The 46,738-nt window shown below is 40.5% G+C and carries 40 protein-coding genes; 7 read left to right on the forward strand and 33 right to left on the reverse strand.

Annotated features, from left to right (window positions below):
* Window positions 1-157 precede the first annotated feature (157 nt).
* The 15 genes from V6C17_RS12380 to V6C17_RS12450 all read right to left on the reverse strand — a co-directional run bounded on the left by V6C17_RS12380 (window position 158) and on the right by V6C17_RS12450 (window position 20,088).
* Window positions 158-3,271: an efflux RND transporter permease subunit gene (locus V6C17_RS12380; RefSeq protein WP_333522893.1), complete on the reverse strand. Its 3,114-nt coding sequence runs from the start codon at window positions 3,269-3,271 to the stop codon at window positions 158-160.
* Window positions 3,271-4,551: an efflux RND transporter periplasmic adaptor subunit gene (locus tag V6C17_RS12385; protein WP_333522894.1), complete on the reverse strand. Its 1,281-nt coding sequence runs from the start codon at window positions 4,549-4,551 to the stop codon at window positions 3,271-3,273. The genes V6C17_RS12380 and V6C17_RS12385 overlap by 1 nt, the downstream gene beginning before the upstream one ends.
* A gap of 253 nt (window positions 4,552-4,804) precedes the next feature.
* Window positions 4,805-7,498, reverse strand: a complete 2,694-nt coding sequence (locus tag V6C17_RS12390; RefSeq protein WP_333522895.1) for a phosphoenolpyruvate synthase — start codon at window positions 7,496-7,498, stop codon at window positions 4,805-4,807.
* An 83-nt stretch (window positions 7,499-7,581) separates the two neighbouring features.
* Window positions 7,582-8,886, reverse strand: coding sequence for a TIGR00341 family protein (locus V6C17_RS12395; RefSeq protein WP_333522896.1), 1,305 nt, complete (start codon window positions 8,884-8,886; stop codon window positions 7,582-7,584).
* A gap of 78 nt (window positions 8,887-8,964) precedes the next feature.
* Window positions 8,965-9,426: a GNAT family N-acetyltransferase gene (locus V6C17_RS12400; protein WP_333522897.1), complete on the reverse strand. Its 462-nt coding sequence runs from the start codon at window positions 9,424-9,426 to the stop codon at window positions 8,965-8,967.
* Window positions 9,423-10,505 (reverse strand): alanine/ornithine racemase family PLP-dependent enzyme, encoded by a 1,083-nt coding sequence (locus tag V6C17_RS12405; protein ID WP_333522898.1) that lies wholly within the window; start codon window positions 10,503-10,505, stop codon window positions 9,423-9,425. Before V6C17_RS12405 ends, V6C17_RS12400 begins: the two co-directional genes overlap by 4 nt.
* A 56-nt stretch (window positions 10,506-10,561) precedes the next feature.
* Entirely contained in the window at window positions 10,562-11,602 is a 1,041-nt protein-coding gene (locus V6C17_RS12410) for a mechanosensitive ion channel family protein (protein WP_333522899.1), read from the reverse strand.
* 139 nt (window positions 11,603-11,741) lie between these two features.
* Window positions 11,742-12,635, reverse strand: a complete 894-nt coding sequence (locus V6C17_RS12415; RefSeq protein WP_333522900.1) for a glycine betaine ABC transporter substrate-binding protein — start codon at window positions 12,633-12,635, stop codon at window positions 11,742-11,744.
* Between the two features lie 6 nt (window positions 12,636-12,641).
* The gene (locus V6C17_RS12420; protein ID WP_333522931.1) at window positions 12,642-13,289 is read right to left on the reverse strand and encodes an ABC transporter permease; all 648 of its coding nucleotides are present in this window, start codon (window positions 13,287-13,289) and stop codon (window positions 12,642-12,644) included.
* Window positions 13,289-14,437: an ABC transporter ATP-binding protein gene (locus tag V6C17_RS12425; protein ID WP_333522901.1), complete on the reverse strand. Its 1,149-nt coding sequence runs from the start codon at window positions 14,435-14,437 to the stop codon at window positions 13,289-13,291. The genes V6C17_RS12420 and V6C17_RS12425 overlap by 1 nt, the downstream gene beginning before the upstream one ends.
* 193 nt (window positions 14,438-14,630) lie before the next feature.
* On the reverse strand, window positions 14,631-15,905 hold the full coding sequence (locus tag V6C17_RS12430) for a TolC family protein (protein ID WP_333522902.1): 1,275 nt from the start codon (window positions 15,903-15,905) through the stop codon (window positions 14,631-14,633).
* Window positions 15,906-16,197: 292 nt separating this feature from the next.
* Entirely contained in the window at window positions 16,198-17,412 is a 1,215-nt protein-coding gene (locus V6C17_RS12435; RefSeq protein ID WP_333522903.1) for an ABC transporter permease, read from the reverse strand.
* Window positions 17,413-17,416: 4 nt separating this feature from the next.
* A complete protein-coding gene (locus tag V6C17_RS12440) occupies window positions 17,417-18,100 on the reverse strand; it encodes an ABC transporter ATP-binding protein (protein ID WP_333522904.1) in 684 nt (227 codons plus the stop codon).
* A gap of 15 nt (window positions 18,101-18,115) precedes the next feature.
* Window positions 18,116-19,222, reverse strand: a complete 1,107-nt coding sequence (locus V6C17_RS12445; RefSeq protein ID WP_333522905.1) for an efflux RND transporter periplasmic adaptor subunit — start codon at window positions 19,220-19,222, stop codon at window positions 18,116-18,118.
* A gap of 278 nt (window positions 19,223-19,500) precedes the next feature.
* Entirely contained in the window at window positions 19,501-20,088 is a 588-nt protein-coding gene (locus V6C17_RS12450; RefSeq protein ID WP_333522906.1) for a YueI family protein, read from the reverse strand.
* Window positions 20,089-20,223: 135 nt separating this feature from the next.
* Between V6C17_RS12450 and V6C17_RS12455 the strand changes: the two genes are divergently transcribed.
* Entirely contained in the window at window positions 20,224-20,925 is a 702-nt protein-coding gene (locus tag V6C17_RS12455; protein WP_333522907.1) for a DUF4328 domain-containing protein, read from the forward strand.
* Between the two features lie 81 nt (window positions 20,926-21,006).
* On the opposite strand, the gene V6C17_RS12460 is transcribed toward V6C17_RS12455, so the two are convergent.
* The 16 genes from V6C17_RS12460 to V6C17_RS12535 form a co-directional block, all read right to left on the reverse strand.
* Window positions 21,007-21,156 (reverse strand): hypothetical protein, encoded by a 150-nt coding sequence (locus V6C17_RS12460; protein ID WP_333522908.1) that lies wholly within the window; start codon window positions 21,154-21,156, stop codon window positions 21,007-21,009.
* 91 nt (window positions 21,157-21,247) lie between these two features.
* Entirely contained in the window at window positions 21,248-22,183 is a 936-nt protein-coding gene (locus tag V6C17_RS12465; RefSeq protein WP_333522909.1) for a molybdenum cofactor synthesis domain-containing protein, read from the reverse strand.
* Window positions 22,168-22,659 carry a cyclic pyranopterin monophosphate synthase MoaC gene (gene moaC / locus V6C17_RS12470; RefSeq protein ID WP_333522910.1) on the reverse strand — a complete coding sequence of 164 codons (492 nt, stop codon included), beginning with the start codon at window positions 22,657-22,659 and terminating at the stop codon, window positions 22,168-22,170. The genes V6C17_RS12465 and moaC overlap by 16 nt, the downstream gene beginning before the upstream one ends.
* A 64-nt stretch (window positions 22,660-22,723) precedes the next feature.
* Complete coding sequence (locus V6C17_RS12475) at window positions 22,724-24,739, reverse strand: molybdopterin-dependent oxidoreductase (RefSeq protein ID WP_333522932.1); 2,016 nt, start codon at window positions 24,737-24,739, stop codon at window positions 22,724-22,726.
* Between the two features lie 204 nt (window positions 24,740-24,943).
* Window positions 24,944-25,513 (reverse strand): ECF transporter S component, encoded by a 570-nt coding sequence (locus tag V6C17_RS12480; protein ID WP_333522911.1) that lies wholly within the window; start codon window positions 25,511-25,513, stop codon window positions 24,944-24,946.
* Between the two features lie 203 nt (window positions 25,514-25,716).
* Entirely contained in the window at window positions 25,717-26,328 is a 612-nt protein-coding gene (locus V6C17_RS12485; RefSeq protein ID WP_333522912.1) for a nucleotidyltransferase family protein, read from the reverse strand.
* Entirely contained in the window at window positions 26,325-27,077 is a 753-nt protein-coding gene (gene yqeC, locus V6C17_RS12490; RefSeq protein WP_333522913.1) for a selenium cofactor biosynthesis protein YqeC, read from the reverse strand. Before yqeC ends, V6C17_RS12485 begins: the two co-directional genes overlap by 4 nt.
* A 32-nt stretch (window positions 27,078-27,109) precedes the next feature.
* Window positions 27,110-27,421: an XdhC family protein gene (locus tag V6C17_RS12495; protein WP_333522914.1), complete on the reverse strand. Its 312-nt coding sequence runs from the start codon at window positions 27,419-27,421 to the stop codon at window positions 27,110-27,112.
* 4 nt (window positions 27,422-27,425) lie between these two features.
* Window positions 27,426-28,184, reverse strand: a complete 759-nt coding sequence (locus V6C17_RS12500; RefSeq protein ID WP_333522915.1) for an XdhC family protein — start codon at window positions 28,182-28,184, stop codon at window positions 27,426-27,428.
* 12 nt (window positions 28,185-28,196) lie between these two features.
* The gene (gene yqeB / locus V6C17_RS12505; protein ID WP_333522916.1) at window positions 28,197-28,979 is read right to left on the reverse strand and encodes a selenium-dependent molybdenum cofactor biosynthesis protein YqeB; all 783 of its coding nucleotides are present in this window, start codon (window positions 28,977-28,979) and stop codon (window positions 28,197-28,199) included.
* A 209-nt stretch (window positions 28,980-29,188) separates the two neighbouring features.
* Complete coding sequence (locus V6C17_RS12510) at window positions 29,189-30,520, reverse strand: nucleobase:cation symporter-2 family protein (RefSeq protein WP_333522917.1); 1,332 nt, start codon at window positions 30,518-30,520, stop codon at window positions 29,189-29,191.
* A gap of 22 nt (window positions 30,521-30,542) precedes the next feature.
* Window positions 30,543-32,822: a xanthine dehydrogenase family protein molybdopterin-binding subunit gene (locus tag V6C17_RS12515; protein WP_333522918.1), complete on the reverse strand. Its 2,280-nt coding sequence runs from the start codon at window positions 32,820-32,822 to the stop codon at window positions 30,543-30,545.
* On the reverse strand, window positions 32,822-33,274 hold the full coding sequence (locus V6C17_RS12520) for a (2Fe-2S)-binding protein (RefSeq protein ID WP_333522919.1): 453 nt from the start codon (window positions 33,272-33,274) through the stop codon (window positions 32,822-32,824). The genes V6C17_RS12515 and V6C17_RS12520 overlap by 1 nt, the downstream gene beginning before the upstream one ends.
* A complete protein-coding gene (locus V6C17_RS12525; RefSeq protein WP_333522920.1) occupies window positions 33,265-34,062 on the reverse strand; it encodes an FAD binding domain-containing protein in 798 nt (265 codons plus the stop codon). The genes V6C17_RS12520 and V6C17_RS12525 overlap by 10 nt, the downstream gene beginning before the upstream one ends.
* Before the next feature lie 394 nt (window positions 34,063-34,456).
* Window positions 34,457-35,107 carry an HAD family hydrolase gene (locus V6C17_RS12530; protein WP_333522921.1) on the reverse strand — a complete coding sequence of 217 codons (651 nt, stop codon included), beginning with the start codon at window positions 35,105-35,107 and terminating at the stop codon, window positions 34,457-34,459.
* A 350-nt stretch (window positions 35,108-35,457) separates the two neighbouring features.
* On the reverse strand, window positions 35,458-36,039 hold the full coding sequence (locus V6C17_RS12535; protein WP_333522922.1) for a hypothetical protein: 582 nt from the start codon (window positions 36,037-36,039) through the stop codon (window positions 35,458-35,460).
* Window positions 36,040-36,238: 199 nt separating this feature from the next.
* Here V6C17_RS12535 and V6C17_RS12540 point away from each other — a divergent pair, with 199 nt between their 5' ends.
* Window positions 36,239-36,784, forward strand: a complete 546-nt coding sequence (locus tag V6C17_RS12540; protein ID WP_333522923.1) for a hypothetical protein — start codon at window positions 36,239-36,241, stop codon at window positions 36,782-36,784.
* Window positions 36,785-36,981: 197 nt separating this feature from the next.
* Here the strand turns inward: V6C17_RS12540 and V6C17_RS12545 are convergent, their stop codons facing one another.
* Window positions 36,982-37,566, reverse strand: coding sequence for a class I SAM-dependent methyltransferase (locus V6C17_RS12545; protein ID WP_333522924.1), 585 nt, complete (start codon window positions 37,564-37,566; stop codon window positions 36,982-36,984).
* Between the two features lie 219 nt (window positions 37,567-37,785).
* On the opposite strand from V6C17_RS12545, the gene V6C17_RS12550 reads away from it, so the two are divergent.
* The 3 genes from V6C17_RS12550 to V6C17_RS12560 all read left to right on the forward strand — a co-directional run bounded on the left by V6C17_RS12550 (window position 37,786) and on the right by V6C17_RS12560 (window position 43,037).
* Window positions 37,786-39,651 (forward strand): exosporium glycoprotein BclB-related protein, encoded by a 1,866-nt coding sequence (locus V6C17_RS12550; RefSeq protein ID WP_333522925.1) that lies wholly within the window; start codon window positions 37,786-37,788, stop codon window positions 39,649-39,651.
* Window positions 39,652-40,111: 460 nt separating this feature from the next.
* A complete protein-coding gene (locus tag V6C17_RS12555; RefSeq protein WP_333522926.1) occupies window positions 40,112-41,830 on the forward strand; it encodes a BclA C-terminal domain-containing protein in 1,719 nt (572 codons plus the stop codon).
* A 115-nt stretch (window positions 41,831-41,945) separates the two neighbouring features.
* Window positions 41,946-43,037, forward strand: a complete 1,092-nt coding sequence (locus V6C17_RS12560) for a glycosyltransferase (protein ID WP_333522927.1) — start codon at window positions 41,946-41,948, stop codon at window positions 43,035-43,037.
* Between the two features lie 47 nt (window positions 43,038-43,084).
* Here the strand turns inward: V6C17_RS12560 and V6C17_RS12565 are convergent, their stop codons facing one another.
* On the reverse strand, window positions 43,085-44,701 hold the full coding sequence (locus V6C17_RS12565; protein ID WP_333522928.1) for an ABC-F family ATP-binding cassette domain-containing protein: 1,617 nt from the start codon (window positions 44,699-44,701) through the stop codon (window positions 43,085-43,087).
* A 173-nt stretch (window positions 44,702-44,874) separates the two neighbouring features.
* Here V6C17_RS12565 and V6C17_RS12570 point away from each other — a divergent pair, with 173 nt between their 5' ends.
* Together V6C17_RS12570 and V6C17_RS12575 are read left to right on the forward strand one after the other, a co-directional pair.
* On the forward strand, window positions 44,875-46,059 hold the full coding sequence (locus V6C17_RS12570) for an MFS transporter (protein WP_333522929.1): 1,185 nt from the start codon (window positions 44,875-44,877) through the stop codon (window positions 46,057-46,059).
* Window positions 46,060-46,097: 38 nt separating this feature from the next.
* Complete coding sequence (locus V6C17_RS12575; RefSeq protein WP_333522930.1) at window positions 46,098-46,613, forward strand: hypothetical protein; 516 nt, start codon at window positions 46,098-46,100, stop codon at window positions 46,611-46,613.
* Window positions 46,614-46,738 lie beyond the last annotated feature (125 nt).

A 46,738-nucleotide genomic window follows, 5' to 3' on the forward strand; every position in this document is an offset into this window, starting at 1 on the left:
TTGTTCAGATTATGCGGTCGGCAAACCTGCATTTATTCTAACAAAGGAGGCTGTTTTTTTCGACGCATAGCTATAAGCTTTTTGGAACCACATGCATAGCATGTGGTATTCGCTTACGCAAAAAAGTGGTGGCAAATTTAAATTTGCCACCACTTTTTTATTTGCTAAGTAATTTCTTTAAATTTATATGCTTATGCCATTGGTCAATCGGATAGTGAGTAAAGAACAAAAATATTATAGGTATAACAATTAATGTAAAAAAGGTTGATGACAATAGGCCTCCGATTATTACCCACGCCATACTGACTCTTGTTTCAGAGCCTTCCGTTAAGGATAAAGCAGTCGGCAGCATCCCTACTACCATTGTTAGTGTCGTCATGAAAATCGGCTTTAGCCTAGTTTTGCCAGCCTCAATTACTGCTTCATAGGCACTCATCCCTCTATCCATAAGCGTAAGAGTATAATCGAGTAACAGTGTTCCATTTTTGGCGACTAAACCGTCCATAACCAATATCCCAATAAGTGAATATAAGTTGATGGTATTGTTTGTGATGAGTAAGAATATCAGTGAACCAATTAACCCTAGCGGCAGTGAGAACATTCGTATAAATGGAGTGAGCAGTGACTCATAAAGTACTGCTAACAGCATATATACCAGAACTAATGATAATGCTAATGCCTGGATCATTTCTCGGAAGGTATCATCCATGCTGTTCGCCTGTCCAGTAAAACGATAAGTAACGCCGCTGCCTACGTTCTCCTGATCCAACTTAATCTTAATCTGCTGCAATACTTCTTTTAACGGCCTGTCTGTAAGATTGGCTTGCACATTAATCGCCCGCTGCTTATCAACTCTGCGGATCATAACAGGCCCAGTTCCTTCTTCAATTTTAGCGACATCACTAAGAAAAACTCTGCGATTTCCTGCCCCTACCGTGATTGACTGAATATCAGCTGCCTTAAAGCCGTCACTGCCTTGAAGACGAACAATTATATCTGTATCTTGTCCATCGTTTTTAGGGTCATTGGCAAGAACCCCTGCCTTTTGCCCTGCAATAGCTGCAGAAAAAACACTGGTGATCTCAGTTACTGAGGTGTTATAAAATTTCAGACGTTCTCTATCGACTGTTAATTGTAATTCTGGCATTCCTTCTGAATATGAACTTCTAATATCCTTAACCCCATCTATCTCACCAAGAAGTTTTTGTACTTTATACGAAGCACTCACCAAATTTTCCAGGTTGTTGCCAAGCAGTTCTATTTGTACGGGGGATCCAGAAGATCCGCCGCTTCCGGCCCCGCCGGAAACTCCAGCAACAGAAGATTGCGTTTCATTAACTCTGACAACAGCATTATTCACACTGCTTCTGGCAAATTTACGGACATCATCAGTAATTTGCCATACACTTCGACTGCGCTCTTTACGATCTATTAATTGTACTGAAATTGATCCATTATTGCTTGTCGGGGTGCCAACACTTGATAAACAGTTTGTGACCTCAGGAATAGTTCTTACGTATTGCTCCAGCAAGTTTATCACAGCATCAGTCTGCTCAATATTTTGGCCCACAGGCAGCTCGACTGACACTCGAAAACTGCTTTCATCTGTCCGCGGCATATACTCGGCTCCGATAATACCACTCGGAATTAAAGCAACCGACAATATAAAAATTAATAAAACTGATGCAATAATTTTCCTGCTGTTGTCTAAGCTCCAGACTAACCATCTCTCATAGCTGGCGATTGCCTGGTTTTCGATTTTGTCCATAATTACCCATATTTTCCCTTGCGGTTCTCTTAACCCGTTCCGAAAAAATTTAGAGGCCAACATTGGCGTTAACGTAAAAGAAACAAATAGGGAAAATAAAGTGGCCAAAACTATAGTTAAAGCAAACTGTTGAAAAAATTGCCCAGTCATACCGCTCATAAATGCAATCGGCATAAAAACAACTACATCGCATAATGTAATCGCAATCGCCGCCATGCCAATTTCCATTCGTCCTTCTACAGCAGCTGTTTTAGCATCTTTACCCATATGAAGATGTCGATGAATATTTTCTAATACTACAATTGAATCATCGACCAATATACCAACACATAAAGCCATCCCCATTAAGGACATCATGTTAAAACTGAAGCCGACCGCATACATAGCTAAGAAAGTTGAAATAAGTGAAGTTGGTATAGCTATCATAACAGCAGCTGTTGAACGCCAGCCGCGGAGAAATAAATATAGTACTATACCAGTAGTCAGCAACCCTTCAAATAATGTAGCTAGAGTATTATTCAGCGATTTGCTAACGAAATTAGCTGAATTTGTAACCACTGTAAACTCATAATCAGGGTAAGCTTCTCTTAATGTTTCTAACTGCTTAAGCGCCCCTTCAACAGTAGTAACAATATTAGCATCACTATTTTTATATACTGTTAAAGAAATGGCGTCTTGTCCGTTTACACGCCCAAACCTTGTTACCTTGCTGTCCTTTTCCTTTATTATTGCAATCTCTGTTATCGGAACACTAATCCCGTCAGAGTTAGTTATGTTCAAGTTATTTATATCTGCCGAATCTTGATATTGAGCCAAAAGCCGAACATCTGTCTGCAGTTTATCAGTGTATACAGACCCTGAAGGTAATAGTGCGTTTTCTCCCTTGACTTTATTCACAATTTGACTCAAAGATAGGTTATAAAAAGCCAGCTTTTCTTTATCAACTTCGACGGCTATTTCCTTATCCCGTCCACCATAAAGCGATACTTCAGAAACACCCGGCGACTGTTCTAGACGCTCTTTGAATGTGCTATTAGCTTTTGCGTATATATCTGAAAGAGGATATTTCGATGTAACAGCGATTTCTAAGACCGGAGCCGCATTAATATCACGCTTAACTACTACCGGCTCATCGATACCGTCTGGAAGTCTTCTACGTACTGAATTTACCTTTTTAGTTGCTTCGATAGAGGCAAAGTCAGAATTTGTTGAAAGCTCAAACTCTAATATAATTATCGCCCGCTCAGGCCTGGCAATGGCGGTCATATGTTTTAAGTTAGATAAAGATGCTAGAGAATCTTCCAGCGGCTTAATTACTTGCTGTTCAACCTCTTCAGTTCCTGCACCGGAATAATTAACTGAAACCGTTACGTAGGGAGTGTTTAAAGCAGGCAATAACTCAACGCCAATTCGATGAAAACTATATAAGCCAAGCACAACAAACAGCATAACAATCATACATATGCCTACTGGTCGCTCTATTGAAAAACGAGTTATGTTCATTACCTACCTCCCTGATTATCCGAATTAACTCGTATATCCTCGGCAGGAATAATATCAACACTCATTCCATTTCTTAATCTAGCTAAATTACTTATAGCTACTCGTTCCCCTTCGCTAACGCCGCTAAGTATTTCTACTACTTTGTCATTACTCAAACCGAGCGTAACCGAACGCTCTTCAGCCTTATTATCAACATTAATTATGAAAACATATCTCTTGCCATTTTTCTCTATAATAGCCTCTTTGCTTACGAATAGCGTTTGAGGGCGTTGTAACACTTCGAGTTGAGTTCGGGCAAACATTCCGCTTCTCAAAAGAGAATCAGGTTTATCAAGTGAAATTCTTACGATATAATTTTGACTTTTAGCATCACTTGCTGGACTTACGTAAATTATTTTCCCTATATAGTTGTTACCAAGTGATTCTACTTGAACATCAGCTGTCATTCCCAGACTAATATGAGCAATATCCTTCTCAGACATCTGACAGTCGATATATATGCCACTGTTATCTACTATCGACAATAACTTTTGACCTGACTGAACTAAAGCACCTATTTCAGCCTGACGATAGCCGATTACGCCTGAACGCGGGGCCCGTAAAATTAAGTCTTCACGCTGTTTCTCTAGCGCATCAACATTTCTCTCAACTTTTTCTAAAGCTGCCCGCTTGGATTCCAGCAAGGCAGGTCCAACACCATACAGGTATTGATTATCCAGTGTTTCGAGCTCAGATTTAGCATTAATCATTTGCTGCTCTATTGTATCTAACGATTCCCGCGAAACCGCCCCCGTACTATATAAGGCTTTATATCGTTCATAATTTTTCAAACTACGTTGGTATTCTGACTTAACTTTTTGATATTTAGCAAAATAGGCAGCTTGAGTTTCGGCAGCTTCTGCTTCGGCCTGACGGCGCGAGGCATCAGTCTGAGAAATAGATAAGTCGATATCACCAGTATCCTGGATAATTAGTATATCTCCGGCTTTAACAGCCTGACCTAGGCTCACATTTACCAGAGTTATACGCCCAGAGTACTTTGCCGCTATATCAACCTGAGCCTCTGGTACAGTCTGCCCGGCTAATGTTATTCTTCTTGTCATATCCTTACGCTGGACAGTTTGAATATCTACCGAAGGCTTGAGATTAGCTCCATTAGATTTTAATATAGTTGTTTGGCTTCTCATATTCGGCAAAATGAATACCAGAGTTAAGATAACAACAAACATTACGCCAAAAAAGATCCACCATTTTTTCTTTGCAGAAAACTGTCTTTGCAAAACCCATTCACCTCATACTTATCCTGAACTTCGATTTAGATAAAACCTACTTATTTATAAATCACTTAATAAAATTCAATACGAGAATATTTCGTCAAGAGACGACACTATCCTCTAAATTTACATAAGAAAAAATCCATACCGAAACCTCCTAAGAAAACAGTTATACTTTGCTATAAACCTATGCGAAAATGTTGCCGTAAATAAAAAAGCTCACCATCAAATGGCAAGCTTTCAAAAAATTGTTTATCAGCTACTCAGATAATATTTTTACATATCCCTTACGTCCGTCTATTCTAATCATTTCTCCATCTTTAATTTTCACGGTTGCACCATCAACACCAACCACTGCTGGAATGCCATACTCTCTGGCGACTACTGCGCCATGAGTCATCAGTCCGCCAGCTTCTGTTACCAAACCGCCAGCAAGGGGAAATAATGGTGTCCATCCGGGATCGGTAAAGGGTGCTACCAAAATCTCACCTTTGTTAAGGCGAGCGTTAGCTAAATTCGTTATTACCCTGGCTCGACCTTCAACCAAGCCAACAGAAACAGGGCTCCCAACTAAAGCTCCTTCAGGAATATCTTGCTGCTGTTGCAAACCAGTTATGATTTCTCCTTCACTTGTCATTGCTCTAGGAGGGGAGAGTTTTATATATTGCTTAAACTCTTCCTGTCGCTTCTTTATTATTGATAGATCCGCTTTCTTTGAGTTTATAACCTCAATTAATTCATCTAGCGAAAGCCAAAATACGTCGTCTGCTTTTTCTAGAATCTTTGCAGCAACAAGATATTCAGCTTCTTCCAGTATAGCTTTTTTGATAATATCAAAGTTTTGCACTATAAAGAACTTAGGGTGCTCCCTTACACCAATAACCTGACGATATGCGACTAATAGGTGCTTCATTATTTTAGCCTTAATAAACCCAAAGCGAGTATACTGCAGCCGCCTAATTAAGCTCTCAACTGCCTTCTTAGCTTCCACTTCGCCTTGTAAAAACTGAGTTCGATGCATCCCTGCACTGTTGCTTTCAACATTACTGAGGATTGATCCAATCAGTTGAGTCGGATCTTCTCGCCAACGCGGCACGGTAATATCAATTTCGCCAGTAGCACGCATACCATATTGAGCTAAAAAGCTATTCAAAGAAGTTTTTACCTTATTGCCGCCTTCTACTCCGTCCAACCCTGTCATAAACTCAGCATCTGCTGCCGTTTTTAAATACTCGATTACAGAAGGATATCCACGTATAATATCAGCGACATCACCAAGAGCTAGTCCCATCTCACTGGTAACATTCCCCACAGGTGCTTTACTAATGCCGCGCAATTCTTGTTCTGTATCATTAAGCCATAAGCCAGCTAATTTATTTATCAACCGGTAAGTTAATAAACCCGTCCCTATATACGGACCAACATTTTTCAATACAAACGGAAGCATAGTGGGCAAAAGCTGTTGGATTTGCTGAACCCTGTCTATACCAACTTTTTGGTAAATAATATCTCGATTTACTCTAATCTGTTTATCGATTAAATCATCTACACGCTCTGTAATGCCTTTGCTTTCTTTAAAAACTATATTTTTAAAAACTTTCATTATGAATGGAGCTATTTTAGCTATTAAGGGCAGCTCGATCTTTTTCCCAGGACCAGACTGGATTTTGAAGGTTTTCCACGACGAAAACTCTCTAAGAGCGTTACCAATAAATTCGTCAGCATTACTAATTAATCCAGGAAACAATTTACGCCCCAACTTATAATCAAGCACTTTAGTTATATCAATGTAGAGCCTACCGCCTGCCTCAGCCATCAAGTTACTTTCGGTTCGCTGATTGCCATTCTTACCAAGAGGCATAAATGTTTTTAATATTGAAATACCCAATGGTTTTATAGGATTAGTCATCATTTGCGCATGCCCTAAGGATATCAATAAATGAAGTCTTTCATCAAAAAACCTCGGTACAGGATATAATGTTGTGATAGGTCGGCTCTGAAGTATAAATACCGTGTCATCAGCTATACACCATTCAATATCCTGGGGGCAGCCGAAATGCTGCTCAATTTTTTGCCCCAGCTCGGCCAATACAACAGCTACTTGGTCTTCTATCGACTGCCGGTTAACCTTTTCTTTAGCAACCGCTCTTTTAATAGTACCGCCATCTTCTAAGCCATAAATAGCTATTTTTTTCTCGGCTATCTTCTTATTAATTACAGTTCCATCCCTAACTCGATATAGATCAGCTGATACTATGCCGGATACTAAAGCCTCCCCTAAACCGTAACTTGCATCAATTGAAACTACTTTTCTATTGCCGCTTACAGGGTCAGCGGTAAACATTATACCAGCCACTTCAGGAAAAATCATTCGCTGTACAACTACTGCTAAATAAACGTCACGGTGATTAAAGCCATTTTGAATTCTATAGATAATTGCACGATCAGTAAAAAGTGATGCCCAACATTTACGAATATGAATTAGAATTTCATCTAGGCCGGAAATATTAAGGTAAGTATCCTGCTGTCCGGCAAATGAAGCCCCAGGTAAATCTTCCGCTGTAGCACTGGACCTAATTGCATAGAAGAAATGTTTGCCAGTATGCTCCCAAATCTCAGATACTTCAGCTTTTATTTCCTGGGGAATAGCTAATTTTTCTAAATGACTCCTGATTTTTGAACCGATAGTTTCAATTGCGTCGATGTTATCAATAGTCATCCTTTCTAAGGAATTTAACATTTCGTTAAACGCCTCATTCGAAGCAATAAATCTTTTATATGCCTCTGTAGTAATACAAAATCCCTCTGGCACAAAAATACCAGGGACATTAAAAAGTTCACCTAAGTTGGCTCCTTTTCCGCCAACTACTGCTATTTTAGATCTATCTATAGCCGTAAACGGAAGAACATACTGCTGCATTATTACACGTCCTCTGCTGTTAAAATGCATCATCTTTTCTTCTATTAGTATACCCCGCATTGAACAAAGGTACGCTACAAAGCAGTAGCGTACCTTTACGACTTAGAAATGTATTATTACTTTTTATCATTATTAACATCAACCTTAACTTCAACGCGGCGCTTTAACCGTTCTTCTAATATCTTTTGAATTGTCAAAGGTAATTTAGTATCTATAGGATTAGAGCTGGAAATTCTGGCAGTAACCACATAAGTACCCGAGCTTTTTCGGTATTCTAAAAGATAATCCTCTAATTTACTCCCAGGTAGTAATAGCAATTTTTCACGAATAGTACTTTCGATTACTTCTTCAGGAGTAGTACTTCTGACTACTTCTACAACTTCTTTTTCCTTTACTTTTGGAAGCAATTCTCGGAAGTTATCTATGTTAGTTTTATCATTAACCTTTTGTACTAGAAAAACATCCGCACTTACCACGACCGTTTTTCCCAACCGCAATTCCAATAAGTTTTCCATCTGCCGAATGTTTTCCGGAACAATAGTTTTGGTGGTTCGAATTGCCGCATCAATATTAAAGTTGTTATCCTGTTCAGTATAATTCAAAGATATAAGACTAGACTGCGGTGCAATCATGTCGAGAGATTCCACTAGCGAGCTTCTTATTGTTTTTTCTATATTAGCTTGATTATATGTTTTATACATGATATATGCTAATGGCAGCGAGATAATAATTAGCAAAGCAATAGGATATGTCATGCGGTACTTGGCAAAATTGTTAGAGATATTGTTATCACATTCATTTTCACAAAGATCGCTCGAAAACCCAGCAAACTCAAACATCGCAATAGCTGCTACATTAATCGCAATCATATTGGCTAGAAACAGCAAAAATGCACCGCCCATAACCGCGAAATCTTGCTTTGCCAAGCCAATGCCAACAACGCATAACGGAGGCATAAGAGCAGTAGCTATAGCTACGCCTGGCAGAGTTGCCCCTTGAGGCCTAACACACATAGCGAATGTACCTGCCGCCCCTGATGCCAACGCTACTACTAGATCTAAGATAGTTGGTGTAGTTCTAGCCAACACTTCCGAGGTCAATTCCGCCCGTGGTAAAACAAGAGTCAGCAGCGCTGCTAATACTACGGCTGTGACTGCTCCCAAGGCCTCAGCTTTAGCTGAAACTTTAATTAGGTCGTTACTGTTTGTTGCTACAGCTAGAGCACCACCTAGTATGGGTCCCATTAGCGGAGCAATTAGCATAGCTCCTATTACAACTGCCGTGCTATTTGAAAGCAGACCGTAAGTTGCCACAGTACAAGATAGTATTACCATGCCAAAAAAATAACGATCTGGTCTTGCGTCATTCATTACATTATTATAAATATTCTTTTGGGTCTCTTTGTCAGGCCACTGTATCATGCACTGTATTCTCCTTTTTGTATTATGCTAATGATAAAACAATGACCAGAATAACTTGACACAGTTCCCTCATTGAGACTATGAATTACTCAAAGACAGCAACATCACCAAACGGTTTTCCCCTGCTCCATACTCATCGACCCTCATACCAGCCTTTATAAACCCTAACTTACCCTCATAAACTCTTATAGCCGCGATATTTTGAGGATCAACTGTCAATTCGACCTCAGTAATCCCTTCATTCTGTAACAGTCGTAAACTCTCCCGAAGCAGTATGGTGCCAAATCCTTTTCCTCGTTCCTCTGTATCTATAGATACTCCCATAAGGTATGCTTTATTAGGTTTATCCCAGTCTCTCATATACTGCGCCATTCCAACAACATTCTGACCTTCTCTGGCAAGATATACCCGCCCATGTCGAATAAATGGCACGAGGTGCCATTGGTTTAAACCACCATCGCCAAATGCGTCCTCTTCCATTTGGATCAATAGTTGTATTAATTCTTGATCAAAGTTTTTTACTACTTCAACGTTCATCATTTATTACCTCCTTTGAACAGTTTTTTTACATAACGGGAGTCACTTGCTGATAATAGACCTGGATAAGTTAGACCGAATATTACCTCGTCACCAACCCTAATCTTATCTCCAGAATCAGTAACATCCAGAATAATATGATCACTGCTCGCGCCTAGAATGGTTATGTTTTTATCTAATGTAAAAAGACCCTCTATATAGACATCCTGCTTACCTAGAGCTAGAATTGCTCGTTTTCTAATACCAACATCAACAAACCGAGGAACATTCCCAAAAGCATCCTGCCCAATCTCACCGATCGGAACCGAGGGCTTATCTTTAACCTCAATGACCTCTGCCTTCAGGCAGAAGGCATCGTGATGCAGCCATGGAATATTTCGATTGTTTGTGGTATCAGTACCAAGAAGTATTCCTTCACCTACCCTTAGCTGATTAATTCCTGCAGGGACGGTGTTATTTTCTACTAAAAAGAGTGTTGAAGTTCCACCACCTGAAATAATTTCTAGTTGATAGTCCAAGTGGCTCTCTACTTCATAGGCTACATCAACTAAAAGATTTAGGTTTTCGATGCTGGGCAGTACTCCGCCAAAACACCCCATGTTGGTACCAATGCCAATTAACCTGATTCCTTCTAAACAGCTTATCTTTTCCACCATATGCATGACATCTTCACGCATAACACCCTCACGGAGGTCACCTACATCCAGCATTAGAATGATTTTATGAATTTTTCCGATCTGCTGGGCTTCAGCCGATAAAGCTCTTATAACTGATATCTCTGAATTAATACTAACATCAGCATACTTTACAACATTTGCAACGTTACTTATTCGGGGAATTCGCAGCAAAGTAAATGGGCTGTGAAAATTTCTTTTCCGCAGTTCCATGATGTTTTCCATCCTGGCATCCGCAAAGCCTTCTATCCCGCCAGCAAGCATAGCACTAACAATTTGGTGTATTGCACTAAAACCTTTAGTGACACCTATTACATGTATGCCTTTAGCAAGGCATTTTTCAACTACCCGAGATGAATTATCCGCGAGCTTTTCTAGATCGATCTCTAAAGTCGGTGCGCCCTGCATATGTCCCCCCCCTTACTATGTTCGTTAAAATTAGGTTTTTAGACCCCCATAATAGTTTACTGGTCTATTGATTTACTATAAATAGTGCGAATCGGGAAAGGTATTTCAATACCTTCGATTTTGTATCTTTTGTGCAATCGTTTAATAAAATCGTGCTTAAGCTTATATTGATCTGCAAATACTTGTACACGCATTATTACATTAAAAAGTATGCTAGAGTCTCCAAAGGTGTGAAAGCGTACAACGGGCTCATAGTTTTCAACTCCAGCAGCAAATTCACTCATTACCTCCTTTGCCACCGCAATTGTCACCTTTTCTACGTATTCTAAGTCACTATCATAACTTACGCTAGCTCCTATGCTAACAGATAGCTCACTGCTAGGCTTATCAAAATTAATAATAACTGCAGAGGCTATCTTCTGATTAGGCACAATGATCAAACTGTTTCCTAACGTCTGAATAGTAGTATTCCGCCAAGAAATATCCACAACATGTCCTTCCTGACCAGCTTCTAGTTTTATATAATCACCTGTTTGTATAGGTTTAGCTAAAAGAATGTGCAGTCCGGAAAAAACATTACTCAAAGTATCTTGCAACGCTAAAGCTACGGCCAGACCTCCGACGCCTAAAGCAGTAAGAATCGGCGTAACGGATATTCCTAAAGTTTGCAATATAATTAGAATTCCAGTTATATAAGTAGCTGCTTCTATGATATTAGCTAAGATTGATGCCGAGGGAAAAGCCTTTTCGTCCTTTTGCGCATAAAAAGCGGCCATCGTAGATAAAAAACGAGCAGTAACCACCGTTAATGAGAATATGCCAACAACAATGAATACTCCATCTAAAAAACGGAGGTTAGCATTTTTTAGATCGACAAACTGTATAGAAACGTAACAACCTATTAATGCTCCCCATAATGCTGGCATGCCTCTAACCGACTTGTCTATCACTTCATAGTATTCTCCCGAAATATGAAAAGAAATTCTGCGAAACTGCTTCCATAAGCCTTGGACTATGATACTACCGAGAGCAGTACACAGAAGCAAGATGGACAATGGGAAAATGATGAGATTAAAATCTGATAATATACTAGCCATTTTGACCTCCTTTTATTTTAATACAATGAAATATAGTTAGTAAGAAATTCAAATTTAGATGATACCAAAACGGGAGGAGCCATTTTCCGGACTCCTCCCGTTTTGAATATTATAGTAATTGTGCTTCAGATTTTCTCTATTAAATTAATCCCTTAGACTTAAGCCATTCACGAGCAACTATTTTCGCATCCTTTTTTTCTAAATCAACTTTAGCATTAAGGCTTGACATTTCTTTCTCGTCAAGTTTTCCAGCTAGTAAATTTAGGGCATCCGCAATTTCGGGGTGTTTATTTAAGGTATCTTCACGTATTACAGGAGCGGCATAATAAGGTGGAAAGAAGCGTTTATCATCCTTTAGTACCTTCAAATTAAACGCCGGTATACGCCCATCAGTGGAAAATGCGTCAATTACATCTACTTTATAGTCGCGGCAAGCACCATATGTTAGGCCTGGATCCATTCCACTTGTACTGCCAAATTTAATACCATAGGCCTCCTGGAGACCCTTGTATCCATCTTGTCTTTCAAGAAATTCATGAGTTGCACCAAGTATTAACTTGGGGGCTTTCCCCACTAAATCACTGAAAGTTTCTATTCCTAATTTTTCAGCTTGATCGGCGCGCATTGATAAAGTATACGTATTATTGAAACCGAATGGCTTAAGCCAAACAAGTTTTTTCTTTTCACGATAGATCTGACTTACTTTAGCGTAAGCTGCGTCAGGATCTGTAATCAATTTCTCCCCAAGAATATTGATCAGTCCAGTTCCAGTATATTCCGCATAGATATCCAAGTCACCGCGTTCTAACGCTTGAGAAACGACATTCGTACCGCCAAGGTATGGTTTTACTTCAACCTTTAGATTTGTTTTAGCCTCAATTATATCCTTCATAATATATACTAGAATATCTTGCTCAGTAAAATTCTTACCACCTATAACTATCTTATCTGATTTTCCTCCTGTCAAAGCGGAACATCCAACTAGAGATAGACTTAACAATACTATCATAAGTAACAAAGTAAGTTTTTTCACTAAACATCATCCTTTCGCCATTGTTTTTATTCCTTTAGGCTGTGATTGGTTTTCGACCCCCTTCAAAATAAAGTCAAATATCACTGCCAATAATGCAGCAGGCAAGGCTCCAGCTAAAATTAAATCTTGGTTAGCCATAGCTATACCGCGGAAGATTAAATCACCAAGACCACCAGCTCCAATTAAAGCTGCTAACGTGGCTATACCAATTAGTAGTACTGTCGCAGTACGTATACCTGCCATTATTACTGGGCGAGCCAAGGGTATCTCTATAAGGAACAGAATTTGTTTGGAGGTCATGCCCATTCCAACACCAGCCTCGATTGCGGCTTGATTAACGCCTAGCACTCCGGTATAGGTATTCCTGAGTATTGGCAGTAAGCCATAAATTGTCAGTGCGACAATTGCGGGAATAAAGCCAATTCCGAAGAGAGGAATCATTAATCCTAAGAGTGCTAAACTTGGTATAGTTTGGAAAACTGCTGTGATACCAATAATTGGTTCAGCTAGTTTCTTATATCTAGTCAAAAGTATACCTAGCGGTATAGCTATAAGGTTTGCCAGAAATAGCGCTACGAGTGTAAGCGTAATATGATCCATTGTCGCCAACATTATATCCTCTGAGCGAGTTCGCCAAATTTCTAATAACGTCATTAGCACGCCTGAACACCTCCTACTCTCTGTGGTTGTGTCGCGCCTAGCTGTTTTGCCATTACGTCGACTAATCCGGCACGTGTGATTACACCCAATAGGCGGCGATTATCATCGATAACAGGCAAATAAGCAACTTGATGTCTGCTTATAATATTCACTGCTTCGCTTAGCGGTTGGTTATACAAAACAACTGGTAAATTTGGATTCATTACATCACCTACCGTAAGCGCTTCATTTTGAAATTTATTTTGAATTTCCCAAACACCTACAATGCCTAAAAGTCTTTCGTTCTGATCGACAATCAGCAGTGAGTCGACCCTTTGCTTTCTCATATTATTTAAAGCTTCAGTTAATCCGCGGTTTGGTTTTGAAGTTACCGGCCTGATCATAATTTCAGTAATTTCAGGCATAATTCCAGTTTGGCTAAGACGGTGCAAGCCAATAAAATTCTTAACAAAATCATTTGCTGGATGCCTTAAGATTTGCTCGGGAGTACCTGTTTGTATAACCTCCCCGCAATTCAAGATGCAAATTCTGTCAGCTATTTTTATGGCTTCATCAATATCATGTGTCACAAAAACTATTGTTTTGCGAAGTTTCTGCTGAAGGTAAACAATTTCATCTTGAAGCTGTTCCCTACTAATAGGGTCAAGCGCACTGAATGGTTCATCCATTAGGACAATCTCTGGATCAGCAGCAAGCGCTCTAATGACCCCAATCCGCTGCTGTTGCCCTCCGCTAAGTTCGGAAGGATAGCGATTGCGGTAAGTTTCAGGATCAAGCCCGACCATATCCATCAACTCATCCGCCCGCTTTCGATATACATTTTCATCCCATTGCTTCAAACGAGGTACCAAAGCAACATTGTCTGCAATAGTCATATGCGGTAGTAATCCAATATTTTGAATAACATATCCAATATTCCGTCGCAATTCTACAACGTTAAGTTTAAGAATATCCGTGCCACCTATAAAAATTCTACCTTCAGTCGGATCAATTAAACGATTAATCATTTTCATAGTAGTCGTTTTACCTGATCCGCTTGGTCCGATAAGAGCAACTATTTCACCTTGATTAATATGAAGGTTGGAATTATTCACAACACAACTGTCACCGTACATCTTAGAGACTCCTTCAAATCTAATCATCAAACCCCTCCCTCTACGTTTTCCATGCTATGCATAAACTTTATCTGACGGACACGCCAACAAACAACCTTGGTTTAATTATAAGGTTGTTTGTTTAAATTTGTAAATACTTTTTTTCTGGAAATTTATTGTACGCTGTTTTAGAAAAAGGAAAAGAACCTGTACCGGTACATCCGGACAGGTTCTTTTCCCTTTAAATTTGACCAATAGCTTTTAGTAATTTAGCTTTATTTACGTTATAGTCATACAGTGCCTGTGTATAGTTAGTTTTGGCCTGCGTAAGCGCTAATTGAGCATCGATTACGTCCAAGTTAGTTCCAACACCAGCGTAATACTTAGTTTGAGCAATCTTTAGGTCTTCAACCGCTTTATCAACAGTTATATGTGTTGTTTCTATTCTTTTTTCTGCTTCTTTCATGCTTAAATATGATTGGCGAACTTCAAGTTCTACGCTATTTTTAGTCTGAACTGCCTGTTCTTCAGCTTTTTCTAAAGAAGCCTTTGCTTGCTTAACTTTAGCATTGGTTTGACCTGAGTCAAATAAGTTCCAATTAGCCATAACATTCATTGACCAATTATTGTTATCACCCGGGAAATCATTGCCACTCCAGCTTTCGGTTGCTCCGAATGAAACATTAGGCTTACGACCACTATCTGCGACTTTAATACCTTGATTTGCCGAATCTATGCTAATTTTGGATTGCTGTAATTCTGGACGATTTGCAAACGCATGGTTTACTGCATCCTCAATAGTTAAATTATTTTTTGCGTAAACTAATTCATCTTTAAGAATATTCTCAGTGTCAAGAGGCGCACCAATAATGTTATTTAAAGTCGACATCGCTATATCATAACTATTTTGAGCTTTGATAAGGTTCTGCTGTGCATTAGCAAGCTCAACTTCTGATCTTAATACATCAGATTTAGCTATAACGCCTACGTCAAATTGAGCTTGTACTTTCTTTAAATGTTCGGTCAGATTGTTTACCGTATCCTGATTTACTGATACCATATTACGAGCCTGCAAAACACTGTAATAGCCTGTAGTCGTATCTAGTTTTATCTGCTGTTTTGTCTTAGCAACATTAAGCTCTGAACTATCGGCGTTTAGCTTGGCTTGGTTAATAAGCCCTTCAGTTCGTCCGCCAGAATATAATGTCCAGTTTAATTTAAGTGAACTATTATAATTAGTACCATCAGATGAACCTGCACCGCTTGATCCTCGTGAGCCGCCAGCATTTGCCGATATGGACGGAAGCGTTCCGGCTTTTGCTTCACTTATCCCCCACTCTGCTCTTTCTTGATCAGTTAAAGCCATCTTTATAGCCGAATTATTTTTGAGAGCTGCTGCAATGCTGTCGTCTAAGGAAAGCTCCTGCGGCGCTGCCATAACGCTAGTACTCTGCAGCAAAAGAATTCCGCTGCTAAGCATTATTGTAAGCTGTTTTTTCCATGCAGATTTCTTCATGTTATCAACCTTTCATTTGACCAGCTGGTCAACGTTATTCAAATAAAAAGGGCTACGTACCCAAACGCTTATCCCTGTGTTAAGTTAATATATTATGTTTTAATATTATTAATTTTAATAACATTTGACTGATTAGTCAATCATTCTATTTTGTTAAATATGGTATAATTTAGTGATTGATACCTTAAATCGCCATAAGCACGTATTGAAGTCACGTTACACGATTAAGCTTACTAGAAAACGAGAGCCTCCCTAATTGGAGGCTCTTATTTATTTTCTTAGCAGGCGTTGATTATTCATATCTTAAGGCATCTATAGGATCAAGCAAAGCAGCCTTGCGGGCCGGGTATATTCCAAAAAATAGCCCAACCCCTACCGAGAAGGCAAAGGCTGCAATTATTGAAACAGGAGAAATAACTGTATTCCAACCGGCGAATATTGAAACAACATAAGATGTTCCTACGCCAAAAAGAATGCCAATAGTACCGCCGACCACACCTATAACAACAGCTTCAATCAGAAATTGCATCAAAATATCCTTATATTTAGCGCCTAAAGCTTTACGAATGCCAATTTCTCTAGTTCGCTCGGTAACAGACACTAGCATTATATTCATAATGCCAATCCCGCCGACTAGCAGCGATATGGCAGCAATATTACCAAGTAATAAGGTAATTGTCTGCGTTGTCTCAGCAGCGGTATTCATTACACTTACCATGTTGCGAACTGAAAAATCATCAGTCTTATCACCTGTTATTTTATGACGCGCCCTTAAAAGTGTTGTGAGATCGTCTTGAACTTGATTAACACTATCAGTGTTCTCAACTTGCACACTTATCATTTGAACGTATGTTATGCCCATAAGCCGTTCTTGGGCCGTTGTTATTGGAACAATAACTGTGTCATCCTGGTCCATTCCACCTGCCGATTGTCCCTTGCTCTCTAATACTCCGATTACTTTAAAAGGTGACTTGTTAATTCGAATAGTTTGACCTACTGCATTTACATCACCAAATAAGTTGGTTGCAACTGTAGGCCCTATTACAGCAACTCTATTTCTTGTCTCAACATCCTGATTAGTTATAAAACTGCCGCTTTGGACAGTGGTATTTCTAACCTCTTGATATTCAGGTGTCGTTCCTTGTACAGATGTAGTCCAGTTTTGGTTTCCTGCGATGAGCTGAAACTGGCGGCTAACACTTGGCGCTACTTGTGTTATTCCCGGAACTTCACGTGCGATAGCTTGTGAGTCTTTCATTGTCAAAGTAGTATTAGAACCGGCTGCTTGCCTGGCCCCAGAGGACGAAGCTGCCCCTGGCGTAATCATAATAAGATTACTGCCAAGACTGGCAATTGAAGTTTCTACTTTATTTTGCACACCCATCCCTATTGAAATCATAGCAATAACCGCACCAACACCTATAATGATACCTAACATTGTGAGAATTGAGCGCAGCTTGTTGGCAACTAGCGCATTTAAGGCAATTGCAACGCTTTCACCAAACATATAGTCACCCCTTTCTCCACTCGTCACGCACAATCAAGCCATCACGTACATGAATAATCCGCCGTGCATTTTCTGCTATATCAGGCTCATGTGTAACTAAAATAATGGTTCTTCCCTGGGCATTAAGATTATTAAATATCTCCATAACCTCGATACCGGATTTAGTATCTAGATTTCCTGTCGGTTCATCAGCCATTATAATTGTCGGATTGTTTACGAGCGCTCTAGCAATTGCAACACGCTGCCGCTGACCGCCTGACATTTCATTCGGCAAATGATGAAGTCGCTGTTCAAGCCCCACCATCGCCAAGGCTTGTGCCGCCCGTTCATTACGTTCATGCTTATCTACCCCAGCATAAACTAGCGGAAGAGCTACATTCTGATGAGCCGTAATCCGCGGCAGCAAATTAAAATTTTGAAATACAAAGCCTATTCTCTTATTGCGAGTAGCAGCAAGTTCATCGTCATTTAAAGTAGCCACTTCCTGATTATCCAATATATATGAACCGCTTGTTGGACGGTCCAAACAGCCTAAAATATTCATCAAAGTTGATTTACCCGATCCCGAAGGACCCATTATTGCAGTAAATTCCCCTTCGCCAATACTCAGAGTTACACCAGCCAACGCGTGGACAGTAGTATCACCCATCTGATAACTCTTTGTAACTTTAGATAACTCGATAGTCACTGTTGTTCCCTCCTATCAGCGTCCTCCCATACCTCTGCCCATTATACTAGGACTGCTGCCTTTCTGACCTGTTGGGTTCTGAGTTTGCGGCTTTGCTAAAGTTATAACTACTTGATCACCATCATTCAAACCGCTTGTAATCTCAATGCGATCGTCGCCGACAAGACCTGTTGTAATATTGATATTTTCAGTCTTGCCGCCCTCTCTTAATACAACAACATACTGTTGATTTTTATTGGTTTTAATAGCCGCCAAAGGCAGGGTCATTGTATTTTTACTTTCTCCGCTCTGAATTGACACTCGCGCTGTCATAGTCGGTTTTAAGAGACTATCTGTTGAATCAATATCAATTATTACAGAATAATAAACAACATTCTGCTGTACATTTGCTTTTTGCGAGATATTTGAAACTTTACCTTTAAAAACTTTCCCTGGATAAGCATCAACCGTAAAAGTAGCTGTTTGGCCTAGCGCTACTTTGCCTATATCGGATTCATCCACTTGGGTTTCGATTTGCATTTTTGACATGTCGGCAACAGTCAAAATAACCATTGGATTTGAAATACCTTGAGCAACAGTTTGCCCCGCAGGAATTGGTTTGCCGATAACTACACCATCAATCGGTGACTTAATAACTGTTTCATTGAGCTGCGATACAGCATCATCATAACTAGCTTGCGCTACCTTGTATTCCATTCTTGAGGTATCTATCTGCTGATTTGACACCGCTCCGATTTTATTTAAAGTTAGATTGCGTTCATAGTTTGCAGCGGCATTATTAAGTCTTTCCTGCACTTGAGTCAGTTGTGCCTGTAAACGCTTATCGTCAAGTATTACTAATACTTGACCTGCTTTAACATAATCGTTCTCCTTAACTTTTACCTCCTGCAAAAGTCCGGTTATCTTCGAACTGATATCAACCATATTTACTGGTTTTATGGTACCTGTAGCCGAAACCGTCGAAACAACGTCACCTCGTTCAACTTTTACCGTTTGAACCGTAGACTGCCCTTGTGTTTGGCTTGACTGATAATACAGACCGCCTTTAATGGCTAAACCAACAACCAACAGAAGTAACAGCCACTTTTTATTTTGTTTAATTTTCGTCCATATTGACCCCATGCGGCACCCCCACTTTATTTTTTTGCAAACTAATCCAATAGCGGTTAAACCGCCTTAGCGCAAAACAAGAACTATCATAATTACCTATTTGAATTATACTATATATTTTTTTGTTTTTTTTTAGAGAAATCAAAAGTATTTTTATCCAAGGTAACTTAAGCAGGCATGGACCAACAATATTCTATATTAAATAAAAAACATCTACCCTAAGTAGATGTTCCTGGCCGTTGAAAACCTATTGTCTGAACTGCCCTAGAAGATTCATAAACGTTAATAAATTAATCAGAATGAGCCGGACATTTTTCGCCGGTAATTCGATCAAGGAAATTTAAACGATCATAATTCACTGTTTCCTCTGGAGCTATACTGACTAAAAGATCATAGCACTCTGAGCATATCTTATAACCAGCTGATTTAATTAATTGATCTGACAAGCCTAATCTCGCTAGTTTTTCTTGGCGCTGCTCAACTTCAATATCTTCAATTTCCACGGCTTCATTGCTCGCAATGACTAAGCCTATATCACTTTTGTATTTTTGATCATGCCTTACCACAAATGGTTTGCCAATTTTACGCGCTAATTTCTGATATTTTTCAGTATTCTTGTTGTCCAAATCACCGCTTAGGATCAGTTTCGCTGATCGTTTATCCTCAAGTGCCTGCTTTATTTCAGTATATATCGCTGCTTCTTCAACCTGCTCTTTCGTTAAACTGCGTAGAATCCTTTCCTTAAACTCTCCCAGATAAGCCGATTTTTCCCCTTGTTTAATCTCAGGTACTCCATGCATACCTACCGTTACAACCTTTTCTAACTCACTTTTGGTTGTCCAAGTCCCTAATGCTGAGTTATTACTTTCTTTTGTCATTGCTCTTCCTTTCTTAGTAATTTTGTTGATCCTTTTAATACTTACAAAACAAATGATATCCAAAATAAAAGAAGGATTAATTCCAACGGTAACTGAATAATTAGAATAGTAGAAGCTAATAGGAGGTAATATTTTTTGACTTTCTCAAAAATGAAGTTTACACAACACTTTGTTTCTTTCTCCTTATTATGTACACTGCTTGCAACAGCATATCTAGCTTACATGGCTTATGGCACTAATATCATACTTGCTAAAATAAGTTCAGGCCATAAACTGCCAGCAGAAGAGCTTCATATTCTTATTCAGTCGCTGGCCTCAATTGAAAGCTTTGGCGGCATTATCCTTATACTTACCTCAATTAGTATGTTGAGTTTTCTTATTTGGTTATATAAAAGCTATAAAAACCTACTAGTATTAAATAAAGTCCCGGCAAAGTTTTCACCTGGCTGGGCTGTCGGTTGGTTTTTTGTCCCGATATTAAATCTTTATAAACCATATCAGGTAATTACAGAATTATGGAATGAGAGTTTTAAGAATTCATCTAAGCAAGGCTTTGCTGTTAAACAAGGTCCAACAATCATAAAAATATGGTGGCTTACGAATGTTGCCAGCCAAATTACCTCACTCTTAACAAACGGTGCCGCAAGTCAGGTTAAAAACATTCAAACACTTCCGTTTGCCGAAATAGCCTCACATTATCTTGCGCTATTAGAACTAATAACAATATCCTCAATTCTCTCAGTTTTTGTAGTGGCAGGATTTATCTTTGTAGTATTTAACATCAATGAGATACAGAGGTCAAGTCATCAAGGTAGCCTTAATTCAGGTGGAGCTTAAACTCCATCTGAAATTCAGCAACTGACTTAGTATGCCCCCCTATGGAAGCACCATAGGGGGGCATCTTTTACTGAAAAGAGCTTATTCTCCTCGCAGGAACATCATTGCAGCTTGGATGCTCGCTTCAGCTTTAGCTTCCTTTTCTTCCTCTGGTGAAATTTCTTGAGTCGAATCAATCTTCGGACCTGAGTATTCTAAGTATGCATCAGCTTTATTTTTACTTTCTTTCAATTTTTTCTACCTCCATATAGACATCTTTGAATTGATAGTCTATACAGTTGGATAATTTATATACCCAGCCCAGAGGTTTAACAGATTAATCCTATTGTTTACCGCATTCTCCGCCAGTACCACGCAATATTTCGATTGCATGGGGCAGGACGGGCATGATAACTTGCAAACATTCACGAACCCCTTTCGGACTACCAGGCAGATTTACAATCAAGCTTTTTCCTCTTATTCCGGAAGTTGCGCGGCTTAACATTGCCCGTGAAGTCTTTGAGTAGCTTTCTCGCCTCATAGCTTCCGGAAGTCCAGGGACTTGACGTTCGATAACTTTTAAAGTTGCTTCTGGTGTAACATCACGCTGAGCGAAGCCAGTTCCGCCTGTTGTCAACACTAAAGCAGCACCGGTCTGGTCAATAAGTTCAGTCATAGCACCGGCTAGGATGTCAATATCGTCTGGCAGTATGCGGTAATCTATAACCTCGCCATTTATTTCGCTAATCATTTGTTTAATTTCTTGTCCGCTCAAATCTTCCCGTTCGCCTTTTGATCCTTTATCACTGGCAGTTATTACAGCAACTGGTATACCATTCCATACCTCTATTTTATCGCCAGTACTAACTTTACCGCCTTTGAGAACCCTTGCAAAGATACCTTCCTTAGGCATAACACATTCGCCGACTTGTTTAAAAATCTCGCAATTATGATGGCACTTTTTACCGATCTGAGTTACCTCCAGCAATGCATCACCAACTGTTAAATATGTTCCTATAGGCAGTGCTGCTACATCCATACCAGCTACAGTAAGATTCTCGGCAAAATCACCTGGAGCTAAATCAATCCCCCGCTCCAGACTGGCTTCACGCATTTTGTCGACACTCGTTATACTTAATAGACTAATTTGTCGGTGCCACTTACCTGCATGTGCGTCACCTTCTATTCCCCAATTTGCACACAATTGAGCTTCTGGGACAGGCTCTTTCCTTACCCCTTTAGCTTTGCTGATGCAGACAGCAGTTATTGTTCCGGACATATATCATCCTTCCTCTCATACAATCCACTTGCGCCGCCTTCTTTATGTACAAGACAAATATTAGAAATGACCATCGCCCTATCTATAGCTTTACACATATCATAGATAGTTAATGCAGCAATCGATACGGCAGTCAAAGCTTCCATCTCTACGCCAGTTTGACCACTTACCTTCACGGTAGCCTCAATAAGCACTGATTTTGTTTGACGATAAAAAGTAAGCTCAATTCCACTGACTGCTAGAGGATGGCAAAGCGGAATTAACTGATGCGTCTGCTTTGCCCCCATTATTCCTGCTAATCTGGCAACCTCTAGAACGTTACCTTTTTCGATTTTTGAATCATATATTTTAAGCAGCGTCTCTTCCTTCATAAAAACCTGACCACGAGCAATCGCAATGCGATTAGTCAACGGCTTATCCGTAACATCAACCATTCGGCTTTCGCCGCGCTCATTAAAATGAGTAAAGTCTGGCATTTAATCATTCCTCCGATTTACTTTTAATATAAATTTGGCATAAGCATCGGTCCATCTTTCCGAATTACAGTTTTTGAAGAGCTATGTTATTAGAAGCTAATCTAACGCTTACTTTTACATCATAGAAGGTACTTCCTTTGGCTTTATCGGTCAAGCGTTGTGAAGTAAGTGCATTAACAGCTCTTTTACCAGGAGCATGTTCTATCCACCAAACACCTTCTGTGACAACTATACCAGGCGGTACATCATTTGTTATCTTTAATTCAAAATCAACTTCACCACGGTTGTTATAAGCAGTAATAAAATCGCCAGACTTAAACCCTTCCTGAGCTGCATCAGCTGGATTCATTTTGAGCAGCATTTTATCTTTTTTTATTAGATCAATACGCTCATTGAACGACGAATTTAAAAGCCGTGGATCAGGTGAGTTCACCAGCCAATATTTTTCCTCGTCACCATAAGGAAGCTTAAAATAAGGTAAGCGTTCTTCTTCCCTTGGATTGAGTATTTCAATTTTGCCTGAAGGTGTCTTAAAGCTGGTTTTATAGTCGTGAGCGAGAGGTAATTCAACTGGCAATCCTTGTCGAAGTTCATCTAGATTGGTCTGAGCCAGCCAGGTCGAAGGCTCACTCAAAGCCGCTTCAATTAAATCATCAGCTGACATATTAAAAAAATCGTTCTTTATTCCCATTGCATTTGCAAGTAAACAAAACACTTCCCAATTAGACTTCGACTCACCCACTGCCGGTATCACTGGATATGCTCGTTGAACTGCATAGTGCCCATAAGAACGATAAATATCGCTATGCTCAAGTGAAGTAGTAGCTGGCAGAATTATATCAGCATACTTAGCCGTGTCAGTCATAAATCTTTCATGAACAATGGTAAATAAATCATCTCTTTCTAGACCAGCGATAACCTTATTCTGGTCAGGTACAACTGCCGCCGGGTTAGATGCGTAAACATATAGACTCATTACTGGCGGATTTGCCAGTTCATTAAGTGCACTTCCAAGTTGATTCATGTTTATATTTCGGGTAATGTTTTCTTGAAAATCTTCCCTGGTTACAAATGCGGCATCTAATGCACTTCCAGTAGAAACTGACGCCATTAGCCCGCCCCCTGGCTTTTTCCAAGCACCAACCAGCGCTGGCAAACAGGTTATCGTTCTAACAGTCATAGCACCATTACCATAGCGTGATAAACCACTGCCTAAACGTATAAATGGTGCCTTGGCTTTCGCATAAGCGCGAGCCATTTCTTCAATAACCTCAGCGGATAAGCCTGTTATTTCACATACGGCTTCAGGTGTGTATTGAGGCAGTATTTCATTTTTAAAATCCTCGAAACCTTGAACACTCGAATTTATAAAATCATTATCTATTAAGTTATCACGATCAATTACATGCATCATACCTAATGCCAGCGCACCATCAGTACCAGGCTTAACCACAAAAACTTCATCTGCCGCTTTTGCCGTTGATGTTTTATAGGTATCAATGAGCCAAACTTTAGCACCGCGTTTTTTTGCATAATCCACATCATGCATAATATGGATATTTGTGGCTAAAGCATGAAGTCCCCACAGGATAACCAAATCACTCTTTTGAATTTCACTGGGATGCGGAGCTAATGTTTCCCCCATAACAGCCTGCCAGCCATAGCCCTTTGCTGGCGCACAGATGGTTCGTTCCAAACGGGATGCACCAAGACTATAGAAGAAAGGATGACCTGCGTTGCGCTGTACTAAGCCCATTGTTCCTGCGTAAGAGAATGGCAGTATTGCTTCGGCCCCATATTTTTCAATTATCTCTGTCCATTTAAGCGTAATTTGTTCAATGGCTTGCTCCCAGGAAATCGGTTTATAACTACCGCTTCCTTTAGGTCCAGAGCGAATTAATGGTGTAACAATCCGTTGAGTCGAATGGACCGTTTTTTCATACTTAGCCATCTTGGGACATAATGTACCCCTGGTAAAAGGATGCTCATTATCACCGCTAACCTTTATTGCTTTTCCTTCCTCAACATGCACAAGTAAGCCGCAGGCATCTGGACAGTCATACGGACAAACCGAACGCATTACAACCAAATTTCTCCCTCCTCGGAACTATAGTATAACTAAACAATTATAATCTGTTAAATAATTATTCAACGATTAGTATTAAGAAGCCTTCAAAAAAAATAATGTCCTAATATTTTTAACCAATATTTAATTTTTTGCTCTGAAAATATTAAAAAGAGGCAATGAGTAATTCGCTCAATTGCCTCTTAGCTATATCACAATTTATTTTACTCTTTTTACTGCTAGCACAACTGGCACAGTTATAGCCGTGGAAATAATCGCTTCAGGCACACCGTTCATAACTGCGATGCCACTGATAACTTTAAATACTGTATCAGGATTAATTCCTCTTGCAACTGCAAAATCGGCTGCATATAAGATATAAATCATTCCAAGCACACCAATAGTATTAGTCAGTGAACCAATAGCTGCACCAACCCCAATACCGAGCGACTCTCGCTTAGCAGAAATAAGTTTATATGAGTAATAAGCAGTTAATCCAATCATTATACGCGGAACTACAGACACAAGTGGATTAATAAATGCAAAGGATAAAACATTAGGTGTCGCCATGTTTTGAAAAATACTAAACAACCCAAAAATCAAGCCTATCAGCATTCCAACTATCGGCCCTTCCAATATAGCACCAATTATAACAGGAATATGCATAATAGTCGCTTTAGCCATAGGCAGCGGTATAAAACCATAACCTGTTAAACCTAGGATGACACAGATGGCTGATAACATTCCTACAACAGCCATTTTTCGAACTTTAGATTTTTTTTGTACCATTATAAACCCCTCCGCTCTTATTCCATAAGGATATAAGTCGTCTAAGACCAATGCCCTTACTAGTTCGGTTCCTGCATGGATACCGACTATAACTCAGAAATTAACCAGCAGTAATATGCTATCCCTGTGGCTCTAAGTCTACGGTCTTATTGGTTCAACAACAAATCCAAAATTCCTGCAAAAATTTACACTTTACTAACGAACTAATGCCGCCGGTTATTTTCTCGAATTAAACACTCATACTCCTCATGAGTATCAGCGTCATAAAAGACCCATTTATCAGTCCATTCCAAGGGCTCTACCCACTTAGAATTTTCCCTAATAATGCTGCGTCCACCGTTATCTCCGGCAAGGTTCATTAAAGAATCCCGCCATTCGGCACCAAATATTACTGGACTAAAATTTTGTCCTTTATATTGAGGAACGATAATAGCTTCTGAATTGTTTACCATATAAAATCGGTCTATGAGTGCCTTTATTAATTGCTCAGAAATTAAGGGCTGATCCCCTGGTATAAAGATTACTCCATCCAGTTTTTCGCCTAATTTACTTAAAGCCAAACGGATAGATGACGCCTGACCTGTTTCCCGAGCATCATTAAAAATCCAGTTAACTTGATGCTCATCGCAAATTTCGGCTAAATTTTGCTGCGGTTCACCAATTACAGCTATACACTCAGCCCATTCAAAAGCCATTACAGTACCCAAAACATTTGCTAGTATCGGTATATCGTTTAAAGGAAGCAAAAGCTTTTGCTGTCCCATCCTGCGAGATAAACCAGCCGCCAAAATAACAGCACCAAGGTTAATTGTCACAAGTTATACACTCCAATCGGCTGCATTTGAAAGCCATACCCGCTAGCCAATATACAGCGGGAAATTTGATGGTCCACCTTTTGGAAATATTCCTTCATAAAAACGCTAGAACTTACTGCTGAGTTTGCCCCTGAAAGCAATAATATTTTTTGTCCCTTACTATATTGAAAAATGCCGAATTTATGGGTAGCTAATTTTATAAGATCAAGCCACTCTACTATATCACCTTGTTGCTTTCCCAATAACTTTAGCACTAATGGCAAACGATGCGCGGTTACTGCTGATAATGGTTTCCCGATTGCATCAAGACTCAGTACACCTATTGTGACAGAGGTTAAATTCGGTACTACTGGTTCATGTGCTGCAGGTGCTTTAATCATGGTTTGTGCTGCGCCATCTGCTTCAACCAAAATAAAGTAGTTAGGATTCTCCTTAGAAAATCGATCAATCCATTCAGGCGGAATACCGATAATCTTATCACTCTTTATTTCACGAAACCAAACAACAGTATGTTCTTTCGCAAGAAGTTCTTTAACAGCTAAACTTCCTTCTTCATATGTCGAAGATGCTACCTGCTGAAACTTTATAATTTGATCGTAATACATTTTGGTCGTTGTTGTGATAACTAACGGGATCTTCCGAAACTTTGCACCTGCGCTTAGTGACAAAATAAGCGAGGTCTTTCCACCCGCTCCTGTACAAGCTATAATACCAGGCGTTCGCAGGCAAACTGTATCCCATAAATCCATTAGTCCACCTCAAATCAGACATTACGTTAAATTCAAACAATTTGAATAAAAACTTCCATAATTCCGCCGCAAACCATGCCTTCCTCGGCAGCTGCATCGTTTAGCATACTAATCTCGTAAGTAAAGGAACGTCCATCATCGATTGCTTGAAGCGCCTTAATCTTCACCTCAGCTTCCGCACATCCCCCACCAATCGTTCCTACAACTTGACCGTTTGGATAAACTAGCATCTTACTGCCTGCCTTTCGTGGCGTAGAGCCTTTGGTATTGATAACAGTAACTAAGGCTGCTTTTCCTTCATCTTCCTTAATAAGACCTATTGCTGTAAGTAGATCAAAATCCATATAATCACCTCCGCTTAGCACTAAGTGGCAGACAACTTCCACCCCGAGCGTCAGCGATAATTTCGGAAACAATGCTAACTGCAATTTCGGCTGGAGTTTGCGCTCCTATATCAAGTCCAATAGGCGAATGCAGCTTGTTCAAAGCCTCCTTTGAAACTCCTTCCTCGGTCAGCATTGCTATTATTGAGTTTACGCGACGCTGACTACCGATCATACCAATATAATTATTTTTTTGGTTTATTAGACCTCTTAAACACTCTAAATCATAACGGTGCCCTCTTGTTACAATAATTGCTGCTGAATAAGTGGCTTGCCCTATCTCCTTCATTATTTGCCTGAAATCTTTGCAAATTATATCTTTAGCTTTAGGAAAACGGCTTCTATTAGCAAAATCCGGACGATCGTCGGCAACAGTAACTTCATAGTCGACCATAGTCAAAAGATCGACCAGAGGCTGACTAATGTGTCCAGCCCCAAGCACCAGTGCGCTAGGACGTATTGAAAGCTGATCCCAGAATAAACGATACTCTCCGCCGTAATCTAAATCTATTAAATGGGGCTTAGTCCATGTATGAGTTTTAACATATTCCATTATCAGCCCGCTAAAAATCTCGTCAATGATAATTCCTTCTCGCTCGTGGTCAGAATAACTTATTAGCATTTGCCCTGCACGACACTTGTCAGTTGGTGTGCTAACTAGTGTAATGATGTCCGCAGTTTGTTTTTTTTCAGCTATTTGAATTAATTTTTCGAAAACATCCATATTATTACTCCATTATTTTAAGTGCATAATTGCTTCTAACACACCGCCCGCAACTGCTCTCGCTTTATCAGAGATAGTAAAACAATGTTCACGCCGGCAGCGAGGATCAATATCACCAATTTTCATACCTTTGTAAACAATAAGCTTGTCTTGAATAAGCCCCCGAATAATCCCATTAATACCTGCACGGACTTCATTGCTAGCTACATGTCCTACAATATCACCAGCAACTACTTGATCGCCTATTTTACGGGAACTGACGAATTCCCCATCTTCGGGCGCGCGCAGTAACCGCTCAACTGTATAACCGGCAATTTCACCAGGAATCCCAGTATCGGGAATGGCAGCACCTTTATAGTACACTCTTCCCAAGTCGTGGCCTCGCATAGTTTCAACTACAGCATGAACATCCTGGCCAGCAGTGAAGCCGGGACCAACTGCTACTACCACTTTGGCATCGGTTATACTGGTACCAGTATTGTATTTAGCGATTATTGCATCTACAAAAAAAGTTGGCTTAAGTTTATCAATACAGTTATTTACATCGCTAATTATAACCGGAATGCAGCCCTGCACCAAAACACTCTCGGCTTGCTCCAATTCAACACATTTTGCTGTAACACCCTCTACTGTTGTTTCGATATCGTATACCGACTGTGCAAAGGACACGCTTCGTCGTACCATAGTCGGTTTAGGAAGTTCAGTAATAGCAATTTTGAAGCCGCTCATGAAAAGCCTATGGGCAATTCCTGTAGCGATATCGCCGCCGCCCTTGATCAAAACCAATTTATCCATTTCACACCTCAAGAAACTCTTTATAGCTATAGTATACAGCAGTTTGTATTTGAATAAGCATTAACCAAATATTTCAAATTTAATTTAGTTCGTATTTCAATACAATTGCAAAAATGTCCTTCATTTATGAAATTTCGTAGACCAAAACATTTGAAAAGCACGGAAAAGGGGTCCAGGCGATAAATACCTGAACCCCTAATTATTACTAATTATAGATATTCTTGTCTAGGCATAGGCTCAACTTCTTTTGCTGTATCATTCAGCACTGCATTTAGTACTATTGCCATGATGCTTCCGGCAGTTATGCCACTGTGCAGAATTACTTGTGCCCAGCTAGGGAATTTATGATAAAAACCAGGAACAGCTAGAGGAATAAGACCAACTGCAATACTAATAGCAACAACCATCATATTATGGGTACCTTCAAACTTAACTTTGGAAAGTGTTTTGATTCCACTTGCAGTTACCATACCAAACATGGCAATACCTGCTCCGCCTAAAACAGCGTTAGGAATTGAAGCGACGATTGCAGCCGCTTTAGGGAATAAACCAAGTACAACTAAGATAGCACCAGCGGCAGCCACTACATAGCGGCTCTTAACGCGTGTCAAGCCAACAAGACCAACATTTTGGGCATAGGCTGTATAAGGGAATGCATTAAAAATACCGCCAAGCATTGTTGAAAAACCATCAGCTCTTAAACCGCGTGTTAAGTCATCTTGATTAATAGGTTTATCAATTATTTCACCTACTGCAATTATATCGCCAGTAGTTTCAGTCATTACAACAAGCATTACCAGCGTCATAGCTGCTATTGAAGCTATATCAAAAGTTGGCAGACCAAATGCAAATGGAGTAGTTACGCCAATCCAGGCGGCCTTAGGAACTTCAGAAAAATTAACTAAGCCCATTGGTATAGCGATTATTGTACCAGCAACTAAACCTAGTAAAACAGCAATGTTACTCATGAAGCCTTTAAAATAGCGATAGAAGAATAATACAAGTAATAATACCAAGAATGCCAATGCTATAAAACTCGGTGAACCAAAATTCGCTGCAGCAGGATTTCCCCCGCCCGCCCAGCGCACAGCTACCGGAAGAAGCGAAACACCGATTATTGTAATTATAGAACCTGTAACAACAGGAGGGAAGAAACGAATCAAACGGCTAAAATAAGGACTAACTAATAATGTTATAAAGCCTGCTACAATTACTGAACCATAAATACCAGTTAAACCATGAGTTTTACCAATCATAATCATTGGGGTTACAGCAGCAAAAGTTACACCTTGTATAATAGGAATTTTTACTCCAAACTTCCAAAAACCAAGTGTTTGGATTAGCGTCGCAACACCACAAGTAAACAAATCTGCATTGATCAAATAGATAAGCTGTTCTTTACTTAAACCAAGAGCGTTGGCAATAATTAGTGGAACGGCAACTGCACCGGCATACATGGCCAAAACGTGCTGTAAACCATACGCAAATAATTGACCTAACGGTAGCATCTGGTCAACTGGGTGAATTTGATTTTTGTTCATTTTCTCTCTCCTGTTCAATAACTTATAATTTTTGCATACCCATAAAAACTTTTTCTGGAGTTACCGGCAAGCTGTTAAACCTTACCCCAATAGCGTTGTAAATTGCGTTAACAATAGCTGGCGGAGGTGTATTAACTACAACTTCACCAACAGATTTAGCTCCAAATGGCCCGGTAGGTTCATAGCTTTCTTCAAAAGCTACCCTAATAGTACCCACATCTTTACGGGAAGGTATTTTATACTGCATAAAGGAGTCTGTTGTCATTCTGCCGCGTTCGTCATATCGAACATCTTCATATAGTGCCATACCAATTCCTTGAACTATACCGCCTTCAACCTGTATCCTTGCTAAATTAGGATTAATGACAGTACCGCAGTCAACAACGGCTACATAGTCAATTAACTCTACCTTACCAGTTTCCTTATCAACTTCAACTTCAGCAAAGCCGGCGATGAACGGTGGCGGCGAAACAGGACTGCCATATGTGGCATTTCCGACTAACTGCTTATTTCCCATACCGAGAACTAAAAGCTCAGCAAGTTTTTCTAATGTTATAGACCGTGAGCCTTCGATTGTCTCAATAACCGTTCCGTTAAATTCAACTTCATCAGGCTGTACTTCTAAAAATCTAGCGCCTTGCTCAATTATCTGCTGTTTTAAGTCTTCAGCTGCTTTAACTACTGCCATACCTGTAACGTAAGTTGTACTGGAAGCGTACGAGCCTGGATCATATGGTGATACATCAGTATCTGCCGAGTAAACAATAATTGTGTCCATTGTTGTTTCCAACACTTCGGCCGCCATTTGAGCCAAAATGGTATCACTGCCTGTCCCCATATCAGTTGAGCCAACTAATAAGGTATAGTTGCCATCATCGTTTAATCTGACTTCAGCCGAAGCTGTATCAATACCAGCTATCCCTGAGCCCTGCATGGTAACGGCCATACCGACCGCTCTTACCTTGTTGTCAGGTAACTCCGTTTTAGGATATTTCTCATCCCAGCCTATTAGCTGTTTGCCTTTTTCAATACATCTGTCCAAAGTTGAGCTGCCGATAATTTTCCCCTTATACGTAAGGCAAGTTTCACCTTCTTTGATAAGGTTTTTAAGTCTTAATTCCGTCGGATCTATGTTTAACTTTTCAGCAAGTTTATTAACTGTGCATTCAAGAGCAAAAGTTCCTTGGGTTGCTCCGTAACCCCTAAAAGCTCCGGCAGGCATTTTGTTAGTGTAAACTACATTGCCCATAAACCTTGCGGCTTTAGTCTTGTTATAAAGAGGAAGGGTCTTGTCCCCAACAACCGAAAATACTGTTGAAGCATGTTCTCCATATGCCCCCGTGTCTGACAAGCCTTGAATATCTACTACCCTGATGAACCCGTCATTGTCTGCTCCCAGTCTAACTTTTAACCGCATCGCGTGGCGGCTGGTAGTACTGGTGAAGGTCTCTTTTCTATCGTAAATCAATAAGGCCGGTTTACCTGTTTTAACTGTTACAGCCGCAACGAAAGGTTCAACCGCAACTGTCTGTTTACCGCCAAAACCTCCGCCGATACGGGGTTTAATTACTCGAATTTTACTTGCAGGCAACTTCAAAGCTCTGGCCAATTTTCTCCGAACATGAAACGGGATTTGGGTTGAACTTATTAAGACAAGCCTTCCTGCATGGTCCATATAGCTGAATGCGCGGTATGTTTCCATCATTGCATGGGCTTGAGCTTGTGTATAGTAAGTGTCCTCAACAACTACATCACACTTAGTCAGTTCTTCTTCGACGTCGCCTGCTTCAAGCTTATAGGAAGAAACTATGTTTAAATCCTTGTTCATCCCAATATCGAAATTACAGTGGAGGTCTTCCTCTGGATGAATTACTGAGCTATGTCCCTCTGCCTGTTCGAAATCCAATACTGGTTCAAGCACTTCATAGTCTACCTTAATAAGTTTCATTGCCTTTAAAGCAGTTGCTTCATCAACTGCCGCAATTATTGCGACCTCATCGCCCACATATCTTACCATGTCTTCAAGAATAAGCCTGTCATAAGGAGAAGGTTCAGGATAAGATTGTCCGGCAAGTGTAAATCGAACGTTAGGTACGTCTTTATAAGTTAAAACACATTCAACACCAGCTAACTTTTCAGCCTTGGTTGTATCAATAGACTTTATTTTTGCAAAAGCATGAGGGCTGTGCAATATCTTAACAACTAGAGCATTATGCATAGCCAAATCTTCAGTATAGACAGGTTTGCCGGTAGCAATGTTTATCGCATCAATTTTAGCAATCCCTTTACCTACAATATTCATTATGCTGTTACCCCCAAATACTTTTTAACAGCTCTCATCTGTCCCATGTAGCCAGTGCAGCGACAGAGGTTACCAGTCAGATAATGAATTATTTCTTCTTCATTAGGATTTTGAAGTTCTCTCTTCATAGCAAGCACTGTCATAATAAACCCAGGGCTGCAAAATCCGCATTGTTCGGCTCCTTCCGCCGCAAGAACTTGAGCAAATTCTTCGGCTTCCGTTTGAACGCCTTCTATTGTCGTAATATCTTTGCCATTGACTCTAAACGCCAGGACGGCACAGGACAGTGTTGGTTTACCATCAATCCAGACACTGCAAAGACCACAGCAAGTGGTGTCACAGCCTCTACGAACACTGGAAAGACCGTGTTTTCGCAGGCTATCAACTAAAACTTCATCATTTGCTACTTGTAACGATGCTTTTTTACCATTGATAGTAACTTCTATTTGCACTGTAACACCTCCTTAATAGCTCGCTTAATCAATACTTTGCACATTGCTTTACGATACTCAGCAGTACCTCTGGCATTTGTTCCAAAGGCTAGTTCCTCAACAGCAATATTTGCAAAAAAATCAACATTATCAGAGTTTACCTCTTTTTGAGACAACTCCTTAGATAACATTTTAGCTATCGCCGCTCTCCGTGGCCTTGCACCGACAGCGACTGTCCACTTGCCGTCAGTGTTTGAAACTGCAACATTTAGAACCGGATAATCACTTGCAGACATTCTCAAACTTTGATATGACGCTTTACACATATTTTTCTTTATTATAATTTTTGTCAAAATATCTTTATCACGCGGCCTGTCCAAAAACTCAGCTAGCGACATTCTTCCGCCCTTATAGAGTTCTATCTCGGTTTCTAGTGCAAGTAAAGCCGTGATAAGATCGGAAAAGCCATACCTTGAATAAACTGAAGCACCTATTGTAACGACATTTCTGAATTGAACTCCTAAGACATTGCCGACCGCCTGAGGTAAAATTCCATTTGCTAAACGGAGCAGGCCGGGATGAACCTCGACATCACGGAATGTAGCCATAGCACCGATTTCGATATACTCATCCTGCTCTTGAATATAATTTAAGCCTAGCTTGGTCAAATCTACTGCTGCCGAGAACCTTTGGGAGCCCATTCTTAAAAAAGCGCAGCCACCTAATACAGTATTGTTTTTTCTAGCAACAAGAATTTGGTAAGCGTCCTCGATTGTTTCTGGCTGCACAAGATCGTTTAGTGTAAACACACTTACTCCCCCTTAAATGAAAAACTTAGGATACTCAATTATTATATTTAAAAAGTTATTTACAGCTAGTTTCTACATTAGAATTCTGTTATAAATTAATACGCAATAAATTGCTGAAAAGTTTTCGACTAATTACGACTTAATCCTTCATCAAAAACCCCTTCACTATTATAAACTCCAATGCCGAACTTTTTCAATATCATTCTTTTAAATTGTTCGGTTATTTTTATCCTTTTTTCATTTCATATGCGCAATTTTTCATTTTTAAGGTAAATAAAGTACATTATTCCATACAATTTAAAAGTAAAAATATAAAAATCGAATATTTAGCCTAGATATAAAAAACCATCCTTACTTGACTTTAAGCCAATAAGGATGGTTAAACTTAAATATTTTAATTATTTTGTAAGAATTCACTTAATTCTAGAACAGTTGCAATTAAGTGGGTTGGCCCAGTTGCTGTAAGTTCTTCCTTGCTGCCATAGCCATAAGCAATAGCAATGACATCAATACCATTATTTTTAGCCCCAATAACATCATGCTTTCGATCGCCAACCATAATAATCTTGTCACGATCAATAGTACCAAGTTCCGATAAGGCAAATTCAATTACCTCACCCTTTTCGACTCTTGTACCATCAAGATTACTGCCGACTACCGATTTGAAATATTCGCTTAGCCCAAAATGTTCTAAAATTTTGACCGAAAAAACAGTCGGCTTTGAAGTAGCAACAATAAGCGTTTTTCCCTGGTCTTTAAGTTTGTGGAGCATTTCCCTAATTCCCGGAAAAACAGCATTCTCATACAGTCCAATATCCGAAAACCTTTCTCGATAATACTTTAAAGCAAGGTTAGCCTTAGTTTCGTCCATATTATAGGCTTCCTTAAATGATGTGAGCAGCGGCGGCCCAATGAAGTGTATTAATTTATCTAAACCTGGTTCATCTATTCCCAGTTTAGCTAGAGCATACTGTACTGACTTTGTTATCCCTTCCTTTGGATCAGTAAGTGTTCCATCAAGATCAAACAGAATTATATCGTACAAAAGTATTCCCCCCATTTCCAATCGTTTAATATATTTTAACAGCATGTCCATAATTCGGAAAGCTCTAAATGATTATATTAGTTTAAATTTGATGTAGTATTTATTTGATTTTATATAGATTACCAAGAAGTTCTTAATATTAATAGCTGCAAAATTAACTGGGCAAGATTAACTCTTAGCTTCAAAGTTTTAGATAAAAAATAAGCAGAAATGGTGTTTTATACCACCCTTCTGCTTATTTTTTACTTTCTGGAGTATTTCTTATGCTGGTTAGATTTACTTGCTGCACCTACTTGAGAAATTTTAAATCCTAATCATCTGGCGCATTATCAACACAGCAAATCTGCTTCTTATTTGGGGCAAGCAACGGAAAGTGCCACGATTTCTTCGATATTTATCCACACAAGTTGACCAGGAATAAAAGGATATGATGGACATGTCAATGACAAAATTAGAAATTCATCTTTACCCTTTACTTTGTGTTTATGCTGGCACTTGTCATGTTTGTGTTTACATTCTTTTTTATGATAATACTTATCGTCATCATTTTTTTCTTCGTGTTTATGATGATACTTCTCTTCATCATACTTTGCTTCGTATTTATGTTGATGTTTCTCTTCATCTTCCTTTTCATGTTTATAGTTTTTCTCTTCTTCATAATACTTTGAATCATTGTCTTTACAGCAAATATTTTTATCTTCTTCGTATTCATCATCATAATAGTCGTTATCGCAGTATTCTCCCTCAACTGTAATATTTACAGTTTTTGGTAGGCGGTCAAATTTTAGGTCTGTATCATCAAGTACAACACCAGTAAAGACGCCTTGATTATTTGGCCGTTTATAATTTGTACATGCAGCCGCAGTTGTAAGAACAGTGACAGTTGAGCCGAATTCTAATTTAAATTCGGGAAATTTATTCTTCATAAACATACTATCAGCTCCCAGAAATTTTTTATTATCTGCTACATTATTCTATTCATTAATCTAGCTACATGCTTATTGCTACATAAAAAAATATTAGTATTGATGCTTATTCTAGACATAAGAGGACATTAAGTCACCATTACATAACAACTGCATAATATGTATTAGGCGCAAACAAATGCCAAAATGAAAAGGGAGTGACAGTATGGGATTAAAAACACTTTTTCCAAAAGGATTTGATTTCTCAAATTGTGTTAATGTAACGTTCGTTCTTAAAGACCTTCAGGTGTTAACAGGAAAAATCAAAGGTTTTCATGGTGATGAAAGAAGCTACTTCATCCCAGGCTACAATGCTGATCATTTAATTCCAGACGAAAAATGCAAGCATGATGATAAATGCAAGCATGAAGACAAATGCAAGCATGAAGACAAACATCACGACAAGTGCTGTGAACCTAAGATAGATATTGATGTTGAAATAGAAGATGACTGCAAATTCATATTATTAGAGTTAACAAGACCCGCTGCTGCCGTAAGTTTAAGCAATTTTACCTGCACAGTAATCGGTGAGATTTTAACTGGTCTATCATTAGGTATTGCAGGAACAACTTTCCCTGAAGGAACTTGCGTTGCAATTAATTGTGAAAACATTATCTACGCTGGCGCTGGCCCTACCTTCTGCGACATTCCTATCACTATCGGTACTGGTGCTGCAGGCGGCTTAAATATAACTCTCGGAAGCGGCAGCTAGTCTTTAAACATTTAAATTTTAATATTACGTAAAAATAAACTGCCCTGGGGGTAACCCCAAGGCAGTTTATTTTATGGTGATCGTCCTTGCAAATAGATCCTCAAAGTAGTAGACTCACAAGCCACCTCTGATTTATATCTAACTATAAGTAGCCTTCTCATAAGGAGGTTTCAAGTTATAGTTAGATATCTTTTTTATTAAATAAAATCGAAAAGAATATTAGGACGCACCTGTAGTTCCCGCTTAGGTTCTCTCGCTGGTTTTATTGCTCTCATTACCACACACATTTCTGACACAATATTCCGCAGATTCATAATATCCGCCATTATATCTTGAACTAACTTGCCGCTGTACTTTGCTGAAGATATCTTAAGTCTAATAGTTTCTGGCTTCCAATCTCCTGTATAACCATAATTTGCCCGCCAGTAATAGGGCTGTGAAAAATAAGAAAAAGAATTGAGGAAATATGGCCTTATATGCGTTGGGTCCTCAAAAGCATCATCACTTGCCCCATAAGGAACATAACATATCATCTCGGCATCCGGCTTTGCAACACGATATAGCTCTTGCATCAAAGGAAGCGGCTTTGAAATATGTTCTATTAAATGAACAGCCATAATTCTTTCAATACTATTATCTTCTAGTGGTAAACTTTCTTTATCACAATTATTTAGGTCAAAGACTAAATCAACACCAGGATTAGCCACACAATCAACATTTATCCAATCCGGTAAAATAGTAAAACCACAGCCAAGATGTAATTTGCTTGATTGCTTAACCATAGATCGTTCCTCCTTAACTTGTCCCCGTAAGATTCTTTGATCTTTTAAAAATTTAATTGTTGTTTTATATCTTATTCTGAGCCTCTTCTGTTGTGAAAGAAAAAAAGATTTCTCTGCTCTCGCAGCTATCTAATTACCCCAATGTGTTCCCTTTAAATAAAGAACTACATAGTATATTACGTAATACTTTACACAGAAACTGAAAGGGGGAACATTCAATTGGACCATACTGACAGCTCTAATAAAAAAAGTACATCCTCTGATACGCATCGTCGCAGAAGGAGACGTGGTCATAAGCACTTTAAAAAACAATATACCTACTCAAATAATCAAGAGAACGTTCAAGAGACCCATTATTCAAACCATCAGCAAAATTTACATGATGACCAACCAAGCTACTACCCAGGACACCACCAAGAACCAAACTATTATCATAATCACGAAAAAAAATGCGAAGAAAAACACCATGACAAATCTTGCTGCTGTTTACCCGACCCTTGCTGCTTCATAGGTCCTATAGGACCTGTGGGCCCTACTGGAATCACTGGTTCAACTGGCGCTACTGGTATAACAGGCCCTACCGGTCCTACTGGTCCTACTGGAGAGATTGGACCAACAGGCATTACTGGAACAACTGGTGCTACTGGCGCTAACGGCTTTACCGGTCCTACTGGTCCTACTGGCCCTACTGGTCCAACTGGCCCTACTGGCCCCACTGGTCCTACCGGCCCATCTATTACTGGTAGCACTGGTGCCACAGGTCCTACCGGCCCTACTGGTGCTACTGGCCCTTCTGACGGCCCTCCTGGTCCTACTGGTCCTACCGGCCCAACTGGTCCTGCTGGCCCCACTGGTCCTACTGGCGCAGGTGAAACTGGTGCTACCGGTCCAACCGGCCCTACTGGTCCTACCGGTCCAACTGGCCCTACTGGCGTAGGTGAAACCGGTGCTACCGGCGCAACTGGGGATGCTGGTATCGCAGGTGCTACTGGTGCCACCGGACCTACTGGCGCTACTGGTGATGTTGGTCTCGCAGGTGCCACTGGTGCTACTGGCGCAACTGGTGCCACCGGACCTACTGGTGCCACTGGTGATGTTGGTCTCGCAGGTGCTACTGGTGCCACCGGACCTACTGGCGCCACTGGTGATACTGGTCTTGCAGGTGCTACTGGCGCTACTGGTGCTACTGGCGCCACTGGTGATGTTGGTCTCGCAGGTGCTACTGGTGCCACCGGACCTACTGGCGCCACTGGTGATACTGGTCTTGCAGGTGCTACTGGTGCCACCGGACCTACTGGCGCCACTGGTGATGTTGGTCTCGCAGGTGCTACTGGTGCCACCGGACCTACTGGCGCCACTGGTGATGTTGGTCTCGCAGGTGCTACTGGTGCCACCGGACCTACTGGCGCCACTGGTGATACTGGTCTTGCAGGTGCTACTGGCGCTACTGGTGCTACTGGTGCTACCGGCGCAACTGGTGATGTTGGTCTCGCAGGTGCTACTGGTGCCACCGGACCTACTGGCGCCACTGGTGATACTGGTCTTGCAGGTGCTACTGGCGCTACTGGTGCTACCGGCGCCGGTGCTATAATTCCATTTGCTTCCGGAGGTCTCACCACACTAACTACGGTTTTAGGCGGTTTAGTTGGCATTCAGTCCCTAGTTGGTTTTGGGTCCAATGATGTCGCTACAACAATAGGTGGCGTTATTGACATTACCGGTTCTAACAGCTTTGCATTCTCGATGCCGCGAGATGGCGTTATTACCTCGATTGCCGCTTATTATAGTATTGGAGCAGCTGTAGCCCTTGTAGGGAGTACTGTAACAATTTCGGCGCAGCTTTACAGTTCAGCCACACCAGATGATATCTTTGCTCCAATTCCGGGAGCTACTGTAACGTTAGCTCCTGCATTTACCGGCCTGGTTGTTATTGGTGACAATGCTAGTGGAATCACGACAGGTCTTACAATCCCTGTAACAGCTGGAACGCGCTTGTTAATGGTATTCACAGCCAGCGTTTCTGCTGGACTTGATATAGCTACAACCATATTTGGTTTTGCAAGTGCAGGCCTCAATCTTGAATGATCAAGCGTTAAGAAACCACTTCAAGACCAAGATTTTGACAATACTCTCTAATATTACGCTTTACTAACCTGATTTAGGATAGGCAACTGCCGGGTCTACTCGCTTAGCTAAAATAGTTATCGACTAAATCCTAAATTCAGTATTAACCCAACTTAAACCAGTAATTTCTTAAACCATACTTCTTGCTGATGTTCAAACACCAATTCGAATAATTCTCGACTAATAAGGCACCCTTTCGTCAAGAAATGGGTGCCTTGCTTTACACTTAATTAGCCTTACAACATTCAATCTACAATAAGACTTCAATAACAATTACTTTAGTTATAAGGCTCTCTTAACATAGATATTTTTGTAAATGCATAACACTAATTTAAAATTGTTTTTTAATTTGTAAATTAGGTCTCCTATGTTGTAGTAATTACATAATATATTATGAATAACTTTATAAGGAGGCTTAGTAATGGATAATAATTCAAGATATTATAATCATCCTCATAATCTATGCCACCCAAAACAACACTCAAGTTGTGATTGCGGATGCGACTGCCCACCCAAACCCTGCTGCATTATCGGACCCGTTGGACCCACGGGTATAACGGGTTCCACTGGCGCGACTGGTAACACAGGCCCAACTGGGCCTACTGGACTTACCGGTCCTATAGGTCCAACCGGAATAACTGGAACAACGGGTGCTACAGGTGCCACTGGACTTCCTGGATTCACGGGGCCAACCGGACCAACTGGTGCTACGGGCCAAACTGGGCCAACAGGCGCTACCGGTGTTGGAATAACTGGCGCAACCGGCGCGACTGGTGCAACGGGTGTAACTGGTCCAACAGGTCCTTCCGATGGACCTCCCGGTGCGACTGGTGCGACTGGTGCCACTGGGGCCACTGGTGCTACTGGCGCTACTGGTGCTACTGGCGCTACTGGCGCTACTGGTGCCACTGGTGCCACTGGGGCTACTGGTGCCACTGGGGCTACCGGTCCTACTGGCGCTACTGGTGATGCTGGTCTTGCTGGCGTTACCGGTGCCACTGGTGCCACTGGTGCGACTGGACCTACTGGTGCTACTGGTGATGCTGGTCTTGCTGGCGTTACCGGTGCTACTGGCCCAACTGGCGCTACCGGTACTACGGGTGATACTGGTCTCACTGGCGTTACCGGTGCTACTGGTGTCACTGGTGCGACTGGACCTACTGGTGCTACGGGTGATGCTGGTCTTGCTGGCGCTACCGGTGCTACTGGTGCCACTGGTGCGACTGGACCTACTGGTGCTACGGGTGATACTGGTCTTGCTGGCGTTACCGGTGCTACTGGTGATGCTGGTGCTACCGGTGCTACTGGTGCCACTGGTGATACCGGTCTTGCTGGTGCTACTGGGGCGACTGGCCCTACCGGTGATGCTGGTGCTACTGGCGATGCTGGTCTTGCTGGTGCTACTGGAGCGACTGGCGCTACCGGTGATGCTGGTGCGACTGGCGCGACTGGCGCTACTGGTGATGCTGGTGCTACTGGGGCGACTGGTGATGCTGGTGCAACTGGGGCGACTGGCGCTACTGGTGATGCTGGTGCTACTGGGGCAACTGGCGCTACCGGTGATGCTGGTGCTACTGGGGCAACTGGCGCTACCGGTGATGCTGGTGCTACTGGGGCAACTGGCGCTACTGGTGATGCTGGTGCTACTGGGGCAACTGGCGCTACCGGTGATGCTGGTGCTACTGGGGCGACTGGCGCTACCGGTGATGCTGGTGCTACTGGGGCAACTGGTGCAGGCCTAGCAGCTTTTGGTTATGTATACCAACTTGCAACTTTATTAGACGCTGTAGTCTTAGGTGGCGGTGATGTTCCATTCTCCAATAACGGCCCACTGACTAACATCACGCACACTCCTGGAACTACTCCAGTAACTGTAACTATTGCTGGTGTATATTTAATAGAATACTCTATTAGTATCACTGCTGGAGTAGTTCCAGAGATTGCAATAGCAGTTAACGGAACGGTTGATGCATCAACACCTGTCTCAGCGTTAGTAGCAACAGGCGAGATTTCAGGTCAAGCGATGCTTACCTTAGCTGCTGGTGATGTCATAACTTTAAGAAATAACTCACTAGTGGCTCTAACACTAACTTTAGCTCCTTCAGTAGGTGCTCAGTTGACTTTAGCTAAACTCGATTAAGAATATCTAATGAAAATGAGCTCTCACCATTCAAGGTGGGGCTCATTTTTATTTAAGAACAATAAAACAGTTAATGAATAAGATAATTACAGATAAGCATTCAGGAGGTATTTCTATGCCACGTTCTACAATACCACTCACAACAATCAGCCTGTGCATGATTGTAAAAAATGAAGAAGCAGTCATCGGCAGATGCTTAGAATCTGCTAAAGACATAGTCGACGAATTTATAATTGTGGATACAGGTTCGACAGATAAGACCAAAGAAATCGTTAAAAATTATAATACAAAAATATACGACTTTGAGTGGATTAATGATTTCGCCGCAGCCAGAAACTATGCATTTAGTCTAGCTACCAAAGACTATATTCTTTGGCTGGACGCCGATGATGTAATAATGCCTGATGATAAACAGAAGTTTTTAGAATTAAAATCCGCACTTGTCCCAACGGTAGATGCGGTAAATATGTTTTATAACTTGACTGTCAATCAAAGCGGCCAAGTATCATCACGCCTGCGCCGTAACCGCCTAGTAAAACGAGAAAAAAACTTCCGCTGGATTGGAGCTGTACACGAGTATATTGAAGTCTACGGTAATATCGTAAGCAGTGATATTGCTGTAACACACAGTCCGGTAGAGCATGATGCTAATCGAAATTTACTTATTTACGAGAAACGTCAGCGTAACGGTGAAGTATTTTCTCCGCGCGATCTCTACTATTATGCCAACGAATTATATGACCATCAACTGTATAATCGCGCTATAGAATTTTATCAAAAATTTTTAGCAACAAATCAAGGCTGGGTGGAGGACAATATAGGAGCTTGCGGAAAGCTTGCGGATTGTTTCTATAATCTTAAGGATTCTGAAAACCAGTTAAAGTATATATATATGTCTTTTAAATACGGCCCACCTCGTGCGGAATTCTGCTGCCGTTTGGGTTACTATCATATGAATTTAAATCAACTAGAACAAGCTATCTTCTGGTATAAGCTGGCGACAACTCTAGAGAAACCAAATAACTCATGGGGGTTAATTAACAACGACTGCTGGACTTGGCTGCCGCATATTCAGCTATGTGTCTGTTATTCACGCGCTGGTAAAAATGAAATTGCGAGAGAACATAATGAGCTAGCCGCTCAATATATCCCAGACGACCCCAGAATTGAGTATAATCGAAATTACTTCAAACAAGTCCTTTCTTGATTATACAAAAAAGCTCTGTCTGCCACTAAGGCAAACAGAGCTTTTTTCTACTTATATAATTCCGCCAGCTGCTTCTTTACTTCACCATTTTCTAAATATTCGTCATAGGTCATACGACGGTCAACTAGTCCGTTAGGAGTTATTTCAATTATTCTATTTGCAACTGTTTCAATAAACTGATGGTCATGGGAAACAAAAAGCATAGTGCCTGGGAAGGCTATTAAACCATTGTTAAGTGCTGTAATGGATTCAAGATCCAAGTGGTTTGTCGGCTCATCTAATAAAAGTACATTAGCGCCAGTAAGCATCATTTTAGCCATCATGCAGCGTACTTTCTCACCACCGGATAAAACACTAGCCTGCTTTAAGCTTTCCTCGCCAGAGAATAGCATTCTACCAAGGAAACCACGAATAAAGCTTTCTTCCTGATCCTTTGAAAACTGTCTTAGCCAGTCAACAAGATTTAATTCTATGCCGTCGAAGTAAGCAGAGTTATCTTTAGGAAGGTAAGCTTGGGTTGTTGTTACGCCCCATTTGAACTCACCGCTGTCCGCTTCCAGCTCACCCATAAGAATCTTAAATAGTGTTGTTTTAGCTAATCCATCAGGGCCGACAAAGGCAATCTTATCGCCTTTTGCAACAGTAAAACTAACATTATCTAAAACCTTTTCGCCTTCGATGCTCTTAGTGAGGCCTTCAACAGTTAGTAATTGATTGCCGGCTTCACGGTCAGGCTTAAATGCAATATATGGGTATTTTCTCGAAGATGGTTTGATATCATCGAGTGTAATTTTTTCAAGCAGTTTTTTACGTGAAGTTGCTTGCTTAGATTTAGAAGCATTAGCACTAAAGCGTTGAATAAAGGCTTGCAATTCCTTAGCCTTTTCTTCTTTTTTCTTGTTAGCATCTTTAGCAAGCTGTAAAGCCAACTGACTTGATTCAAGCCAGAAGTCGTAGTTACCAACATAAAGCTGAATATTTTCAAAATCAATATCTGCAATGTGCGTACAAACTCTATTTAGAAAATGACGATCATGGGATACAACAATAACAGTGTTAGGGAAGTTAAATAGAAATTCCTCAAGCCAGTTTATTGATTCAATGTCAAGATGATTCGTCGGCTCATCAAGCAGCAGAATATCAGGGTTGCCGAAAAGAGCTTGAGCTAAAAGTACTCGAACTTTTTCGTTACCACTGAGTTCAGACATTTTTTGACTGTGAAGAGGTTCTGGAATACCTAAACCATTTAACATGCGTGCAGCCTCAGGCTCCGCGTCCCAACCATTTAATTCGGAAAACTCGCACTCAAGCTCTGATACTCTCATACCATCTTCATCAGAAAAATCAGGCTTTGCATAAAGTGCATCCTTTTCTTCCATGATCTGGTATAAGCGCGCATGTCCCATAATAACTGTTGTTAAAACGTCAAACTCATCAAATTCGTAATGATTCTGTTTTAATACAGCAAGGCGTTCACCAGGGGTAATACAAACATCACCTTTAGTTGGTTCTACTTCACCGGACAAAACTTTTAAAAAGGTTGACTTACCTGTTCCATTTGCCCCGATTAAGCCATAGCAGTTTCCAGGAGTGAATTTTATATTTACATCTTTAAATAATATTCTTTTACCAAATTGTAATGTTAAACCATTTGTACTAATCATAGTTTTTATTCCCATCTTTCATAATTTTTGCTTACAAAATATAATTTTAACACATATAGCTCATTTAGTCTAATAAAACCAGCCAAATTGGCATAATACGGGGTTAAATGCCCCGATGCATACATTTACTACCATCTTGTACTATGCCATAATAGACGGTATGAGGTGATAAGATGTTCCAAATATTAAAAGAAATTCCAAGTAAAGTCTGGTTGTTGGTGCTAGCTCACTGCATTACAGATTTATCGCAAGGAAGTTTGCTTGTAGCACTTCCTTATTTTAAATTTAAATTTGGCTTGAGTTACGCTGAAGTCGGCTCCTTGGTACTCATCCAAAATCTTACTTCATCCGTCAGCCAACCATTATTCGGGTACTTTAGTGATAAATATCCTAGACCTTGGTTAATTCCAGCAGGCTGCCTGTTATCTGGTATAGCTATGTTTGGCTCTCTATTGGCTCCTAGTTTTTATCTGTTATATTTCAGCACTGCATTATGTGGCCTTGGTATAGCTGCCTTTCATCCTGAAGCGGCCAAAATGGCTAATAAATTTAGCGGTACATCTAAAGGCAAAGGCGTAAGTCTTTTTGTTGTAGGAGGCAATGGTGGTTTTGCCTTAGGATCATTATTCATGGCTATACTGCTGTCCGGAGATGAATTAATGAAAGCCTTATACCTATTACCGTTTATAGCAATTTTCTATCCTCTTTACAAGCTCGCCGTTAGTCTCCCAACCATAACAAGCAACAACTCAAAGCAGCTTGAAAATAAGATTAGTAAAAGCTTTAGCTGGCCATTAGCAGCATTATTAGGTGTTGTCCTATCACGTTCGACTGTCGGCTCGGGCGTCAGTACTTTTCTACCTCTATATTATGTTACATACCTTCATGGCAGTCAACTTTATGCAAGTTCGCTTTTGACAGTTTATTTGGCTGCAGGAGCTGTTGGTACACTTTTCGGCGGCTTTCTCAGTGATCGCTACGGCAGTAAACGCATAATGCTATGGTCAATCTTACCAATATCAGCTATGCTATATCTTTTCAGGCTGTCCGAAGGATTTGAAGTTTTTCTTATTCTCTCGATTACTAGCGCCTTATTGTCTTGCGCATTCTCAAGTACCCTTGTCCTAGCACAGCAAATGATGCCTAATAATATTGCTGTTGCGTCTGGTCTAACAATAGGCCTAAGCGTTGGTTTAGGAGCAATGGGTGCAGTTGCTTTAGGTAAAGTTGCCGATATTTGGAGTATGCCTGTTGTCTTTGATATCCTAGCGGTTTTACCACTCATTGGTTTCTTGCTTACATTCTATATTTCTGAACCCAATAGCAAAAATCCTAGTTATGCCGCTGTAAGGACCTGATTAGCTTTAACAATTATACGATAAGCGAGGGTTTATCTATGAAAAAATTTATTATAATTTGCCTGGTATTGATCTTATCCTTAAGTACAGTAAGCTGCTTAGCAGCTTCAAATGATAATGCTTTAGCTGCTATCGCACTTTATGTAGATACTTCCGGATATTATATTCCTGGTACCGATATGCTTAACAAAGCCCTTAATGAAGTAATACGCTTTAAGATAAATGCACTATTACTTGGCAGCGAAGTTCAATCAGGTAATGAAGTACTTCGTGATCTCAGTCGCTGTAATGTGAGCAGCTCTGCCAGTGCATCTCCTGAAAGCTTAGCCTCATATGCAGCCAACCGTCATGTAAACTTTATAATACTTTTTTCTGTTCGGCCACTTGATGTAGCAATTGACCTTAAAGCCTATTCTGCAGCTTCTAATTCGTATTTGATAGATAAAACAGTTACCCGACCTGAAGGAACAGAAGCATGGTCTACCCTTGAAGCGCTTTCCAGTATGATTGGCGGCGAAGTAACACAAGTTCTGCAAGCTCTTAACAAGCCTTAATCGAGTAAGAGGCTACCCATTAATTGAGTAGCCGACTTCTCACACCACCGTACGTACGGTTCCGTATACGGCGGTTCAATAGTTTAAGTGCATTACCTCGTATCTTTTAGCTATGTCATCATAGC

Source organism: Dendrosporobacter sp. 1207_IL3150 (genome assembly GCF_036763085.1).
Lineage (GTDB): Bacteria > Bacillota > Negativicutes > DSM-1736 > Dendrosporobacteraceae > JBAIYU01.

Bases quoted from the DNA above. Each gene is read 5' to 3' on its own strand.
- V6C17_RS12380 (WP_333522893.1), bottom strand. From the start codon at position 3,271: ATGAACATAACTCGTTTTTCAATAGAGCGACCAGTAGGCATATGTATG.
- V6C17_RS12390 (WP_333522895.1), bottom strand. From the start codon at position 7,498: ATGATGCATTTTAACAGCAGAGGACGTGTAATAATGCAGCAGTATGTT.
- V6C17_RS12395 (WP_333522896.1), bottom strand. From the start codon at position 8,886: ATGATACAGTGGCCTGACAAAGAGACCCAAAAGAATATTTATAATAAT.
- V6C17_RS12400 (WP_333522897.1), bottom strand. From the start codon at position 9,426: ATGATGAACGTTGAAGTAGTAAAAAACTTTGATCAAGAATTAATACAA.
- V6C17_RS12405 (WP_333522898.1), bottom strand. From the start codon at position 10,505: ATGCAGGGCGCACCGACTTTAGAGATCGATCTAGAAAAGCTCGCGGAT.
- V6C17_RS12410 (WP_333522899.1), bottom strand. From the start codon at position 11,602: ATGGCTAGTATATTATCAGATTTTAATCTCATCATTTTCCCATTGTCC.
- V6C17_RS12420 (WP_333522931.1), bottom strand. From the start codon at position 13,289: ATGACGTTATTAGAAATTTGGCGAACTCGCTCAGAGGATATAATGTTG.
- V6C17_RS12425 (WP_333522901.1), bottom strand. From the start codon at position 14,437: ATGATTAGATTTGAAGGAGTCTCTAAGATGTACGGTGACAGTTGTGTT.
- V6C17_RS12430 (WP_333522902.1), bottom strand. From the start codon at position 15,905: ATGAAGAAATCTGCATGGAAAAAACAGCTTACAATAATGCTTAGCAGC.
- V6C17_RS12435 (WP_333522903.1), bottom strand. From the start codon at position 17,412: ATGTTTGGTGAAAGCGTTGCAATTGCCTTAAATGCGCTAGTTGCCAAC.
- V6C17_RS12445 (WP_333522905.1), bottom strand. From the start codon at position 19,222: ATGGGGTCAATATGGACGAAAATTAAACAAAATAAAAAGTGGCTGTTA.
- V6C17_RS12450 (WP_333522906.1), bottom strand. From the start codon at position 20,088: ATGACAAAAGAAAGTAATAACTCAGCATTAGGGACTTGGACAACCAAA.
- V6C17_RS12465 (WP_333522909.1), bottom strand. From the start codon at position 22,183: ATGTCCGGAACAATAACTGCTGTCTGCATCAGCAAAGCTAAAGGGGTA.
- moaC (WP_333522910.1), bottom strand. From the start codon at position 22,659: ATGCCAGACTTTACTCATTTTAATGAGCGCGGCGAAAGCCGAATGGTT.
- V6C17_RS12475 (WP_333522932.1), bottom strand. From the start codon at position 24,739: ATGCGTTCGGTTTGTCCGTATGACTGTCCAGATGCCTGCGGCTTACTT.
- V6C17_RS12480 (WP_333522911.1), bottom strand. From the start codon at position 25,513: ATGGTACAAAAAAAATCTAAAGTTCGAAAAATGGCTGTTGTAGGAATG.
- yqeC (WP_333522913.1), bottom strand. From the start codon at position 27,077: ATGGATTTATGGGATACAGTTTGCCTGCGAACGCCTGGTATTATAGCT.
- V6C17_RS12495 (WP_333522914.1), bottom strand. From the start codon at position 27,421: ATGGATTTTGATCTACTTACAGCAATAGGTCTTATTAAGGAAGATGAA.
- V6C17_RS12500 (WP_333522915.1), bottom strand. From the start codon at position 28,184: ATGGATGTTTTCGAAAAATTAATTCAAATAGCTGAAAAAAAACAAACT.
- yqeB (WP_333522916.1), bottom strand. From the start codon at position 28,979: ATGGATAAATTGGTTTTGATCAAGGGCGGCGGCGATATCGCTACAGGA.
- V6C17_RS12510 (WP_333522917.1), bottom strand. From the start codon at position 30,520: ATGAACAAAAATCAAATTCACCCAGTTGACCAGATGCTACCGTTAGGT.
- V6C17_RS12515 (WP_333522918.1), bottom strand. From the start codon at position 32,822: ATGAATATTGTAGGTAAAGGGATTGCTAAAATTGATGCGATAAACATT.
- V6C17_RS12535 (WP_333522922.1), bottom strand. From the start codon at position 36,039: ATGTTTATGAAGAATAAATTTCCCGAATTTAAATTAGAATTCGGCTCA.
- V6C17_RS12540 (WP_333522923.1), top strand. From the start codon at position 36,239: ATGGGATTAAAAACACTTTTTCCAAAAGGATTTGATTTCTCAAATTGT.
- V6C17_RS12545 (WP_333522924.1), bottom strand. From the start codon at position 37,566: ATGGTTAAGCAATCAAGCAAATTACATCTTGGCTGTGGTTTTACTATT.
- V6C17_RS12555 (WP_333522926.1), top strand. From the start codon at position 40,112: ATGGATAATAATTCAAGATATTATAATCATCCTCATAATCTATGCCAC.
- V6C17_RS12560 (WP_333522927.1), top strand. From the start codon at position 41,946: ATGCCACGTTCTACAATACCACTCACAACAATCAGCCTGTGCATGATT.
- V6C17_RS12565 (WP_333522928.1), bottom strand. From the start codon at position 44,701: ATGATTAGTACAAATGGTTTAACATTACAATTTGGTAAAAGAATATTA.
- V6C17_RS12570 (WP_333522929.1), top strand. From the start codon at position 44,875: ATGTTCCAAATATTAAAAGAAATTCCAAGTAAAGTCTGGTTGTTGGTG.
- V6C17_RS12575 (WP_333522930.1), top strand. From the start codon at position 46,098: ATGAAAAAATTTATTATAATTTGCCTGGTATTGATCTTATCCTTAAGT.